General features: G+C 70.1%; 54 protein-coding genes (2 of these 54 only partly in view). 33 read left to right on the top strand and 21 right to left on the bottom strand.

All coding sequences use genetic code 11. The features are described 5' to 3' along the window. The 4 genes from AVME950_RS15605 to AVME950_RS15590 all read left to right on the top strand — a co-directional run. On the top strand, positions 1–446 hold the 3' portion of the coding sequence (locus AVME950_RS15605; protein ID WP_272566313.1) for an NUDIX hydrolase. It extends 37 nt beyond the left edge of the window; 446 of the gene's 483 nt are visible here — the last part of the coding sequence; the start codon falls outside the window, past its left edge; it ends in the stop codon at positions 444–446. 194 nt (positions 447–640) lie between these two features. Beyond that, positions 641–1,768, top strand: coding sequence for a tRNA 2-thiouridine(34) synthase MnmA (mnmA, locus tag AVME950_RS15600; RefSeq protein WP_284430513.1), 1,128 nt, complete (start codon positions 641–643; stop codon positions 1,766–1,768). Between the two features lie 16 nt (positions 1,769–1,784). Next, complete coding sequence (locus tag AVME950_RS15595) at positions 1,785–2,675, top strand: LysR substrate-binding domain-containing protein (RefSeq protein ID WP_284410027.1); 891 nt, start codon at positions 1,785–1,787, stop codon at positions 2,673–2,675. A 217-nt stretch (positions 2,676–2,892) separates the two neighbouring features. Continuing rightward, positions 2,893–4,554 (top strand): L-lactate permease, encoded by a 1,662-nt coding sequence (locus tag AVME950_RS15590; protein WP_284430512.1) that lies wholly within the window; start codon positions 2,893–2,895, stop codon positions 4,552–4,554. 158 nt (positions 4,555–4,712) lie between these two features. Here AVME950_RS15590 and AVME950_RS15585 read toward each other — a convergent pair whose 3' ends face one another. Then, the gene (locus AVME950_RS15585; protein WP_284397368.1) at positions 4,713–5,051 is read right to left on the bottom strand and encodes a serine/threonine protein kinase; all 339 of its coding nucleotides are present in this window, start codon (positions 5,049–5,051) and stop codon (positions 4,713–4,715) included. Positions 5,052–5,201: 150 nt separating this feature from the next. Further along, positions 5,202–6,083, bottom strand: a complete 882-nt coding sequence (locus AVME950_RS15580) for an MBL fold metallo-hydrolase (protein ID WP_284430511.1) — start codon at positions 6,081–6,083, stop codon at positions 5,202–5,204. 124 nt (positions 6,084–6,207) lie between these two features. Here AVME950_RS15580 and AVME950_RS15575 point away from each other — a divergent pair, with 124 nt between their 5' ends. The 5 genes from AVME950_RS15575 (at position 6,208) to AVME950_RS15555 (ending at position 8,324) form a co-directional block, all read left to right on the top strand. Next, positions 6,208–6,522 carry an ArsR/SmtB family transcription factor gene (locus tag AVME950_RS15575; protein WP_284430510.1) on the top strand — a complete coding sequence of 105 codons (315 nt, stop codon included), beginning with the start codon at positions 6,208–6,210 and terminating at the stop codon, positions 6,520–6,522. 5 nt (positions 6,523–6,527) lie between these two features. Continuing rightward, on the top strand, positions 6,528–6,956 hold the full coding sequence (locus AVME950_RS15570; RefSeq protein ID WP_284430509.1) for a YeeE/YedE family protein: 429 nt from the start codon (positions 6,528–6,530) through the stop codon (positions 6,954–6,956). A gap of 16 nt (positions 6,957–6,972) precedes the next feature. Then, positions 6,973–7,395 carry a DUF6691 family protein gene (locus tag AVME950_RS15565; RefSeq protein WP_284430508.1) on the top strand — a complete coding sequence of 141 codons (423 nt, stop codon included), beginning with the start codon at positions 6,973–6,975 and terminating at the stop codon, positions 7,393–7,395. A gap of 102 nt (positions 7,396–7,497) precedes the next feature. Continuing rightward, on the top strand, positions 7,498–8,046 hold the full coding sequence (locus AVME950_RS15560; protein ID WP_284427864.1) for a type 1 glutamine amidotransferase domain-containing protein: 549 nt from the start codon (positions 7,498–7,500) through the stop codon (positions 8,044–8,046). A 5-nt stretch (positions 8,047–8,051) separates the two neighbouring features. Beyond that, positions 8,052–8,324: a hypothetical protein gene (locus tag AVME950_RS15555; RefSeq protein ID WP_284430507.1), complete on the top strand. Its 273-nt coding sequence runs from the start codon at positions 8,052–8,054 to the stop codon at positions 8,322–8,324. A gap of 105 nt (positions 8,325–8,429) precedes the next feature. Here AVME950_RS15555 and ssb read toward each other — a convergent pair whose 3' ends face one another. Next, positions 8,430–8,999 (bottom strand): single-stranded DNA-binding protein, encoded by a 570-nt coding sequence (gene ssb, locus AVME950_RS15550; RefSeq protein WP_272566325.1) that lies wholly within the window; start codon positions 8,997–8,999, stop codon positions 8,430–8,432. A 175-nt stretch (positions 9,000–9,174) separates the two neighbouring features. Between ssb and AVME950_RS15545 the strand changes: the two genes are divergently transcribed. The 4 genes from AVME950_RS15545 (at position 9,175) to AVME950_RS15530 (ending at position 16,841) form a co-directional block, all read left to right on the top strand. Further along, positions 9,175–10,521, top strand: a complete 1,347-nt coding sequence (locus AVME950_RS15545) for a chloride channel protein (RefSeq protein ID WP_284430506.1) — start codon at positions 9,175–9,177, stop codon at positions 10,519–10,521. Positions 10,522–10,571: 50 nt separating this feature from the next. Further along, entirely contained in the window at positions 10,572–11,054 is a 483-nt protein-coding gene (locus AVME950_RS15540) for a C40 family peptidase (RefSeq protein ID WP_284397350.1), read from the top strand. 45 nt (positions 11,055–11,099) lie between these two features. Further along, on the top strand, positions 11,100–12,215 hold the full coding sequence (locus AVME950_RS15535; protein WP_284430505.1) for a 3-deoxy-7-phosphoheptulonate synthase: 1,116 nt from the start codon (positions 11,100–11,102) through the stop codon (positions 12,213–12,215). 123 nt (positions 12,216–12,338) lie between these two features. Then, positions 12,339–16,841 (top strand): EAL domain-containing protein, encoded by a 4,503-nt coding sequence (locus AVME950_RS15530; RefSeq protein WP_284397341.1) that lies wholly within the window; start codon positions 12,339–12,341, stop codon positions 16,839–16,841. 966 nt (positions 16,842–17,807) lie between these two features. Here the strand turns inward: AVME950_RS15530 and AVME950_RS15525 are convergent. Further along, positions 17,808–18,389, bottom strand: a complete 582-nt coding sequence (locus AVME950_RS15525; RefSeq protein ID WP_284397338.1) for an acyloxyacyl hydrolase — start codon at positions 18,387–18,389, stop codon at positions 17,808–17,810. A gap of 175 nt (positions 18,390–18,564) precedes the next feature. Then, on the bottom strand, positions 18,565–19,152 hold the full coding sequence (locus tag AVME950_RS15520; RefSeq protein ID WP_284397335.1) for a Spy/CpxP family protein refolding chaperone: 588 nt from the start codon (positions 19,150–19,152) through the stop codon (positions 18,565–18,567). 366 nt (positions 19,153–19,518) lie between these two features. On the opposite strand from AVME950_RS15520, the gene AVME950_RS15515 reads away from it, so the two are divergent. From AVME950_RS15515 to AVME950_RS15495, 5 genes are all read left to right on the top strand, one after another. Further along, positions 19,519–20,523: a recombination-associated protein RdgC gene (locus AVME950_RS15515; protein ID WP_284430504.1), complete on the top strand. Its 1,005-nt coding sequence runs from the start codon at positions 19,519–19,521 to the stop codon at positions 20,521–20,523. Between the two features lie 185 nt (positions 20,524–20,708). Then, the gene (locus AVME950_RS15510; RefSeq protein WP_284430503.1) at positions 20,709–21,101 is read left to right on the top strand and encodes a DUF6152 family protein; all 393 of its coding nucleotides are present in this window, start codon (positions 20,709–20,711) and stop codon (positions 21,099–21,101) included. Positions 21,102–21,109: 8 nt separating this feature from the next. Further along, positions 21,110–21,601 (top strand): DUF2214 domain-containing protein, encoded by a 492-nt coding sequence (locus AVME950_RS15505; protein ID WP_284427922.1) that lies wholly within the window; start codon positions 21,110–21,112, stop codon positions 21,599–21,601. An 84-nt stretch (positions 21,602–21,685) separates the two neighbouring features. Then, the gene (locus tag AVME950_RS15500; RefSeq protein WP_284430502.1) at positions 21,686–22,939 is read left to right on the top strand and encodes a spore maturation protein; all 1,254 of its coding nucleotides are present in this window, start codon (positions 21,686–21,688) and stop codon (positions 22,937–22,939) included. 79 nt (positions 22,940–23,018) lie between these two features. Beyond that, complete coding sequence (locus tag AVME950_RS15495) at positions 23,019–23,267, top strand: DUF3297 family protein (protein WP_284397321.1); 249 nt, start codon at positions 23,019–23,021, stop codon at positions 23,265–23,267. A gap of 125 nt (positions 23,268–23,392) precedes the next feature. Here AVME950_RS15495 and AVME950_RS15490 read toward each other — a convergent pair whose 3' ends face one another. The 6 genes from AVME950_RS15490 to AVME950_RS15465 form a co-directional block, all read right to left on the bottom strand. After that, positions 23,393–23,869 (bottom strand): STY0301 family protein, encoded by a 477-nt coding sequence (locus tag AVME950_RS15490; protein ID WP_284430501.1) that lies wholly within the window; start codon positions 23,867–23,869, stop codon positions 23,393–23,395. Positions 23,870–23,889: 20 nt separating this feature from the next. Beyond that, positions 23,890–24,282, bottom strand: a complete 393-nt coding sequence (locus AVME950_RS15485; RefSeq protein ID WP_284430500.1) for a BPSL0067 family protein — start codon at positions 24,280–24,282, stop codon at positions 23,890–23,892. Between the two features lie 72 nt (positions 24,283–24,354). Beyond that, positions 24,355–25,542 (bottom strand): acetyl-CoA C-acyltransferase family protein, encoded by a 1,188-nt coding sequence (locus AVME950_RS15480; RefSeq protein WP_284430499.1) that lies wholly within the window; start codon positions 25,540–25,542, stop codon positions 24,355–24,357. A gap of 172 nt (positions 25,543–25,714) precedes the next feature. Further along, positions 25,715–26,518, bottom strand: a complete 804-nt coding sequence (locus AVME950_RS15475) for an enoyl-CoA hydratase/isomerase family protein (RefSeq protein WP_284430498.1) — start codon at positions 26,516–26,518, stop codon at positions 25,715–25,717. 93 nt (positions 26,519–26,611) lie between these two features. Further along, on the bottom strand, positions 26,612–27,088 hold the full coding sequence (gene cueR / locus AVME950_RS15470; RefSeq protein WP_284430497.1) for a Cu(I)-responsive transcriptional regulator: 477 nt from the start codon (positions 27,086–27,088) through the stop codon (positions 26,612–26,614). Continuing rightward, complete coding sequence (locus tag AVME950_RS15465) at positions 27,085–27,282, bottom strand: heavy-metal-associated domain-containing protein (RefSeq protein WP_272566301.1); 198 nt, start codon at positions 27,280–27,282, stop codon at positions 27,085–27,087. The genes cueR and AVME950_RS15465 overlap by 4 nt, the downstream gene beginning before the upstream one ends. Positions 27,283–27,422: 140 nt before the next feature. On the opposite strand from AVME950_RS15465, the gene AVME950_RS15460 reads away from it, so the two are divergent. Next, the gene (locus AVME950_RS15460) at positions 27,423–29,768 is read left to right on the top strand and encodes a heavy metal translocating P-type ATPase (RefSeq protein WP_284430496.1); all 2,346 of its coding nucleotides are present in this window, start codon (positions 27,423–27,425) and stop codon (positions 29,766–29,768) included. 106 nt (positions 29,769–29,874) lie between these two features. Beyond that, a complete protein-coding gene (locus tag AVME950_RS15455) occupies positions 29,875–31,530 on the top strand; it encodes a methyl-accepting chemotaxis protein (protein WP_284430495.1) in 1,656 nt (551 codons plus the stop codon). A gap of 83 nt (positions 31,531–31,613) precedes the next feature. On the opposite strand, the gene AVME950_RS15450 is transcribed toward AVME950_RS15455, so the two are convergent. From AVME950_RS15450 to AVME950_RS15440, 3 genes are all read right to left on the bottom strand, one after another. Next, entirely contained in the window at positions 31,614–34,724 is a 3,111-nt protein-coding gene (locus tag AVME950_RS15450; RefSeq protein WP_284430494.1) for an efflux RND transporter permease subunit, read from the bottom strand. Continuing rightward, the gene (locus AVME950_RS15445) at positions 34,721–35,965 is read right to left on the bottom strand and encodes an efflux RND transporter periplasmic adaptor subunit (RefSeq protein WP_502869420.1); all 1,245 of its coding nucleotides are present in this window, start codon (positions 35,963–35,965) and stop codon (positions 34,721–34,723) included. The genes AVME950_RS15450 and AVME950_RS15445 overlap by 4 nt, the downstream gene beginning before the upstream one ends. 79 nt (positions 35,966–36,044) lie before the next feature. After that, complete coding sequence (locus AVME950_RS15440) at positions 36,045–37,403, bottom strand: TolC family protein (protein WP_284430492.1); 1,359 nt, start codon at positions 37,401–37,403, stop codon at positions 36,045–36,047. A gap of 112 nt (positions 37,404–37,515) precedes the next feature. Between AVME950_RS15440 and AVME950_RS15435 the strand changes: the two genes are divergently transcribed. Together AVME950_RS15435 and AVME950_RS15430 are read left to right on the top strand one after the other, a co-directional pair. Further along, on the top strand, positions 37,516–38,235 hold the full coding sequence (locus AVME950_RS15435) for a response regulator transcription factor (protein ID WP_284407812.1): 720 nt from the start codon (positions 37,516–37,518) through the stop codon (positions 38,233–38,235). Next, positions 38,232–39,668, top strand: coding sequence for a sensor histidine kinase (locus AVME950_RS15430; protein WP_284430491.1), 1,437 nt, complete (start codon positions 38,232–38,234; stop codon positions 39,666–39,668). The genes AVME950_RS15435 and AVME950_RS15430 overlap by 4 nt, the downstream gene beginning before the upstream one ends. A 230-nt stretch (positions 39,669–39,898) precedes the next feature. On the opposite strand, the gene AVME950_RS15425 is transcribed toward AVME950_RS15430, so the two are convergent. From AVME950_RS15425 to AVME950_RS15410, 4 genes are all read right to left on the bottom strand, one after another. Beyond that, positions 39,899–40,510, bottom strand: a complete 612-nt coding sequence (locus tag AVME950_RS15425) for a hypothetical protein (RefSeq protein ID WP_284397281.1) — start codon at positions 40,508–40,510, stop codon at positions 39,899–39,901. Further along, complete coding sequence (locus AVME950_RS15420) at positions 40,501–40,878, bottom strand: hypothetical protein (RefSeq protein ID WP_284430490.1); 378 nt, start codon at positions 40,876–40,878, stop codon at positions 40,501–40,503. Before AVME950_RS15420 ends, AVME950_RS15425 begins: the two co-directional genes overlap by 10 nt. Before the next feature lie 121 nt (positions 40,879–40,999). Next, on the bottom strand, positions 41,000–41,305 hold the full coding sequence (locus AVME950_RS15415) for an NIPSNAP family protein (protein WP_272566289.1): 306 nt from the start codon (positions 41,303–41,305) through the stop codon (positions 41,000–41,002). 99 nt (positions 41,306–41,404) lie between these two features. Further along, positions 41,405–42,529 (bottom strand): alkene reductase, encoded by a 1,125-nt coding sequence (locus AVME950_RS15410; RefSeq protein ID WP_284430489.1) that lies wholly within the window; start codon positions 42,527–42,529, stop codon positions 41,405–41,407. Between the two features lie 363 nt (positions 42,530–42,892). Between AVME950_RS15410 and tauA the strand changes: the two genes are divergently transcribed. From tauA to AVME950_RS15395, 3 genes are read left to right on the top strand one after another with little or no spacing between them, the layout of a single operon-like run. After that, on the top strand, positions 42,893–43,927 hold the full coding sequence (gene tauA / locus AVME950_RS15405) for a taurine ABC transporter substrate-binding protein (protein ID WP_284430488.1): 1,035 nt from the start codon (positions 42,893–42,895) through the stop codon (positions 43,925–43,927). A 40-nt stretch (positions 43,928–43,967) separates the two neighbouring features. Continuing rightward, positions 43,968–44,789 carry a taurine ABC transporter ATP-binding protein gene (locus AVME950_RS15400; RefSeq protein WP_502869419.1) on the top strand — a complete coding sequence of 274 codons (822 nt, stop codon included), beginning with the start codon at positions 43,968–43,970 and terminating at the stop codon, positions 44,787–44,789. Positions 44,790–44,809: 20 nt separating this feature from the next. Beyond that, complete coding sequence (locus AVME950_RS15395) at positions 44,810–45,679, top strand: ABC transporter permease subunit (RefSeq protein WP_284430487.1); 870 nt, start codon at positions 44,810–44,812, stop codon at positions 45,677–45,679. A gap of 44 nt (positions 45,680–45,723) precedes the next feature. On the opposite strand, the gene gstA is transcribed toward AVME950_RS15395, so the two are convergent. From gstA to AVME950_RS15380, 3 genes are all read right to left on the bottom strand, one after another. Continuing rightward, the gene (gstA, locus tag AVME950_RS15390) at positions 45,724–46,332 is read right to left on the bottom strand and encodes a glutathione transferase GstA (RefSeq protein WP_272566286.1); all 609 of its coding nucleotides are present in this window, start codon (positions 46,330–46,332) and stop codon (positions 45,724–45,726) included. 39 nt (positions 46,333–46,371) lie between these two features. Next, entirely contained in the window at positions 46,372–46,680 is a 309-nt protein-coding gene (locus AVME950_RS15385) for a YkgJ family cysteine cluster protein (protein ID WP_284430486.1), read from the bottom strand. An 85-nt stretch (positions 46,681–46,765) separates the two neighbouring features. Further along, positions 46,766–47,362 (bottom strand): NADPH-dependent FMN reductase, encoded by a 597-nt coding sequence (locus AVME950_RS15380; protein WP_284430485.1) that lies wholly within the window; start codon positions 47,360–47,362, stop codon positions 46,766–46,768. A gap of 233 nt (positions 47,363–47,595) precedes the next feature. Between AVME950_RS15380 and mnmG the strand changes: the two genes are divergently transcribed. The 8 genes from mnmG to AVME950_RS15340 all read left to right on the top strand — a co-directional run. Next, positions 47,596–49,602: a tRNA uridine-5-carboxymethylaminomethyl(34) synthesis enzyme MnmG gene (gene mnmG, locus AVME950_RS15375; protein ID WP_284430484.1), complete on the top strand. Its 2,007-nt coding sequence runs from the start codon at positions 47,596–47,598 to the stop codon at positions 49,600–49,602. Then, positions 49,599–50,297, top strand: coding sequence for a 16S rRNA (guanine(527)-N(7))-methyltransferase RsmG (gene rsmG / locus AVME950_RS15370; protein ID WP_284430483.1), 699 nt, complete (start codon positions 49,599–49,601; stop codon positions 50,295–50,297). The genes mnmG and rsmG overlap by 4 nt, the downstream gene beginning before the upstream one ends. Positions 50,298–50,327: 30 nt before the next feature. Beyond that, positions 50,328–50,942 (top strand): LysE family transporter, encoded by a 615-nt coding sequence (locus AVME950_RS15365; RefSeq protein WP_284430482.1) that lies wholly within the window; start codon positions 50,328–50,330, stop codon positions 50,940–50,942. Between the two features lie 22 nt (positions 50,943–50,964). Next, positions 50,965–51,735: a ParA family protein gene (locus AVME950_RS15360; protein ID WP_284430481.1), complete on the top strand. Its 771-nt coding sequence runs from the start codon at positions 50,965–50,967 to the stop codon at positions 51,733–51,735. A gap of 75 nt (positions 51,736–51,810) precedes the next feature. Next, positions 51,811–52,347 (top strand): RBBP9/YdeN family alpha/beta hydrolase, encoded by a 537-nt coding sequence (locus tag AVME950_RS15355; RefSeq protein WP_284430480.1) that lies wholly within the window; start codon positions 51,811–51,813, stop codon positions 52,345–52,347. Positions 52,348–52,391: 44 nt separating this feature from the next. Beyond that, positions 52,392–52,862 (top strand): hypothetical protein, encoded by a 471-nt coding sequence (locus AVME950_RS15350; protein WP_284430479.1) that lies wholly within the window; start codon positions 52,392–52,394, stop codon positions 52,860–52,862. A gap of 20 nt (positions 52,863–52,882) precedes the next feature. Then, positions 52,883–53,803, top strand: a complete 921-nt coding sequence (locus AVME950_RS15345; RefSeq protein ID WP_284397235.1) for a ParB/RepB/Spo0J family partition protein — start codon at positions 52,883–52,885, stop codon at positions 53,801–53,803. A 163-nt stretch (positions 53,804–53,966) separates the two neighbouring features. After that, positions 53,967–55,118: the 5' portion of a gamma-glutamyl-gamma-aminobutyrate hydrolase family protein gene (locus AVME950_RS15340; RefSeq protein WP_284430478.1), read on the top strand. The gene runs 825 nt beyond the window's last position; 1,152 of the gene's 1,977 nt are visible here — the first part of the coding sequence; its start codon is at positions 53,967–53,969; the stop codon falls past the right edge of the window.

Raw genomic sequence — 55,118 nt, 5'->3', positions numbered from 1 at the left:
CCGTCATCGAACAGGACGGCCGCTTCCTGCTGGTGGAAGAAGACACGGCCGACGGGCTGCGGTTGAACAACCCGGCGGGCCACCTGGACCCGGGCGAGTCGCCCATCGACGGCTGCGTGCGCGAGGTGCTGGAGGAAACCGCCTGCGACTTCACCCCCACGGCACTGGTGGGCGTGTACCTCAACCGCTTCACGCGCACCCGCACGGGCGACGACATCACCTACCTGCGCTTTGCCTTCGCCGGCTCGGTGGGGCCGGTGCATGCCTGGCGCACGCTGGACGACGGCATCGTTCGCACCGTGTGGATGACGCTCGACGAGATCCGCTGCTGCGCCGACCGCCACCGCAGCCCGCTGGTGATGGAGTGCATCGAGGACTACCTGGCCGGCAAGCGCTACCCGCTGGAGCTCATCCACACCGACGCCAGCGTGCTGCAGCCGCGCTGACCCGGGCGGGCCGCACGGCGCCCACCACCGCCGCGTTTTGGCCCCTCATCGCCTCCATGCCGGCGGATTGATTGCCTTTTCTGCTATTAATTCAATAGCAAAACAGATCCGGCCGGATCGCATGCCCCGCGGCGCACCTGGCGTTCTGCCGGCAGGCCCCCGGCCGCGGCGGCATAAAAAATACAATCCCGGCCATGACAGCAACCCCCAAGCACCGCGTCGTCGTCGGCCTGTCCGGCGGCGTGGATTCCGCGGTCACCGCCCATCTGCTGAAAGCCATGGGCCATGAGGTCGTCGGCATCTTCATGAAGAACTGGGAAGACGACGACGACAGCGAATACTGCTCCTCCAACATCGACTTCGTGGATGCGGCCGCCGTGGCCGACGTGATCGGCATCGAGATCGAGCACGTGAACTTCGCCGCCGAGTACAAGGACCGCGTGTTCGCCGAGTTCCTGCGCGAGTACCAGGCCGGCCGCACGCCCAACCCCGACGTGCTGTGCAACGCCGAGATCAAGTTCAAGGCCTTCCTGGACCACGCCATGCGCCTGGGCGCCGAGAAGATCGCGACCGGCCATTACGCGCGGGTGCGGCAGAACGCGGCGAGCGGCCTGTTTGAACTGCTCAAGGGCCTGGACCCGTCCAAGGACCAGAGCTATTTCCTGCACCGCCTGAACCAGGCGCAGCTGTCGAAGACGCTGTTTCCCGTGGGCGAGCTGCACAAGACCGAGGTGCGCCGCATCGCCGAAGAGATCGGCCTGCCCAATGCCAAGAAGAAGGACTCCACCGGCATCTGCTTCATCGGGGAGCGGCCGTTCCGCGAGTTCCTGAACCGCTACATCGCCCATGCGGCGGGGCCGATCCAGGACGAGCGCGGGCGCACGCTGGGCCGCCACCAGGGCCTGAGCTTCTACACGCTGGGCCAGCGCCAGGGCCTGGGGATCGGCGGGGTGAAGGAAAAGGGCGCGCAGCGGGGCAGCGGGGACCACGCCCCCTGGTTCGTCGCGCGCAAGGACCTGGACAAGAACGTGCTGCGCGTGGTGCAGGGCCATGACCACCCCTGGCTGCAGTCGCACACGCTGCAGGCGGGCGATGCGAGCTGGGTGGCCGGCGCGCCGCCCGCCGCCGGCCTGCTGGTGGCCAAGACGCGCTACCGGCAGGCCGATGCGCCCTGCCGCATCGATCCGCTGCCGGACGGCGGCTTCGCGCTGGAATTTCCCGACGCGCAATGGGCTGTCACCCCGGGCCAGTCCGCCGTGCTGTACGACGGCGAGGTGTGCCTCGGGGGCGGCGTGATCGCGTCGGCCACCACCGTCGCCTGACGGGCCCGCCGCACGCATGGCCCCGCCGCGCATTCCGCCGATCCAGGGCCTGCTGGCGTTCGAGGCGCTGGCGCGGCTGCGCAGCGTGACGCACGCGGCCGAGGAGATGAGCGTGACGCCCAGCGCGGTGAGCCACCGCATCCGCCAGATGGAGACGTTGCTGGCCGTCAAGCTCTTCGCGCGCGGCGATTTCAGCCTGACGCCCGCCGGCGCCGCCTACCTGGAGCGGGTGCGCGAGGCCATCGCCGCGCTGCAGCACGTGCCCGGCACCCTGGGCGTGGGCCAGGCGACGCGCCTGCGCCTGGGCGTGACGCCGACCTTCGCGCGCCAGATGCTGCTGCCGCGCATCGCGCAGTTCCGCCATGCCTACCCGGACATCGAGCTGCAGCTGCAGGTGTCGCTGCCGGTGCACCACATGATGGCCGAGGAGGCCGACGTGGAGGTGCGCTTCGGCACCGGGCACTTTCCCGACCGCGAATCGGTGCAGCTCTTCGCCGACCGGATCACGCCGGTGTGCAGCCCCGAATACCTGGCCGAGACCGGTCCGCTGGACGGCCTGGCGACGGAAGAGGCGGCGGCGCGCGTGCGCTTCATCCGCTGCGCGCTGGAGCCCTGGCGCACCTGGTTCAAGGCCGTGGGCATCGCCCAGCCCGAGCCGGTGGTGGGCAGCCAGTTCAACGACCTGGGCATGGCCTGGGACGCGGCGGTGGCCGGCTTCGGCGTGGCGCTGCTGCGCCTGCGCGCGGGCCAGCCCTGGCTGGAGAGCGGCCAGCTCGTGCGCCTGTCGCGCGACAGCCTGCCGTCGCCGCACGACTATTTCCTGTGCTGGAAGGCCGGCGCGCTCGAGCGCTGGGAGTGCGCGGCCTTCGTGGACTGGCTGCGCCAGGCGCTGCACGACGGCCCCTGACGGGCGCCGGGCGCTCCGGGGTGGCGGGGCGCAGCCCCTGCGGGCGCAGCGGCTGACACGGAACTGACACGGTTTGAAAAGCCTTCACGCGGGCCGCGAAGGTTTTTCACGCCGCGCGCTCCGCAAATTTCTACAGTGGGCCGGCGCAGGTCCCGGCAGAGGGCCGCGGCACGGGGCCCCGCGGTCCGCACACCGATAGAACACCGGAGACAAACCCATGACCTGGCAGCAAATCTACGACCCGTTCGGCAACATGATCATTTCCACCGCGCTGGCCGCGATCCCGGTGGTCGTGATGCTCGCCGCGCTGGGCTTCTTTCACATCAAGGCGCACATCGCGGCCGGGCTGGGCCTGGTCGCGGCGCTGCTGGTGGCCATCTTCGCCTACGGCATGCCGGCCGACATGGCCGGGCGCGCAGCGCTGTACGGCGGCTTCACCGGCCTGCTGCCCATCGGCTGGATCGTGCTGAACATCATCTTCCTGCACCAGCTGACCGAGCAGAACGGCAGCTTCAAGGTGCTGCAGGATTCGCTCTCAGGCATCACCGGCGACCGGCGCATCCAGCTGCTGCTGATCGCCTTCAGCTTCGGCGCGTTCTTCGAGGGCGCGGCGGGCTTCGGCACCCCGGTGGCGGTGACGGCGGCCATCCTGATCGGGCTGGGCTTTTCGCCGCTGGCCGCCTCGGGCCTGTCGCTCATCGCCAACACGGCGCCGGTGGCGTTCGGGGCGCTGGGCACGCCGGTCATCACGCTGGCCAAGGTGCACGGCTACGACCTGATGGAGGTGACGGCGATGGTGGGGCGGCAGCTGCCGTTCTTCTCGCTGCTGGTGCCGTTCTGGCTGATCTGGGCCTTCGCGGGCCGCAAGGGCATGTGGGAGATCTGGCCCGCCATCCTGGTGACGGCGGTGTCCTTCGCCGTGCCCCAGTACCTGGTGTCCAACTTCATCGGCCCCGAACTGGTGGACATCATCGCCGCCATCGTCTCCATGGCCTCGCTGGTGGCCTTCCTGCGCGTGTGGAAGCCCAAGACGGTGTGGACCTCGGCCTCGCTGCGCGGGCGCGACGTGAGCGCCTCGGAAGCCAAGCCGCCCCAGCCCGTCACCGCGCACAGCCGCGCCGCGCTGGTGGCCGCCTGGACGCCCTGGGTCATCCTGTCGGTGTTCGTGTTCATCTGGGGCCTGCCGCCGGTCAAGGCCTGGCTCAACGGCCTGTTCGCACCCGCCTTCCCCATGGCCGGCCTGCACAACCTGATCGAGAAGGTGCCGCCCGTGGTGCCCACGCCCACCAAGGAGGGCGCGGTGTACACGCTGAACCTGCTGTCGGCCACAGGCACCGCCATCCTGCTGTCGGCGGTGGTGAGCGCGTTCTTCATGAAATACAACCCGGTCGCCATCGTGTGCACGTTCTTCAAGACAGTGTGGCTGGTGCGCTTTTCGCTGCTGACCATCGTGCTCATGCTGGCCCTGGGCACGCTCACGCGCTATTCGGGCACCGACACCACGCTGGGACTGGCGTTCGCCAACACGGGCGTGTTCTACCCGTTCTTCGGCACGCTGATGGGCTGGCTGGGCGTGGCGCTCACCGGCTCGGACACGGCCTCGAACGTGCTGTTCGGCGGCATGCAGAAGGTCGCCGCCGAGCAGTTGGGCCTGTCGCCCAACCTCATGGGCGCGGCCAACAGCTCGGGCGGGGTGATGGGCAAGATGATCGATGCGCAGTCGATCGTGGTGGCATCGACGGCCACCCGCTGGTTCAACCACGAGGGCGACATCCTGCGCTACGTGTTCTTCCACTCGATCGCGCTGGCCTGCCTGGTGGGGCTGTACGTGACACTGCAGGCGTACGTGTGGCCCTTCCACCTGATGGTGGTGCACTGAACGGGCCGTGGAACCGGCGGCGGCCTCCACGTCAGGCGCTTGAAGCCTTTTGGGCCGCGACCGCATGTTCCACTAGGGCATACCGCTATATTTTCAATAGCAAGCAAAAGGGGCGCACGGGCGCCCCTTTTTGTTTTTTGCTGCGTTGCCGCGCCACGTCAGCCGGTGCGCTTGGCGTCCGGGTCGCTCGGGCCGTTGCGGTCGGAGAGCATCTCGGCCGGTGGCTCCAGGTCGCCGCTGTCGCTGCCCTCGGCCTCCCAGGTGCCGCCGTCGCGGCCGGTCTTGCCGCGGGGGTGGGCCATGTCGGTGCCGTCGTCGAAGTTCAGCGGGCCGCCGCTGCGCGGGTCGTCGAAGGCCTGCACCGAGATGTCCTCGATGCCGTCCGAAACGTCCTGCTCGGCTTCCAGATGGTCGTTGATGTCGTCGCCTTCCGGCATTTCGGCCGTGGGATCGTCGGTGGGGTCGATGGCGGTGTCGGGAACGATGGGGGTGCGCATGGCGGGCTCCTTGGGTCGGTCGGTGGGGACGCGGTCCGTGAAACGGTGCGCCGGATGCCTACAGCTTCGCCCCGTGCCAGCGCCGGGGCAGTGGGCCCGGCACCTGTTACCGGGTAGGAGCGATCCCGCACGGCCCGACAACGCCCGGGCTCAGGCGGCCGGCGGCGTCCCGAACGCGTTCAGCGGAATGCGCAGGTAGGCGATGCCGTTCGCCTCGGGGGGCGGCAGTTGCCCTGCGCGCACGTTGACCTGCAGGGAGGGCAGCAGCAGCGCCGGCGCGCCCAGCGTGGCGTCGCGCGCGCGGCGCAGGGCGACGAAATCCGCCTCGGCCACGCCGCCGCCCACGTGGATGTTGTGTTCGCGCTGCGCCTGCACCGTGGTCTCCCATTGCGGCGCGCGCCCGGCCGGTGGGTAGTCGTGGCACACGAACAGGCGCGTGTCGCCCGGCAGCGCCAGCAGCCGCTGGATGGAGCGGTAGAGCGTGGCCGCATCGCCCCCGGGAAAGTCCGCCCGCGCCGTGCCCACGTCGGGCATGAAGAGCGTGTCGCCCACGAAGGCCGCGCCGTCCACAAGGTAGGCCATGTCGGCCGGCGTGTGCCCCGGCACCCACAGGGCCGTGACGGGCGTGTCGCCCAGCCGCAGCGTTTCGCCATCGCGCACCAGATGGTCGAACGGGCTGCCGTCCGCGGCGCCGGTTTCGGCGGGAAAGAGCCGGCCGAAAGCGGCCTGCACCGCGCGGATGTGCTCGCCCACCGCGATGCGGCCCCCCGCCTGCGCCTTCAGGTACGGCGCGGCCGACAGGTGGTCGGCATGCACATGGGTCTCCAGGATCCACTGCACCGTGAGCCCCCGCTCGCGCACACAGGCCAGCACCGCATCGGCCGAGCGGGTGGCGATGCGGCCCGCGGCGGCATCGAAGTCGAGCACCGGATCGATGATGGCCGCGCACCGCGTCGCCAGATCCCACACGAGGTGGGTCACCGTGCCCGTGGCGGGATCGAAGAACGACTGCAGGGAAGTGGTGCGGGGCATGGCGGGCGGCCTTTCAGGCGGTTCAGCGGACAACAATCTTTCCACAGATATTATGTGATTTGATATATTGAATCCAACGCCGACCTTTCGGTGGCCTTGTGACGGCTTTTGCACCGATCTTCCCATGGACCCCATCCCCATCGACCCCGAGCGCCTGCGCCAGGCGGCCAGCCAGGCCGTCTCGGCCCTGAAGGCCCTGGCCAACGAAGACCGGCTGCTGCTGCTGTGCCAGCTGTCGCAGGGCGAGCAGTGCGTGAGCGACCTGCAGGCACGCCTGGGCATCCAGCAGCCCACGCTGTCGCAGCAGCTCGGCGTGCTGCGCACCCAGGGCGTGGTGGAGACCCGGCGCGAGGGCAAGAACATCCACTACCGCGTGGCCGACGCCGCGCTGCTCGAGATCCTGGCGGTGCTGTACCGCCTGTATTGCCCCAAGGAGTGAACCCCATGGCCATCGACTGGAACGCCTTCACCCCCGGCACCGCGTTGGCGGGCGGCGCGCTCATCGGCCTGGCGGCCGGGGGCTTTTTCCTGCTGGCGGGGCGAATCGCCGGCATCAGCGGCGTGGTGGGCGGCCTGCTGCGGCCCCGGCGCGGCGACCGGGCCTGGCGCGTGGCCTTCGTGGCGGGCCTGGTCGCGGCGCCGCTGGCCTATGCACTGGCCGCACCCCTGCCGGCAGTGCGCATCGACGCCGGCCCGGGCCTGCTCATCGCCGCGGGCCTGCTGGTGGGCGTGGGCACGCGCTACGGGGCGGGCTGCACCAGCGGCCACGGCGTGTGCGGACTGTCGCGCTGGTCGGTGCGCTCCCTGGTGGCCACGCTGGTTTTCATGGCGGCCGGCATGGGCACCGTCTTCGCGCTGCGGCACCTGGCCTGAACGGAGGGAACGCGCCATGACCGTTCTGATCGCCTTTGCCGCGGGCCTGGTCTTCGGGCTGGGGCTGCTGGTGTCCGGCATGGCCGACCCGGCCAAGGTGCTGGGGTTCCTGGACATCGCGGGGTCCTGGGACCCGTCGCTCGCCCTGGTGATGGCTGGCGCCGTGGGCGTGGCCCTGGTGGCGTTCACGATGGCGCGCCGCCGGGGCACCACGCTGCGCGGCACACCGCTGCAGTGGCCCGCCGCGCACGGCATCGACGCGCGGCTGGTGGGCGGCAGCGCGTTGTTCGGCATCGGCTGGGGGCTGGCCGGCATCTGCCCCGGCCCGGCCCTGGTGCTGCTGGGCATGGGGGTGCCGGACGGCGTGTGGTTCGTGGCCGCCCTGCTGGCCGGCATGGCGGTGTTCGAGGGTATCGAGCGCTGGCGCGGTCGCGGCTGACGACCGCCATGCAGGCCGATGTCCTGCGCCGCGATGGCAGTTGGCCGACACGCCACGGGCACCACGGCCCCTAGATTGGTGGCCTTTGAAAGGACCCCACCCATGACCGCATCCTCTCCCGCCGCCAGCGCCCGCACCGTCGCCATCCTCGTGACCGACGGCTTCGAACAGGTCGAGCTGACCGGCCCGCGCGACGCGCTGCAAAAGGCCGGCATCGCCACCCGGATCATCGCCCCGAAGGCCGGCCAGGTGCAGGGCTTCCACCACGACGAAAAGGCCGATACCTTCGCGGTGGACGGCACCCTCGACCAGGCCGATCCCGCCCGGTTTGATGCCGTGCTGCTGCCCGGCGGCGTGCTCAACGCCGACACCCTGCGCACGGACGCGAAGGCCCAGGCCTTCGTGCAGGCCATCGACCAGGCCGGCAAGCCCATCGCCGTGATCTGCCATGGGGCCTGGCTGCTGGTGGACGCCGGCCTGGTGCGCGGCAAGACCCTGACCAGCTGGCCCAGCTTGGCCACCGACCTGCGCAACGCCGGCGCCACCTGGGTGGACGAAACCGTGCACGTCGAGGGGCAATGGGTCAGCAGCCGCAAGCCCGACGACATTCCGGCGTTCAACCAGAAGCTGCTGCAGGCCGTGGGCGCCTGACCGCGATGGACGACTGGCTCGGCCTCTTGCAGTGGCCGGCATTCGCGGCGTCGGTGCTGGCGGCCTGGCTGGTCGCCTCCACGCACTCAGCGCGGCGCAATGCCGGGTTCTGGATCTTTCTCGGCAGCAACGTGCTGTGGCTGGCCTGGGGATGGCACACCCGCGCCTGGGCGCTCATGGCGCTGCAGTGCTGCCTGGCGGCGATGAACGTGCGGGGCCTGTGGAAAACGGAGCCGGCCGGCGAGGAAAAGGAAGGCGCGGGCAAGGAAACCGCCTGAAAAAGCAGCCCATCGGTGGCCCGGCACCCCGCGCGAAAAAGGTGCGAAAAAGGCCTGTCTCCTTGCGAAGACAGGCCTTTCATGGGCCACGACGGCGCGACGGCTTCAGAACGGAATGTCGTCGTCCATGTCGTCGAAGCCCGAGGCCGCGCGCGGGGCCTGGGCGGCGGGCGCCGGTGCCGGACGCGGTGCGGGCGCGGCAGGGCGCTGGACCGGTGCCGGTGCCGGGCGGCGCGCCGGAGCGGGCGGGGCGCTGTTGTCGTAGCCGCCGTCGTTGCCACCGCCGCCATAGCCGCTGTCTTCGTAGCCGCCACCGCCGCCCTGGCCGCCGCCCATGCCCTGGCGGCTGCCCAGCATCTGCATGGTGTCGGCGCGGATTTCGGTGGTGAATTTTTCCTGGCCGGCCTGGTCGGTCCACTTGCGGGTGCGCAGGCTGCCTTCCACATAGACCTGCGAGCCCTTGCGCAGGTACTGGCCGACGATTTCGGCCAGGCGGCCGTTGAACACCACGCGGTGCCACTCGGTGGCTTCCTTGTTCTCGCCGGTGTTCTTGTCGCGCCAGCGGTCGGTGGTGGCGATGGTGACGTTGGCGACCTGGTCGCCGCTGGGGAAGGTGCGCATTTCGGGATCGCGCCCGAGATTGCCCACGATGATGACTTTGTTGACGGATGCCATGGTGTAAGGGCCTGTAGAGAATGGTGGAGAGAAGGCACTACGGCCTGCGCGGCCTGCCAGGGGCCGCGGGGAGCCGTCGATTGTGCCCGATTCGCCCCGTTCGCGGACTGGCCGTGCGACAAGCCCGTGCCACAATCAAAACGCCTTGTTCCACCGCCTGCCCTGGCCATTTCCCATGCATCGCGAACCCGACTTTCTTCACAACCTGCGGCAGGAGTTCGCGGACGGCTGGCGGTGGGTGGAGCGCGCGATCGTGCTGGCCTACGCCGCGGCGGCCGGGCTCTTCGTGGTGGCGTTCACGGTCCTGGGGGAATGGGCGTTCGCACGCTTCGAGCAGGTGCTGCACTGGCAGGGCGGCTGGGGCGTGCTGCTGTGGACCCCGGCGCTCACGGCGGCCATCGTGTGGGCCACGCGCCGCTTCGTTCCCGGGGCGGCAGGCTCGGGCATTCCGCAGGTGATGGCGGCGCTGGAGCCGGGCCTGCCGCCCGGCCAGCGCGGCTACTTCGTCTCGCTGCGCATGTCGCTGGGCAAGGTGCTGCTGGGCAGCGCGGGCTTTCTGGCCGGGCTTTCCATGGGCCGCGAGGGCCCGTCGGTGCAGGTCGCGGCGGGCGTGATGCAGCACGCGCAGCGCTGGCTCGGGCCGCGTTCGGGCATCACCAGCCATGCGCTGCTGGTGGCGGGCGGGGCCGCCGGCATCGCCGCGGCGTTCAATGCGCCGCTGGCGGGCGTGGTGTTCGCGATCGAGGAGCTGTCGCGCAAGCTCGAATCGCGCAGCAGCGGGCTGATCATCGCGGCCATCGTGCTGGCCGGGCTGATGGGGGTGTCGTTCTTCGGCAACCTGACGTATTTCGGGGTGATTCGCGTGCCCCGCCTGGGCTGGGACGCGCTGCTGCCTGGCCTGGGCGTGGCCCTGGTGTGCGGCGTGCTGGGCGGCCTGTTCGCCAAGCTCATCACCGCTTCGCTCACCGGTGCGCCGGGCCGGCTCAACCAGTGGCGCGCCCGGTTCCCGGTGCGCTTCGCGGCAGCGGGCGGGCTGGCGGTGGCGGTGATCGGCCTGGCCACCGGCGGCGCCACCTTCGGCGCCGGCTCCGAGGCGGTCAAGCACATGCTGGCGGGGCAGGCCGATGTCCCGGCGTTCTATGTCACGCTGAAATTCATCGCCACCTGGCTCACGGCCTGGTGCGGCGTGCCCGGCGGCTTCTTCGCGCCAGCGCTGTCGATCGGCGCGGGGGTGGGGCACAACATCTCGCTGCTGACCGGCGCGGACATCGCCCCGGCCCTGATCGCCATGGGCATGGCGGCCTTCCTGGCGGCGGTCACGCAGGCGCCGCTCACGGCCTTCATCATCGTGATGGAGATGGTGGACGGCCATGCCATGGTGCTGAGCCTGATGGCCTCGGCCATGCTGGCCAGCCTGGTGTCGCGCATGCTGGTGCGCCCGCTGTACGAAACGCTGGCGGAACACCTGCTGCACAAGGTGGGCGCGGGGCCGGCGGCACCGGCGGACGCATCGCCCCGCTGACATCCACGCTCGCGCGCCTGGTGCCGCAGCACATCCGTTACCCTCGGCGCATGCGTGCCTCCCTCTGCCTTGCACTGTTGTCCGCCGCCTTGCTGCTGGCCGGCTGCGGTACCACGCCACAGCCGCGTTCGCCGCGCACCAGTGTGACGTATTCGCAGCTGTCGCCCGACCAGTCGAGCGACATCGCCATCCATGCGCTGGGGCTGGTGGGCACGCCGTACCGCTATGGCGGCAACACGCCCGAAGGCGGATTCGACTGCAGCGGCCTCATCGGCTATGTGTACAAGAGCCGCGCGGGCATCGCCCCGCCGCGCACCGTGGCGCAGCTGAGCGACTTCGGGCTGCCGGTGGACAGCGGCGACCTGCGCACGGGCGACCTGGTGGTGTTCGGCGCGGGGCGGCCGACGCATGCGGGCATCTACGTGGGCGAGGGCCGCTTCGTGCACGCGCCCTCCACCGGCGGCGAGGTGCGGATGGACCGGCTCGATTCGCGCTACTGGTCACGGCAGAAAACCGCCTTCCGCCGGCCCTGAGCGGGGCCAAGGGGCAGCGGCGGGCGGCGCGCGACAATCGCCGCCATGACGACCCCAGCCACCCCCCACGTGCACCGCACCGCCACCCCGCTCTCCACCCACGACACGACCCGCATCGACGACACGCGCATCAAGGCCGTGCGCCCGCTGATCACGCCTGCGCTGCTGCAGGAATGGCTGCCCACGCCGCCCGGCGCGCTGCAGCTGGTCGAGACCAGCCGCGCGGCGATCTCGCGCGTGCTGCACGGCCAGGACGACCGTCTCGTCGTGGTGGTGGGACCCTGCTCGATCCACGACCACGGGCAGGCCATGGAATACGCCCGCCAGCTCAAAACGCAGGCCGATGCGCTGTCGCAGGACCTGCTGGTCGTGATGCGCGTGTACTTCGAGAAGCCCCGCACCACCGTCGGCTGGAAGGGCTACATCAACGACCCGCACCTGGACGGCAGCTTCGCCATCAACGAGGGGCTGGAGATGGCCCGCGCGCTGCTCCTGGACATCCTGGCGCTGGGCCTGCCGGTGGGCACCGAATTCCTCGACCTGCTCAGCCCGCAGTTCATCAGCGACCTGGTGAGCTGGGGCGCGATCGGGGCGCGCACCACCGAAAGCCAGAGCCACCGCCAGCTGGCCAGCGGCCTGTCGTGCCCGGTGGGCTTCAAGAACGGCACCGACGGCGGCGTGAAGGTGGCCAGCGACGCCATCCTGGCGGCCCAGGCGCCGCATGCCTTCATGGGCATGACCAAGATGGGCCAGTCCGCCATCTTCGAGACGCGCGGCAACAACGACTGCCACGTGATCCTGCGCGGCGGCAAGCAGCCCAACTACGCGGCGCCATCCGTGGACGCCGCCTGCCAGCTGCTGCAGGCGGCGGGGCTGCGCGCGCAGGTAATGGTCGACGTCTCGCACGCCAACAGCAGCAAGCAGCACAGCCGCCAGATCGACGTGGCGGCCGATGTTGCCGGGCAGGTGGCCGGCGGTGACCGCCGCATCGTGGGCCTGATGATCGAGAGCCACCTGCAGGAAGGCCGGCAGGACATCGTCGCTGGCCAGCCCCTGGCGCAGGGCGTATCGGTGACCGACGCCTGCATCAGCATGGCGCAGACAGTGCCGGTGCTACAGGCCCTGGCCCAGGCGGTGCGCGAACGGCGGCAGGCCCGATAGGCCAGGAAGCAACACCGGCCGGCACGGCGCCGGTGTAGCATTCACCGTTACTTTTTGTAGTCATTTGCCGCCGCAGATCCCGATCCGCCCGAATCCCATGCAGGTGCTGTCGCCTACCGACCCATGCCCACGGTCACTTTCCCGTCCGCTGGCCTTTTGAGCGTGCCGCCCAAGGTTGCGCCCGTGGGCAAACGCCTGGAGGCGCTGCGTGCCTGCGCGGTGCTGGACACCCCGGCGGAGGAGGCGTTCGATCAGCTGACCCGGCTGGCCGCCCGCCTGTGCGGCATGCCCATGGCGGCGATCGGTTTCATCGACCAGGGGCGCGAGTGGTTCAAGGCCAGCACCGGCATCGAACTGCAGTCGCTGGATGCGGCCCACCCGCTGTGCGCCCTGGCGGTGGACGGCCGGGTGGTGCAGGTGCAGGACACCCACGCCCATTCCACGCTGCGCCGCCATCCGCTGGTGATCGCCGGGCCGCGCGTGCGCGCCGTGGCCTGCATGCCGCTGATCACCGCGGAGAAATGGGTGCTGGGCGCCGTGGTGGTGATGTCCACCGAGCCGTGCGTGCTGCAACCACCCCAGCTCGAATCGTTGCGCGCGGTGGCCGGGCAGGCCATCGCCCTGCTGGAGTTGCGCCGCAGCCAGCGCAACCAGGCGCGCATGGCCACCGAGCGGGCCGCCAGCGACGAGCGCTTTCACCTGGTGGCGCGCGCCACGGCCGACGCCATCTGGGACTGGAACCTGCACGACGACTCCATGTGGTGGAACGAGGGCATGCAGACGCTGTTCGGTGTGCCCATGCAGACCCTGCCGCACGACAGCACGTCGTGGACGCTGCGCCTGCACCCGGAAGACAGCGACGCGGTGCTGGAGAGCATCCACGCGGCGATCGAGGGCACGGCCAAGCACTGGGCCGAGGAATACCGCTTTCGCCGCTACGACGGCAGCTACGCCTGGGTGCAGGACCGCGGCTTCGTGATCCGCGACGCCGAAGGCCATGCGATCCGCATGGTGGGCGGCATGACCGACATCAGCGCGCAAAAGGACAGCGCGCTGCAGGCCAAGGACGAGGCCCGCACCCACGCCGAGCTGGTGCGCGTGCAGCAGAAGATTTCGTCGCTCGAACTGTCCATGGACGAGGTGCTGCAGCTGGTGGCCCGCACCGCGATGGAACTGTCCGATGCCGGCGGTGCGATGGTGGTGATGCGCGAAGGCGACAAAGCCCGGGTGCAGGCCAGCACCGGCATGCGCGCCGTGCCGCTGAACGACGTGCGCCCGCTGGAAGGCTACGAGCTGTGGCACCGCATCGACGCGGGCGAGACCGTCTGCAGCCAGCCGGCCGTCGCGCAGGCCATGCCCTCGGCCGCCCTGTGCGAGCCGGGGCCGGTGGCCTTCATCGCGGCGCCGGTGCGCGCGGGCGACGCGGTGGTGGGCATGCTCAAGGTCAACGGCGACCCGCTGGCGTCGTTCTCGCAGCGCCACCTGGCGCACGTGCAGATCCTGGCCGAGTCGCTGGGCGCCGTGGTGCAGCTGCGGCGCTATGCCGCGCAGCTGCACGCGTCAGAGCAGCAATACCGCCTGCTGTTCGATGCGCACCCGCAGCCCATGTGGGTGTACGAGCTGGGCACCCTGCGCATCCTGGCCGTCAACCGGGCCATGGTGCGCCAGTACGGGTACAGCGAGGCGGAACTGCTGTGCATGACCACGCCTGACCTGTGGCCCCAGGACAACCGCGAAGCCCGCATACGGGAAGCGCACACCATTCCCCACAATGCCCGGCGTGACGCCGTGCACCGGCGCCACCGCAAGAAGGACGGCACGGTGATCGACACCGAGGTGTATGCCGGGGGCATCGAATTCAACGGTGTGCCTGCACGCCAGGTGCTGGCCACCGACGTCACGCAGCGCATGCGCCTCGAACGGGAGCTGGCGCGGGTGGGCAGCATCCAGCGGCTGCTGGCCGCCTGCAACGAATCCCTTGTGCGCGCGACCTCCGAGGCCGACCTGCTGCGCGAGGTCTGCCGCATCGCCACGGACGTGGGCGGCTACCGGATGGCCTGGGTCGGCATGGTGCGCGACGATGCGCGCCAGAGCATCGAGCCCGTGGCCTGGAGCGGCCACCACAGCGACCACTATGCGGAGACACTGCAGCTGAGCTGGTCGGCCGACCAGCCGGGCGGCCAGGGCCCGGCCGGGCTGGCGGTGCGCAGCGGCCGCCCGGTGATCGTGCGCGACATCCGGCTCGACCCGACGTTCGCCAGCTGGACCGAGCGCATGCTGCGGCAAGGCCTGCATTCGGTGATCAGCCTGCCGCTGCGCAACGCCGAGCGCTCGTTCGGCCTGCTGTACCTCTACCCGCCCGAAGTGCTGGAGATCGGCTCCGAGGAGACCGAGCTGCTGCAGCAGCTGGCCAACGACCTGGCCTTCGGCATCGAGAGCCTGCGCACCCGCCAGGACCAGCAGCGCCTGCAGAGCGTGGTGCTCAAGGCCGCCGCTGCCATCTCGGCCAGCACCGGGACCGAATTCTTCAAGCAGCTGGCCAGCAACATGGCGGACGCCCTGGGCGCACAGGCCGGCTGCGTGACGCGGCTGCTGCCGCCGGTGGAGGGACAGCCGCCGCGCGCCATCACGCTCTCGCGCGTGCAGGATGGCGTGGTGCAGCCCAATGCCGAGTATTCGCTGGAGGGCACGCCCAGCCTGCGGCTGGCGACCGAGGCGGAATACGTGGTCACATCCGGCGTCTGCGAGCTGTACCCGCGCTCACCCGTCGCGGCGCTGGGCGCCCAAAGCTACGTGGGCCAGCAGCTGCGCGACGCCGAGGGGCGGCCCATCGGGCTGATCTTCGTGATCTTCCGCGAGCCGCTGGAGCGGCCGGCGCTGGTCTCCTCGACCTTGCGCATCTTCGCGGCGCGCGCCACCGCCGAAATGGCCCGCCAGGCATCGGACGCCCACATCCGGCGCCAGGCCTCGCTGCTGGACAAGGCCCGCGACGCCATCATCGTGCGCGACCTGGAGCACCGCATCACGTTCTGGAACCAGGGCGCGGAACGCATGTACGGCTGGTCGCAGGCGCAGGTGCTGGGCCGCACCATCGACACGCTGCTCTACCAGAACGCCACCGAATTCCTGCGCGCCACCGAGGCCACCCTGGCCCAGGGCGAGTGGACGGGCGAGATCGTGCAGTTCCACCAGGACGGGCATGCGATCGACGTGGAAGGCCGCTGGACCCTGGTGCGCGACGAGGGCGGCCAGCCCGAATCCATCCTGGCCATCCACACCGACATCGGCCACCGCAAGGCCACCGAGCGCGAGATCCAGCGCCTGGCGTTCTTCGACTCGCTCACCGGCCTGCCCAACCGCATGCTGCTCATGGACCGCATGCACCAGGCCCTGGCCACGGCGCAGCGCCAGCGCCAGGGCGGGGCGCTGCTGTTCATCGACCTGGACAACTTCAAGACGCTGAACGACACGCTCGGCCACGACAAGGGCGACCTGCTGCTGCAGCAGGTGGCGCAGCGCCTGAACACCTGCGTGCGCACCGTCGATACCGTGGCGCGGCTGGGCGGCGACGAGTTCGTGGTGATGATCGAGGCGCTCAGCCCCCGGCCCGACGAACTGGCCGTGAGCGCCCGCGTGGTGGGCGAGAAGATCCTGTCGGTGCTGAGCGCCCCCTATGCCCTGGACGGCTACCAGTACCGCAGCACGCCCAGCATCGGCGTCGCCCCGTTCACCGACGGCCAGTCCACCGTGGGCGAGCTGCTCAAGCAGGCGGACCTGGCCATGTACCAGGCCAAGACCGCCGGCCGCAACACCCTGCGCTTTTTCGACCCCGGCATGCAGGCCGTGGTGACGGCCCGGGCCGCGCTGGAAGACGACCTGCGCACGGCGATCGCCCGCGAGGAATTCCTGCTGCACTACCAGCCCCAGGTGGACACGATGAACCGCGTGGTCGGGGTGGAGGCGCTGGTGCGCTGGCCGCACGCCAAGCGGGGCATGGTGCCGCCAGGCGATTTCATCCCCCTGGCCGAAGAAACCGGGCTCGTGCTGCCCCTGGGCCGTTGGGTGCTGCACACCGCTTGCACCTTGCTGGCCAGCTGGCAGGACGAGCCCTCCCTGTCGCACCTCACCATGGCGGTGAACGTGAGCTCGCGCCAGTTCCACCACGCGGGCTTCGTGGACGACGTGGTGCGTGCGCTGGTGTTCACCGGGGCGCCGGCCGACCAGCTCAAGCTGGAGCTGACCGAAAGCCTCTTCGTGGACGACATGGAAACCACCATCGCCACCATGTCGGCGCTGCGCGCCCATGGGGTGGGTTTCTCGCTGGACGACTTCGGCACCGGCTACTCCTCCCTGAGCTACCTCAAGCGCATGCCACTGGACCAGCTCAAGATCGACCAGAGCTTCGTGCGCGACCTGCTCAGCGATCCCAACGATGCGGCCATCGTGGACACCATCATCGCGCTCTCGCGCAGCCTGGGCCTGAACGTCATCGCCGAAGGCGTCGAGACCGGCGCCCAGCGCAACCGCCTGGCCCAGGCGGGCTGCCAGCTCTACCAGGGCTATTTCTTCAGCCGGCCGCTGCCGGCCGACGTGCTCGAGCGCTTCCTGCGGAACGCGCCCGTCTGATCTTTTTCCTCTGACAGCCCCCGGCAGGCCCCTGCCGGGCGGCTGGGCGGCCTTCCACGCGCCGGGTGTCCCCTCCCCCTGCCTCCGCTGTGCCGAAGGCCCCTGGCGCCTTCCTGCGCCACGCGCGTCTCGTTCTGCCACACCTCCTCGCCATCCGGGGCGGGCCGCGGGCGACGGTTTTTTCTGTCTTCTCCTTAATGTCTTTATCAATCCATAGTAGTCGTAGTAAGCACGGCCTCCAACTGTGGACAACTGCATTTTTCCGTTGCGGATCAACGGACTTGCGATGCCGTGAACCTTGTGGGCGGCACCCGGCTCCTGCTGTCGCGGCGGCGGGGACAAAACCGGCGCATCGCATTTCGCTGTGGACAAGTGGCCGGTTGTGCGGGAAATATCCACAGACTTGTTCCCGTGGCCGCCCTTTTTCGCTCATTGGCGCGAAAGCGGCCCCCTTCCGTGCGATGTCGCCAGGTCCGATATCTGCCGACCATGGATCGGGCGCAGCCCGTCGATCGGACGGCGAGGCGTTCGCCCCTTTCTTCTTTTTCTTTCCCTTCCCTTTTTCTTTTCCCACGGCGGGCGGGATGCCTTCGTTTTGCGCCGGGCCCGGGTGACGTCGGGCAAGGAGCGCGGCGGTCGGTTTTCGGCGGCCCGGAGGTTCCTTGTTATTCCATTAAAGGTTCTATCAATACATAGCAGTAGTAGTAGAGGAGCCCCGTTTCTGTGGACAAGGCCGATTTCCTCAACGCTGCCAAGCACTTGGATGGTCGCAAACCCTGTGGCGCTGGCCGGGTGAACCGGCATGCCGGGCGACAACAACTTCGGCGCCTCGGCGTCTTCTGTGGATAACCCATGGGTTGCTCCGGAAATGTCCCCAGGCTTGTCCACAATGCGCCCCGGATCGGCATCTGCCAAAGAAAAAGGGCCCCGAAGGGCCCTTGTTGGCATGGATGAAACAGGCAGGGATCAGAAGTGGTACGCGTAGCGCAGCTGCACGAAGTTCTCGCCCGGGTTGGGCTTCTTGATGCCCGCGTTGGACAGGTGCTGCACCCGCAGCACGATCTCGTGCTGGCGCTGCGCGCCCAGGCTGTAGCCCACGCCCAGGTGGGAACCGAAGTTGTAGCGGGTGCTGAACTCCTTGTCGGGGGTGTGGTACTTGCGGTCGGCATACGTGATGCCGACGCCCCCTTCCCAGAACCAGTTGGCGCGGCCGTTGTCGGGGCGCAGGCGGAAGGTGGGGGTGAAGCCGACCACGGTCAGGTCGCCCGAGCCATTGACCCCGTTGTACGACCAGCGGCTGGCGGAAATGTCCCAGTAGCCGCGCACTTCATGGCCCCACAGCTCGCTCTGCCAGTTCCAGGGCAGCGTCACACCCACGGCGGCGGAATCGGTCTGGTGTTCTGCCCAGCCGCCTTGCACGTAGACGGACGGGCTGGTGCCCGAAGGCTGGGCGTGAACGGCGCCTGCGCCGGCGACGCAGGCCAGCGCCAGGAAAAAAGCGTTCCCGCGCAGCAGGGCGCGGGAACGCAGGAGGTGGGTGATCGGCATGGAAATTCCCTCGATGGAATGACTGTGGGTTTGCACAACGTGTGTAACCCACTGTATTCCGCCCATCGGGGGGTGCGTTGTAGGCAGTCGCCTCAACCGTACTGATCGGTCGGGATCTGACCGGGGGGTATGCAGAGATATCCAGACTGTGCGCAAACCCTCCCGGACCGGTCGCTTACTGCGGCGCGGGTGCGGGCACCGGCGGCACGGCCGGGCGTTCGCCGCGCGGGCCGCCGTGGCGTCCGTCCTTGCCGCGTTCACCATCGCGTGGGCCGCCCATGCCAGGGTGGCGGTGCATGCGGCGGCTTTCCTGGTCGAAGGTCTTTTGCTGCGCCGGGGTCAGCGTGGCGTAGAAGGCCTTGGTGGCTTCATCGCGGCGGTCGGCCTCCGCGCTGTGCTGGGCGCGCATGGCCCGCATGCGGTCGATGCGCTCGGGCGTGGTCAGCTGGTCGAGGCCCTTGGGATCGAGCCGCGCGCCGCGCTCCTGCGGCTGCATCGCGGCCTTGAAGGTGTCCCAGGCGGGCTGCTGGGCCGGGGTGAGCTGCAGCTTTTGCTGCAGGGCGTTGGCGCGCTGCTCCATGTGCGCCTTGCGCTGCTCGGGGCTGGGCATGCGGTGGCGCGGGCCGTCCTGCGACGGGCCGGCGGCGGGCGGCGCGGACGGGGCGGGGGGAGGGGTCTGCGCGAAGGCGGGTGCGGCCAGGGCGGCCAGCAGGGCGGTGGCGGCGGCAGCGCCGGCGATGCGTCGTTGGAAGAAGATGGACATGGTGGTTCCTTTCTTGCCCCAGGGGGCGAGTGGGTCCGCCGCAACGACCGTTGCAGCGGTTGAGGGCCAGTGTCTTCCCCCTGTGTAACGCCGGCGTGAGGCGTTCGTGTGGCTGTGTAAAGTTGTGACAAGGGTTGGTTGCCCTGTCCGTGCAACGGGGGATGGGAATGGCCCCATGCCGGCGTATTGATTGCCTGTGCAGCTATTGAATCAATAGCAAACGGGGTGCCATGCCAGCGAAGGCCACGCCAGGCCGCGGGCCCGGCGCCGACCGCACCCCCGACAATGGCACCCCGCTGCACCGCGCCGCGCCCCCGGGCGTGCGCCCCAGGGTGTGCCAATGAACGTCAGAGCTGAAGGATTTCCGTGTTCAAGAACATGATCGTGTACCGCATCGCGCCGCAGTGGCAGGTGGACCTGCCGCAGGTGGAGGAGGCGCTGGCCAAGACGCCGTTCGTGGAGTGCGGCGCCACGCAGGAAAAATCGCTGGGCTGGGTGCCGCCGCGGGGCGACGCGCACGGCCCCATGGCCGAATCCGTGGGCGGGCAGTGGGTGCTGCGCTTCATGGTCGAGTCCAAGATGCTGCCCGGCTCGGTGCTCAACCGCAAGGTCAAGGAAAAGGCCGCGCGCATCGAGCAGGAAACTGGCCGCAAGCCCGGCAAGAAGGAAGCCAAGGAGCTCAAGGACGAGGCCAAGCTCGACCTGCTGCCCATGGCCTTCACCAAGCAGGGATCGATGTGGGTGTGGATCGACCCGCAGGCCCACTGGCTGGTGCTGGACACCAGCAGCCAGTCGCGGGCCGACGAGGTCGTCACGCTGCTGGTCGAGGCGCTGCCCGGCCTGTCGGTGGCGCTGCTCGATACGCAGACCTCGCCCCAGGCCGCCATGTCGCACTGGCTCAGCACGCAGGAGCCGCCCGTGGGCTTCAGCGTGGACCGCGAGTGCGAGCTCAAGAGCGCCGACGAGGCCAAGGCCGTGGTGCGCTATGCCCGCCATCCGCTCGACATCGACGAGGTGCGCGAGCACATCGCCGCCGGCAAGCTGCCCACCAAGCTCGCGATGACCTGGGACGACCGCGTGTCCTTTTTGCTGAGCGAAGGCCTGCAGGTGCGCAAGATATCGTTCCTGGACACGGTGTTCGAAGGCACCAAGGCCGATGACGGCGGCTTCGACACCGACGTGGCCATCGCCACGGGCGAACTCAGCAAGTTGATTCCCGACCTGATCGAGGCGCTGGGTGGCGAAGGCCGCACCGAACTGGGCGGCACGCCCCCGGCAGCGCCGGCGGCCGACCCTGCCGCCCCTGCGCCTTCGAGCGGCCCTGCTGCCGTGGCGGCCAACGGTGCCGAAGACGACGACGCACCGTTCTGACCCGCGGGCCCGCGGCCCGGGACAGCGCGCCGCCGCGCGGGCGCGAACCCCCATCGCCGTGGGGCCATCGTTTGGCGATGCGCCGCGCTGCGTGCACGATGGCTGTCGCGGCAGGGCCGGCCTGGACCGATGGCCGACCGGCGCATTCCCCACGTCCCGTGAAAACCGTTGCCTGGAGGTATCCGATGACCGTCATCACCCGTTCCGTTGTCAGCACCGCCGTCGCCCTGGCGGCCCTGTGCGCCGGCCCCGCGCAGGCGCACCACGGCTGGTCCTGGGCGGAAGAAGCCCAGTCCGAGCTGGCCGGCACCGTGCAGCGCGTACAGATCGCGCCGCCCCACCCGACGCTGGAGGTCAAGACCGCCGAGGGCGCCCTCTGGCGCGTGGAACTGGGCAATCCGTCGCAGACCGAGCGCTCCGGTTTCACCGCGGCCTCCGCCAAGCCGGGCGATGCCATCACCGCCATCGGCAACCGTGACCGGGACACTTCCCAGCGGCGCATGAAGGCCGTGCAGATCCAGGTCGGCGGCAAGACCTACGCCCTCTACCCCGAACGCATCCAGAACCCCAAACGCTAGAAGGCCCCATGGATTTCGCCGGGCTCACGCCCCTGCTGGACACCCTGGCCGCGTCCGCCCCGGCCGCGTGGCTGCGCCAGTCCGGCACGGCCTACCTGGTGGTCAACGCCCTGCACATCGCCGTGCTGGGCCTGGGCGTGGGCGCTGCCGTGCTGCTGGACCTGCGCCTGTGGGGCGCCATCGGCCGGCGCATTCCCCTGGCGCTGCTGGGTCCGTTCCTGTCGCGCGCGGCGGGGGCGGGGATCGCGCTGGCTCTGGTCACCGGGCTGTGGCTGTTCGCCACCCGGCCGGCCGACTACCTGGCCAATCCGGCGTTCCTGGTGAAGGTGGCGGTCATCGGGCTGGCGCTGCTGAATGCGCTGGCGCTGCATGCCGGCGGGCACTGGGCGCGCGCCCTGCGCGAAGGGCGCGCTGGCGGCTGGGTGCGCATGCAGGCTGCGGTGTCGCTCGCGCTGTGGCTGGGGGCCGTGCTGGCGGGGCGCTGGATCGGATTTCTCTGAGAACGCCGGGCGATTGAGCGCCAACGCGATCTCCAGAAAGACATTGGACAGGTTCTCAGGGTCCGTGCGGCTACCATCCCGGCCATGGCGCTCAACTGGGTCTGGATCGGGTTCTTCACCGTGGCGTTCGCCACCGCTGTCGTGCGCTGGCTGCTGGGCGCGGACGGCATCTTCCAGGCCTTGCTGGCCGCGCTGTTCGATGCGGCCCGCTCGGGCTTCGAGATCTCGCTGGGCCTGGCCGGCGTGATGGCGCTGTGGCTGGGCCTGCTGCGCGTGGGCGAGCGCGCCGGCATGATCGAGCTGCTCGCCCGCGCCGCCGCCCCGCTGCTGCGCCGGCTGTTCCCCGGCGTGCCCGACGGCCACCCGGCGCAGGGCGCGATGACCATGAACCTCTCGGCCAACCTGCTGGGCCTGGACAACGCCGCCACGCCGCTCGGCCTCACGGCCATGCGCGAACTGCAGACCCTCAACCCCGGCCCGCCCGACACCGCCAGCAACGCGCAGATCATGTTCGTGGTGATGAACACCGCGGGGCTCACGCTCATTCCCACCTCGGTCATCGCCATCCGCCAGAGCCTGGCCCTGAAGCAGGGGTTGGGCGCGGGCTTCAACGCGGCGGACATCTTTTTGCCGACGCTGCTGGTCACCTTCGCGTCGCTGCTGGCGGGCGTGCTGGCCGTGGCCGTGTGCCAGCGCCTGCCCCTGTGGCGCGCGCGCCTGCTGCTGCCGGTGCTGGCCGTGGCCGGGCTGCTGGCGGCGGCGGTCACCGCGCTGGCCCGGTTGCCGGCCGAGCAGGCCGCGCGCATCGCCGGCACCACCGGGGCGGCGGTCATCCTGGGCGTGGTCATGCTATTCGTGCTGGCGGGCGCCGTGCGGCGCGTGAACGTCTACGACGCCTTCATCGAAGGCGCCAAGGAAGGCTTTGGCGTGGCGGTGCAGATCGTGCCCTACCTCATCGCCATCCTCGCGGCCATCGGCATCTTCCGCGCGGCCGGCTGCATGGATGCGCTGCTGGGCGCCATCGGCGCGGGCGTGGCGGCGATGGGCTGGGACACCGCGTTCCTGCCGGCCCTGCCCGTGGGGCTGATGAAGGTGCTCTCCGGCGCCGGCGCGCGGGGCCTGATGATCGACGTCATGCAGACGCACGGCGTCGATTCCTTCGCCGGCCGCCTGGCCGCCATCGTGCAGGGATCGACGGAAACCACCTTCTACGTGCTGGCGGTGTACTTCGGCAGCGTGGGCATCCGGCACGCGCGCCATGCGCTGGCGTGCGCGCTGGTGGCGGATGCGGTGGGGCTGGCGGCGGCGATCGGGGTGGGGTACGCGATGCTGCGGTGACTGCGCTGCCTCTCAAACCTTGGACAATTCACCCCTTCGACTGCCATCCCATTCACGCCTTCCCTCAGAAAGCCTTTCCGTGACCGACGCTCCGCAACGCCCCGACCTGCCCGACCACCTCTCCATCGACCCGCGCAGCCCGCACCATGTCGCCGCCGTGTTCGAGCACGACATCGGGATCCGCTTCAATGGAAAGGAGCGCTTCGACGTGGAGGAGTACTGCGTGAGCGGGGGCTGGGTGAAGGTGCCCGCGGGCAAGACGGTTGACCGCAAGGGCCGGCCGCTGATGATCACGCTCAAGGGCGCGGTGGAAGCGTTCTACAAGTGAAAACCCCGCCATGCCGGCGGATTGTTTGCCTGGATTGCTATTAAAAAGATAGCTAATTGACGGCGGTGCCTGTCGCGGCGGATTCCCGCCTGCCCGGACATCCGCCGCGCGCCCTCAGGCGCGGCTCACTCGCACTGGAAGCGCGTCTGCAGCGTGGCCGGGTTCTTCGTGGTGCTTGATCGGGCGGTGCAGCGCTTCACCGCGTCGTCCACGCGCTGCACCACGCGCACGGCGCCGCCGGCGTAGTCGCACGCGAGGAACTTGCCCTGCGGGTAGTCGCCTTCGAAATTCCACACGGCTGTGGCCCCCCCCTTGCCGGGCTTGTCCGACTGGGGCATGAGGACGGCGCCCTGGGCGGGCGGGCCGTCGAAGACGTTGTGGCCGGTCAGGCGCAGGGGGCGCTGGTCGAGCACGATCTCGGTGCCGGCCGGAAGGCCTGCGGCCTCCGCGCGGGGCGAGGTGAGGCGCACGGTGGCCGGGCAGTCCAGCGATGCCGTGGCGGCAATCGCTGGAGCGGACACGCCAGAGAAGAGCGCTGCGGTGAGGGCAACCAGCGCCCCCGCTCGGGCTGCGGGGCGGCGCAAAAGGGGGGTGGAGCGCATGTGGGCCTTTTCTTGGTCGATCACTCGATGACGGAATACGCGGCGGCGTTGTTGCTGGGATCGGCGAAATCCCCGTTCTTGCGCTGGACCTTCGGGCGGATGTAGCGCATGGAGACCTTGGGTTTTTGCGTATCGCTCAGCCACTGGTCCATGATCCAGATGCCGCCAGGGTCCTGTGAGATGAAGAACGCCGCGTGGTTGCCTGTGGGCAGGCTGCCGTAGCGTCCTTTGTCGTTGAAGGTGGCGATGGCCGTGCCCTTCTTGATGTTGGCGTTGCCGAAGACGGTCTCGCCCGGTTTCCAGGAACTGGTGTGGGGCAGTTGCGCATAGTGCTGCAGCAGGGCCACGCAGTGCTTGCTGCCGACCTTGCTGGTTCCCTCCAGGGCTTCGGCGTTTTGGTAGATGTAAGGCATCGTCGAGTGGGCGGACAAAAGCAGCGATCCTAGTCGGCCGCGTGCCTTTTGCCCTGGCTGTTTCCAACCGTTTCAAACCCGCTCGAAGATGGCCGCGATGCCCTGCCCGCCGCCGATGCACATCGTGACCAGCGCGTATCGCCCGCCGGTACGGTGCAGCTCGGCGACGGCCTTGGTCGTGATGATCGCGCCGGTGGCGCCCACGGGGTGGCCCAGGGAGATGCCCGAGCCGTTGGGGTTGACCTTGGCGGGGTCCAGGCCGAGTTCCTGGATGACGGCGCAGGCCTGGGCGGCGAAGGCCTCGTTGGCCTCGATGACGTCCATGTCCTCGATCTTCAGGCCCGTGCGCTGCAGCACCTGGCGCGTGGCGGGCACGGGGCCGATGCCCATGTAGGCCGGGTCCACGCCCGCGTGCGCGTAGCCGACCAGGCGGGCGAGCGGCTTGGCGTTCAGCGCGGCCACGCGGTCGCCGGCCACCAGCACCACGGCGGCGGCGCCGTCGTTGATGCCCGAGGCATTGCCGGCGGTGACACTGCCGCCGTCCTTCTTGAACGCGGGCTTCATGCCGGCCAGCACGTCCAGCGTGGTGTTGCCGCGTACGTGCTCGTCGGTGTCGAACAGCACGGTGCCCTTGCGCGTGGCGATCTCGACCGGAACGATCTGCGCCTTGAAGTGCCCGGCGGCAATGGCCGCGGCGGCGCGGTGCTGGCTGGCGGCGGCCAGTTCGTCCTGCATGGTGCGGCTGATGCGGTAGCGCTCGGCCACGTTCTCGGCGGTGATGCCCATGTGCATCTTCTGCCAGGGGTCGTGCAGGATGCCCAGCATGTAGTCGATGCTCTTGGCGTCGCCCATGCGCTGGCCGTAGCGCGCGGCGGTGTCGAAGTAGGGGCCGCGGCTCATGGATTCGCTGCCGCCGCCGACGGCCACGTCGCAGTCGCCCAGCACGATGGCCTGCGCGGCCGACACGATCGCCTGCAGGCCGGAGCCGCACAGGCGGTTGACGTTGAAGGCCGGCGTCTCGATGGGGCAGCCCGCATCGATGGCGGCCACGCGGGCCAGGTAGGCGTCCTTGGTGTCGGTCGGGATGACGTTGCCCATGACCACGTGGCCCACCGTGTCGGGTGCGAGGCCGCTGCGTTCGATGGCGGCGCGCGTGACCGTGGTGGCCAGCTGGCTGTTGGGCACGTCCTTGAGCGTGCCGCCGAAGGTGCCGATGGCGGTGCGGGCGGTGCCGACGATGAAGACGTCGCGGTGGTTCATGGCAGGGGTCTCCTCAAGGAATGAATGAATGGACGGACAGGTGCTGAAAATCGGGGGCCGGTCGTTGCGCTGCGCTGCGGATCGGACGGAATGGTAGGGCCGGGCGGCCGGCAGGGCAGGCGCGTGGGCGTCAGCGGCCGCTGCCGTGTGGTGCCCTGCCGCGCAGGGGTGCCTACCGCCCTTCGAAGCGCGGTTTTTCCTTGGCGTAGAAGGCGGCGATGCCCGCGGCCAGGTCGGCCGTGCGCGCGCAGTCGCCGAAGGCGCGGGTTTCCGCCTCCAGTTGCGCGGGCAGGTCGCGGTCGAACGAGGCGCGCATCAGCCGGCGCATGTGGCCCAGCGCCACCGTGGGGCCGGCGGCCAGGCGCTCGGCGAGTGCGTCCACCGCCGCATCGAGCTGGTCGGCGGGCACCACCTGGTTGACCAGGCCCAGGCGCTCGGCATCGGCGCTGGTGAGCGTGTCGCCGAGCAGGGCGATCTCCAGCGCGCGGCGCAGGCCCACCTGGCGCGGCAGGGCCCATGAGGCGCCCACGTCGCAGCTGGTGCCCAGGTTGATGTAGGCCAGGTTGAAGCGCGTGCCCTCGGCGGCGAGGATGAAGTCGGCCAGCAGCATCAGGCTCATGCCGGCCCCGGCGGCCACGCCGTGCACCTTGGCGATGACGGGCGCGTCGATGTTCGCGAGCAGGGTGGCGGCCTCGTTGAGCGGGCCCAGCAGGTCGGCGGCGCCCTGGACAGGGTCTTCGCGCAAGGTGGCCAGATCGCCCCCGGCCATGAAGCCCTTGCCCGCTCCACACAGCACCACGGCCCGCACGCCGGGATCGGCCGCGATGCTGCGCGTGGCGGCGCACAGGGCCTGGGCCATGGGCACGTCGATGGCGTTGAGCGCGGCCGGGCGGTGGAACTGCAGCGTGGCAACGGCCCCCTCCCGGCGAAAGACCAGGGGCGGGCTGGCGGCGTCGGGTGCGGGTGGTTGCGGCATCGTTGTCTCCTGTGTTTTGCTATTGAAAAATGAGCTGCCATCGCTTTTACTGCAGCCATTTGCGAGGATTTTTTGCCTAAATGGCAATGAATGCTAGGGCATGCTGCTATCTTTTTTGATGCGGATGGGCGGATGCGCAGCGCTTTCGGGCGCTGCGGCCAGATCGTCCAGGATCGGGCAGTCCGGCCGCTCGTTCCCCTGGCAGCAGCCCACCAGCGACTGCAGCGTGCGCTGCATGGCCTGCATGGCGGCGATGCGCTGGGCCAGGTCGTCGATGTGGGCTTGGGCGATCTGCTTGACGTGGGCGCTGGCGCGGCGCTTGTCCTGCCACAGGCCGAGCAGGGTGGCGATCTCCTGCATCGAGAACCCCAGGTCGCGGCTGCGGCGGATGAAGCGCAGGGTGTGCACGTCGGCCTCGGTGTACTGGCGGTAGCCGCTGCCGGTGCGCGCCACGCCGGCCAGCAGGCCCAGGGCCTCGTAGTGGCGCACCATGCGCGGCGAGACCCCGGCCCGCTCGGCCGCGGTGCCAATGGGCACTGGCCCGCCCTGCGGTGCGGCCGTGGCGCTCATGCGGCGACCGTGTAGCCCTCTTCGGTGATCGCGGCGGCCAGCGCGTCGCGCGCCCGGTCGCTCTCGACCACCACCTTGCCCTGGGCCAGATCCACCTGCACGGTGGCGTCGGGATCGACCTGGCGGACGGCGTGGACGACGGCGCGTTCGCAGTGGCCGCAGGTCATGCCGGTGACTTGGAGATGGTGTTGCATGGGGTGCTCCGTTCGGGAAAGGGTGGAAGAACAATGGGTGCCTGCATCATGAACCCTGACATGGTGGCAGAGTCAAGCGGCCCCGTGCTTTCCGCGGGGCGCTTGACCTTGCCATCGCGTCAAGGTTTAAGGTGCCCACCATGAACCCGACACCCACCGCCCCGCCATCCCCCTCCGATTCCGCCCCGGGCACGCTCGACCTGGGCATCGGCGGCATGACCTGCGCGAGCTGCTCGGGCCGCGTGGAGCGCGCACTGCGCAAGGTGCCGGGCGTGCAGGAGGCCACGGTCAACCTGGCGACCGAGCGGGCCCATGTGGTCTATGCGGCCAGTGCTGCCGGTGTGGCCGGTGCGGGCGCGGCGATGGAGGCGCAACTGCGCCGGGCGGTGCGCAACGCGGGCTACGAGCCCCGCGCCCCGCAGGCGCAGGACGCCGAGGCGCGCGGCCAGTCGCCCTGGGCGGGCTTCGGGCCGGTGGCCCTGGGGCTGGCGCTGTCGGCGCCGCTGGTGCTGCCGATGCTGCTGGGCCTGTTACCGGAGCGCTTCGGCGCGCTGCTCGGCCCGCACGGCATGCTGCCGGCATGGCTGCAGTGGCTGCTGGCGACGCCCGTGCAGTTCTTGCTGGGCGCGCGCTTTTACAAGGCGGGGTGGCACGCCCTCAAGGCGCGCTCCGGCAACATGGACCTGCTGGTGGCGATCGGCACCAGCGCGGGCTACGGGCTGTCGCTCTGGCTGTGGCTGACCGCGCCCGCCGGCCATGCCCCGCACCTGTACTTCGAGGCCTCGGCCGTGGTGATCACGCTGGTGCTGCTGGGCAAGTGGCTGGAGGCGCGGGCCAAGCGCCAGACCACGGCGGCCATCCGGGCGCTGCACGCCCTGCGGCCCGACGTGGCGCATCTGGTGGGTGCCGATGGCGAGGTGGACGTGCCCGTGGCCGAGGTGATGGCCGGCGACCGGATCGTAGTGCGCCCGGGCGAGCGCATTCCCGTGGACGGCACGGTGCTGGAGGGGCACACGCAGGTGGATGAATCCATGCTGACCGGCGAGCCGCTGCCGGTGCCGCGCACCGCGGGCGAGGCGCTCACGGGCGGCTCGATCAACGGCGACGGGCGGGTGGTGGTGCAGGTGTCGGCCGTGGGGGCCGAGACGGTGCTGGCCCGCATCATCCGGCTGGTGGAAGACGCGCAGGCCGGCAAGGCGCCGATCCAGCGGCTGGTGGACCGGGTGTCGGCGGTGTTCGTGCCGGTGGTGCTGGGCATCGCGCTGGCCACGCTGCTGGGCTGGCTCTGGGTGGGCGCCGGCGGCGAGGCGGCGGTGATCCACGCCGTGGCGGTGCTGGTGATCGCCTGCCCCTGCGCTTTGGGCCTGGCGACGCCGGCGGCCATCATGGCGGGCACGGGCGTGGCGGCCCGGCACGGCATCCTGATCCGGGACGCCGAGGCGCTGGAGCGCGCGCACCGCGTGGGCACGGTCGCCTTCGACAAGACAGGCACGCTGACGGTGGGCCAGCCCCGGCTGACCGCCTTCGAGGTGGTGCCCGGGCAGGACGGTGACGCGCTGCTCGCGGCGGTGGCCGGCGTGCAGGGCGGCAGCGAACACCCGCTGGCCCGCGCCGTGGTGCAGGAGGCCCGCCGCCGCGGCTTGGGTGTGCCCGCGCCGCAGGCCGTGAGCGCCGTGCCGGGCCGGGGCACCCAGGGCACGGCGGCCGGGCGCCATTTCCGCGTGGGCAGCCTGCGCTGGATGGAGGAACTGGGCGTGCCGCTGGGCGCCCTGGCCGCACCCGCCGTCGCGCTGCAATCGGCCGGTGCCACCGTGTCGGCGGTGGCCGAGGCACCGCCGGGCGAAGTGCCAACGGGGCAGGAGGCGGCCGGCCCGGCGTGGGTGCTGCGGGCGCTGCTGGCCTTCGGCGACGAGCCCAAGCCCGGCGCGCGCGAGGCCCTGGCGGCGCTGCGGGCGCGTGGCCTGCGCGTGGTCATGGTGTCGGGCGACCACCGGGGCGCGGCCGAGGCCATGGCGCGCCGCCTGGGGCTGGACCCGGATGCCGGCGAGGTGATGGCCGAGGTGCTGCCCGGCGACAAGGCGGCGTGCGTGGCGCGCCTGCGGTCCGAGGCCGCGGCGGGGCCGGGCGCTCACCGCCCGGCACGCCACGCGGTGGCCATGGTGGGCGACGGCGTGAACGATGCGCCGGCCCTGGCCGCCGCCGACGTGGGCATGGCCATGGGCAACGGCACCGATGTGGCCATGCAGGCCGCGGGCATCACCCTGATGCGCGGCGACCCCCGGCTGGTGGCCGCGGCGCTGGACATTTCGCACCGCACGGTCGCCAAGATCCGGCAGAACCTGTTCTGGGCGTTTGCCTACAACGTGGCCGGCATTCCCCTGGCCGCACTGGGCTACCTGAGCCCCGTGGTGGCGGGCGCGGCCATGGCCCTCAGCTCGGTGAGTGTGATGGCGAACGCTTTGCTATTGAAGCGCTGGCGCGTTTGATAGTTACATTCGGTTAAAAGTCGGCAGGTCTGGCACACTGCAACGTTTGGTTGCATATGGTGGGCATCCTTTTGCTGGTCACCGAAGAGATTAGAGGACGACAACTATGAATTTCTTTTCGCTCATGCGGGGTTTTTCCATCCGGGTACGCATGCTGGGTGCGATCGGCGTGGTGCTGGGTTTGCTGGGATTGCTGGGGGGCGCAGGCATGCTGGGCATGTTCCGCATCCACGCGATGAGCGAGGAATTCATGGCGAATTCCTTCTCCGAGGTGGGCTACATGGCCGAGCTGCGCGGCGAGATGGGAGCCATCCGCCAGTTCGAGAAGGACATGATCATCCAGTACGAAAAGCCCGAGGGCGTCAAGCAGGCGCACACGGCCTGGCTGGCCAGCCTGGACCGCGCCAAGAAGGTCGCGGCCCGCTTCCTCGAAGGCCCCGAAGACCCGGACAACGCCCTGGTGCGCGACATCGTCAAGCGGCTGGACAGCTACCGCGAACAGTTCGCGCACGTGGCGCGGCAGCTGGAGGCCGGCGGCTACGACACGGCCACCATCGCCAACCGCATGAGCGGCAAGGCCGTGGCCGAGTTCGCCGAGGCCGACAAGCTCATGGTCCAGCTCGATACCAGCCTGCGCAACGAGGTGGCCGAGGTGGCCGCCCGGCAAAAGCAGGTGTCCGGCGAAACCCAGTGGCTGTTCGTGCTGGCGGTGCTCATCACCATCGTGGTGGTGGTGCCGCTGACCTTGCTCAACATGGTGTCCATCTGCCGTCCGCTGGCCGAGGCCCAGCGCATGGCGCAGGCCATTGCCGGCGGCGACCTCTCGCAGCGGGTGCAGGTGGAGGGCCGCGACGAAGTGGCCGACCTGCAGCGCGCGCTGGACGACATGCAGCAGGGCCTGGGGGCGCTGGTCTCGCAGGTGCGCGATGCGAGCGGCAGCATCGCCACCGCCAGTGCCGAAATCGCCACCGGCAACCAGGACCTGTCCGGCCGCACCGAGCAGACGGCCAGCAACGCCCAGGAGGCCGTGGCCTCGCTGGCGGAGCTCACCACCACGGTGCAGCAGACGGCATCGTCCTCGCAGGTGGCCAACCAATTGGCGTCGTCCGCCTCGGGCATCGCCACGCGCGGCGGCAGCGTGGTGCAGCAGGCCGTGGCCAGCATGCACGAGATCTCCAGCTCCAGCCGCAAGATCAGCGACATCATCGGCGTGATCGACGGCATCGCCTTCCAGACCAACATCCTGGCGCTGAACGCGGCCGTGGAAGCCGCCCGCGCGGGCGAGCAGGGCCGGGGCTTCGCGGTAGTGGCCGGCGAGGTGCGCAGCCTGGCCCAGCGCTCGGCCGAAGCGGCCAAGGAAATCAAGGCGCTGATCAGCTCCAGCGTGACCGCGGTGGACGGCGGCGTGCGCCATGTCGAGGACGCCGGCGCGGCCATGAAGGAAATCGTGGACAGCGTGCAGCGCGTGTCCGACATCATCGGTGAGATCAATTCCGCCTCGGCCGAGCAGACCGCCGGCATCGGCCAGGTCAACGGCTCGGTGGGCGAGATCGACCGCATGACGCAGCAGAACGCCGCGCTGGTGGAGCAATCCGCCGCCGCCGCCGAATCGCTGCGCGAGCAGGCCGCGCGCCTGTCGCAGGTGGTGCAGCAGTTCCATCTGGCCGACGGGCAGGCCTACGCCTCGGTGCACGCTGATGCGGCGCTGCAGGGCCTGCCTGCCTCCAGCGGCCTGGTGCGGCCGCAGCTCACCGGGGGCTGACCCGGCGGGAGGGCTGGTCCTCCCGGCCTTTCCTGTTCCCTGTTTCCCCGACCGGCGCCGTGGCGGCGCGGGCCGGGGGGCTTTCAGGTCAACGCCCTGGGGGGCTCGCCGCCGGGCGAGGGTTCACCGGCACGGCCCTTGCGCGGCCCGAACCACGCCACATACAGCGCCGGCAGCACCACCAGCGTCAGCAGCGTCGCCGTCACCAGCCCGCCGATCACCACGATGGCCAGGGGCCGCTGCGTCTCCGAGCCGATCTCGTGCGACAGGGCCATGGGCAACAGGCCCAGCATGGCGAGCATGGCGGTCATCAGCACCGTGCGCAGGCGCTGCATGGAGCCCTGGCGCACGGCATCGACCACGGCCATGCCGCCCGACTGCAGCTGCTGGAACACCGAGAGCATCACCACCCCGTTGAGCACCGCCTGGCCCGACAGCGCGATGAAGCCGATGGCGGCCGACACCGACAGCGGGATGCCGAACACCCACAGCGCGATGAACCCACCGATGAGCGCCAGCGGCACGTTGATGAGGATCAGCGAAGCCATCTTGAACGACTTGAAGGCGTCGAACAGCAGCACGAAGATCAGCAGCAGCGAGATGGGCACCACCACCGACAGGCGCTTCATCGCGCGCTCCTGGTTCTCGAACTCGCCCGACCAGTTGACCTGGTAGTTGGACGGGATCTTGACGTTCTTTTCCACGCGGGCCTTCATGTCGGCCACCACCGAGCCCATGTCGCGGCCCGCGATGAAGATGCCGATGGCCGTGGTGCGGCGTCCGGCCTCGCGGGCGATGTTCATGGCGCCCGTGCCCTCGCGGATGTGCACCACGTCGCCCAGCTGCACGTAGCCGCCGTCGGGTGTGGCGATGGGGGTGCGCGGCAGGTTGGAGATCACGCGTTCGTCCTTGGGCAGGCGCACGGCCACGGCGAACTTGCGCTCGCCCTCCCACAGGCTGGTGGCGGCCTTGCCGGCAAGGGCGGCCTCGATCACGTCCTGGATGTCGCCCACGTTCAGGCCGTAGCGCGCGGCGCGGTCGCGGTCGATGTCCAGCAGCAGCTGCGGCACCTGGCCGTCGCGGTCGATCTCGGCGCGGGCCACGCCCTGCACCTGCTTGATCTCGCGTGCGATCTCGTCGGTGATGCGCTTCATCTCCACCAGGTCGTCGCCCGCGAGCTTGATGACGATCTGGCCCTTGATCTGCGAGATCGACTCCAGCACGTTGTCGCGGATGGGCTGCGAAAACGCGGGGTCGATGCCGGGGATGGCCGACAGCGCGCGGCCCATCTCCTCGGTGATCTTCTCGCGCGTCATGCCGGGGCGCCATTGGTCCTCGGGCTTCACGTCCACGAAGATCTCGGCCATGGAGATGGTCTTGGGGTCGGTGCCGTCCTCGGGCTGGCCGGCCTTGGAGACCGTGGTGCGCACCTCGGGCACGCTCAGCAGGGCCTTGCGGGCCATGCGCAGCACGCGCGCCGCCTCGTCGGTGGAGACGTTGGGCGAGAGGGTGAAGTTGACCCAGGTGGTGCCCTCGTCCAGCTCGGGCAGGAACTCCGAGCCCAGGCGCGAGGCGGCCACCAGCGCCAGGCCGAACACGGCCAGCGCGATCACCACCACCGTGCGGCGGCGGGCCAGGGCCCAGTCCAGCACCGGGGCGTAGGCGCGCTTGGCGAAGTTGACCACGCGGTTGTCGCCGTGCGGCAGCTTCCTGCGCAGCATCCAGTAGGCCAGCAGCGGCACCAGGGTGAGCGAGAAGATCAGCGAGCCGACGAGCGCGGCCGAGACCGACAGCGCCATGGGCTGGAAGATGCGGCCTTCGTGGCGCTGCAGCGCGAAGATGGGGATGTGCGCCGCGATGATGATGAGCATCGAAAACAGCGTGGGCCGGCCCACTTCGCCGGCGGCCTCGATGATGGTGTCGCGCCGGTCGCGGTCGTCCATGTCCTCGCCGCGCTCGGCCAGGCGGTGCATGATGTTCTCGATCACGATCACCGCGCCGTCCACGATGATGCCGAAGTCCATGGCGCCCAGGCTCAGCAGGTTGGCCGGCACGCCCATGATCTTGAGGCCCATGAAGGTCGAGAGCAGGGCCAGCGGAATGACCACCACCACGGCCAGGCTGGCGCGCAGGTTGGACAGGAAGATGTACAGCACCAGCGCCACCAGCAGCGCGCCTTCCACGAGGTTGTGGAACACGGTGGTGAGCGTCTTGTCCATGAGCCAGGTGCGGTCGTAGAACGGCACGATCTGCACGCCCGGCGGCAGGCCGCGCGCGTTCAGTTCGGCGATGCGGTCCTTCACGCCCTTGAGCACCACGCTCGGGTTCTCGCCCTTGCGCATCACGACGATGCCGGTGACCACGTCGTCGTCCAGGTCCTGGCCGACCACGCCCAGGCGCGGCACGGCGCCGATCTTGACCTGGCCGATGTCGCGGATCAGCACGGGCGTGCCGTTGCGCGAGGCCACCACGATGCGGCCGATGTCGTCGGCCGAGCGCAGCAGGCCCAGCCCGCGGATGGTGTACTGCTGCGCGCCCTGCGCCACGTAGCTGCCGCCGGCGTTGGCGTTGCCCCGGCCCAGCGCGTCCAGCAGGTTCTGGAACGTGACCTTGTACGCGCGCAGCCGGTCCATGTCGGGCTGCACCTCGTACTGCTTGATCGAGCCGCCCATGGCCACGACGTCGGCCACGCCGGGGACCTGGCGCAGCGCGCGCTCCACCGTCCAGTCCTCCACGGTACGGATGTCGGTGGTCGACAGGCCGTCGCCCTTGAGGCGGTAGCGCATGATCTCGCCCACCGGCGTGGCGTTGGGCGCGATCTCGGCCTGCACGCCGGGCGGCAGGTCGATGCTGGACAGCCGCTCGGCCACCTGCTGGCGCACGATGTTCGTGTTGGCCGCGTCGTCGTATGTGACCACGCTGAACGAGAGGCCGAACTGCGTGTGCGAGAACACGCGGATCGAATTGGGCAGGCCCGCCAGGGCCGTCTCGATGGGCAGGGTGACCTGCTTTTCGACTTCCTCGGGCGCGCGGCCCGGGTACAGGGCGATCACCGTCACCTGGGTGTCCGTCACGTCGGGAAAGGCCTCGACGGACAGGTTCTTGAACGAGATGAATCCCGCCAGGGCGAACAGCACCGTGCCCAGCACGATGAACAGCGGCTGGTGCAGCGCGTAGTGGATGAGGCGCCTCATGGCTTGGCCGTCCCTTCCGCCTTGCCGCCCGCCGGGCTGGCGGGCGCGCCGGGTACCGGTGCGGGCGCGTCTTCCTCGGCGGCCTGGAACTGGCGGGCCAGCAGCAGCACGTTCTCGGCCACCACCTTCTCGCCGGCTTCCAGCCCGCGGGAGACGACCACCTCGCGCGGGCCTTCGTAGCCCAGCACCACCTTGCGCGGCTCGAACACGCCGGGCTCGCGCTGCACGTACACGGTGTGCTGCGTGCCATTCAAGGTGACGGCGGCGGCCGGGATGACGACCCCACTCTCGCGGCTTTCCTGCAAGTGCACGGTGGCCAGCATCTCGGCCTTCAGGCGCCGGTCGGCATTGGGCACCACGCCGCGCACCTTGAGCGTGCGCGTGCCGGGATCGATCGCGTCGGCCGCGGCGGTCACGCGGCCGGTGAAGGTGGCCTCGGGGTAGGCCGGCACCTGCAGCGTGAAGCTGTCGCCGGGGCGCAGCGAGGCCAGGTCGCCCTCGCGCGCGTCGATCTGCACCCACAGCGAGGCGGGGTCGGTCACCACGAACAGCGCCGGGTTGCCGGGGCCGGACTGGTCGGGCCGCACCTCCTGGCCAGGATTGAGGTTGCGCTCCACCACCACCCCCGCCATGCCGGCCGTGAGCGCGAGCTGCTGGTTCACGGCGTTGCCGCCGCCGTAGAGACTGGTGCGCGCGGCGGCGCGGGCCACTTCGGCCTGGGCGCGCGCGGCGTCGGCCTCGGCCTGCTCCAGGTCCTTGCGGGCCACGATGCCGGCTTCGAACAGTTCCCGCTGGCGGCGCAGGCCCTGCTGGGCGAACGACTGGTCGGCGCGGGCCTTGGCCGTGTCCGCCTGGGCCTGGCCGAAGTCGGGCGAGGCCAGCAGCGCCAGCGGCGCGCCCGCCTTGACCGACTGGCCCAGGTCGGCGCGGATGGCCGTGACGCGGCCGGCGAACGCGGGGTACACGCGCTGGGTGCGTTCCTCGTTCCACACCAGGCGTGCGGGCAGGTCCACGGCGATGTCCTTGCTGGCGCGCGCGGGGGCCACGGTCAGCAGCGCCAGCTGCGGGTGGCCGGGCGGAAAGCGCAGCTGCCCCGACTGGGCGATGGGGGGTGCGGCTTCCGGCGCCGCGGCGGGTTCGGCGGCCTTGCTGCAGCCTTGCAGCAGCGCGCCGCCGCCCAGGGCGAGGACGAGCAGGCCGCAGGTGGTCAGGCGCGGAAGGGAGAGGGCAGGGTGCACCATGGTGGACTTCGCGATACGAGAGGTGGAAGGGGAACGGCGGGGCATGGATTGGCGTGGCTGGACTTGGGGCGGGGGGCGTTCAGGGCAGGCTGCCCAGCAGGGTTTGCGGCTGCGTGCGCAGCAGCCAGGCGCCCTGGGCCTTGGCATAGTCGGCACGGGCCGAGAGCGCCTCCAGCGCCGTGGCGCGCAGGGTGCGCTGGGCATCCAGCAGGTCGGTCAGCGGCATGGCGCCCTTGCGGTACGCCAGCTCGGCGCTCTGCGCCACCTGGCGGGCGCGCGGCAGCACGCCTTCGTCGTAGCTGGCGGCGCGGCGCGCGGCGCTCAGCGCGGCCTGCTGCAGGTGCTGCAGGTCCAGCAAGGCCAGGCGGCGCGTGTTGTCCAGTGCGTCCTGCGCGCGGGTCAGCTCGGCCTGGGCGCGGCCGATCTCGCCCTGGAACTGGTAGCCCCATTGCAGCGGGATCTGCACGCGCACTTCCAGCAGGCGGTTGGAGGTGCCGGGGTAGTGGTCCACCGAGGCCCCCACCGTCCAGTCGGACTTGCGCAGGGCGCTGGCGTTGTCCAGCGCCGCCTGGGCGGACTGCACGCGGGCGATGGCGGCGCGCACATCGGCGCGTGCCTCGGCCCAGGCGCCCAGATCGCCGCCGCCGTCCAGCGGGCCGCTGCCGGGGGCGGCGCCGGAGGCGGCGGCCGGGGGCAGGGCGGGCCAGTCGGTGCCGCCGGCCTGCACTGCCAGGCTGCTGGCCGTGACCTGCGCCAGCGCCAGCGCGGCCTGCTCCTGCAGCTGCGAGGCGGCCTGCGTGTCGGCGCGGGCGCGCTCAGCCTCGATGCGGGTGCGCGACGCGTCCTGCGCGGACAGGTCACCCGCCTTCACGCGGCGGTCGGCCAGGCGGGCCAGCTCGGCCACGCTGCGTTCGATCTCGGCGGTTTCGCGCACGCGCTCCTGCGCGGCCAGCAGGTCGTAGTAGGCGGCCAGCGCGGCCTGCAGCTGCTGGGTCTGCGTGTCTTCCACATCCGCCTGGGCCGCATCGGCGGCGCGCTGGGCGGCCTGCGTGCGCAGCTCGCGCTTGTTGCCGCGCTCCCAGGTCCAGTCGATGCCCACCGACTTGTCGATGCGCTTGCGCGTGAGCACGTTGCCGGGCCCCAGGCCGTGCTGCAGGTCCATGGAGGTGGCCTTGGAGCTGAACACCGGCAAGGGGGCATGGTCGGCGCTCAGCACGTCGGCGCGCGCCGCAGCCAGGGCCTGGCGGGACTGGATCACGTCGCTGTTGTCGCGGGCGGCGGCCAGGGCCTGCGCCAGCGTCCACTGCGGCGCCAGGGGGGCAGCGGCAGGGACCGTGGCGACGGGTGCCGCGGGGCTGTCGGAGGCGCGGGTCTGGCTCCAGCCCGGCAGTGCGCAGGCCAGGGCGCAAAGGAGGATGCAGGGGTGTCGTATGCTCATGCCGCGTTTATCGGCGGGGGTGCCTGACCGCTACCTGACCTCGGGACTGCGGAAACTGCGTACCCCTCGCCCCGGCGCACCGCACAGCCGCCCAACAACCCAGCCCCAACCCATGCGAATCCTGGTCGTGGAAGACGATGACGTGCTGCGCGGCGTGATGCTGCGCAGCCTGACCGATGCGGGCCACCGCGTGGATGCCGCCGCCAGCGTGGCCGAGGCGCACCACTTCTGGAGCGTGCAGCCCTTCGATGCCGTGCTGCTGGACCTGAACCTGCCGCAGGGCGGCCCGCCAGGCGGCGCCCTCGCCAGCGCAACGGCCAGCGGCCTCACGGTGCTGCGCGCGGCGCGGGCCCGGGGCGACCGCACGCCGGTGCTGGTGCTCACCGCGCGCGACCGCACCGAGGAGCGCATCGCCGGCCTGGACGCCGGCGCCGACGACTACCTGGGCAAGCCCTTCGATCTGGCCGAGGTGGAGGCCCGCCTGCGTGCCCTGGCCCGGCGCACGCTGGGCGCGGACGACCGTGCCGCCGTCGGCGCCCTGGTGCTGGACCGCCGGGCGCGCCGCTTCACCCTGCACGGCGCGCCGGCCGAACTGCCCGCGCGCGAATTCGAGGTGCTGTGGGAGCTGATGACGCCGCCCGGGCGCGTGGTGAGCAAGCGCACCCTGTCGGACAAGCTCTCCGACTTCGACGAGGCCCTGGGCGACAACGCGCTGGAGGCCTTCATCTCCCGCCTGCGCAAGAAGCTGCAGGGCAGCGGCGCGGGCATCCGCACGCTGCGCGGCCTGGGCTACATGGTGGAGCCCGAGGCGGGCGGGCCCGGCGCGCCATGACCGCCACCCATCCCCCCTCGCCCCCGCCGGCGCCTGCGCAGCGCGAGCCCCGCTCGCTGCAGGCGCGGCTGCTGCGCCACGTGCTGGTGCCGCTGGGCCTGACGTGGCTGGTGGGCACGGCCGGCTCGGTGCTGCTGGCCAATGCCTTCACCCAGCGCGCGTTTGACCGCTCACTGCTCGACGATGCCTACGCGGTGGCCGCCAACGTGCGCGCCAAGGGCGACGCGCTCGATTTCGCGCTCACCTCGCGCGAGGTCAAGGCCGTGCTGTTCGACCAGGTGGAGACGGTGTACTTCGCGGTGCTGCGGCCCGATGGCTCCATGCTGGCGGGCAATGCCGGCGGTATGCCGGTGCCGCCGCCGCGCGGCGACGAGGCCTACCGGTTCTCCGACATCCAGTTCCATGGCCGGGCGCTGCGCGCGGTGCGGCTCGATGTGCGCGAGCCCCTGCCGTTCGAGGTCGTCACCGCGCAGACCGTGCACAGCCGCAGCGCCATGCTGCGCAGCGTGCTGCTGTACTCGGGCGTGTCGCAACTGCTGCTGCTGGTGGCGCTGGCCGTGTGGCTGCGCCGCGCCATCCAGCGCGACCTGCAGCCCCTGGCCGCGTTCCAGCAGGCGCTGGACCGCCGCGACGCGCGCGACCTGGCCCCCGTGCCCGTGGAGGCCTCCACCCGCGACGTGCAGCACCTGGGCGCCGCGGTGAACGACCTGCTCGCGCGCGTGGCCCAGGGGGTGCGCGCGCAGCGCGAGTTCGCCGGCAACGTGGCGCATGAACTGCGCACCCCGCTGGCGGGCATCCGCGCGCTGGCGGGCTACGGCCTGGCCCACAGGGACCCCGCCGTGTGGCGCGAGCAGCTGGCCGGCATTGCCGACAGCGAGGCCCGCGCCAGCCACCTGGTGGACCAGCTGCTCGCGCTGGCCCTGGCCGACGAGGCCCGCGGCGCCATGCCCCGCCAGCCCGTGGCCCTGGACGAGCTGGCGCGCGACGCCGTGCTGCGCTTTCTGCCCCGCGCCGATGCGGCGGGCGTGGACCTGGGCGCCACCGGCCTGGACCAGCCCGTGGTCGTGCAGGGCCAGCCGCTGCTCATCGAAGGGGTGCTGGGCAACCTGATCGACAACGCCCTGCGCTACGGCCGCCCGGGCGCCGGCACGCGGCCCCGCGTGACCGTGGAAATCTCGCGCGAGGCCACGGTCGATGGCCGCGAAGCGACCGTGCTGGCCGTGGTGGACAACGGCCCGGGCTTGTCGGCCGCGCAGCGCACGGACCTGCTGCAGCGCTGGGCCCAGGGCCGCGAGGGCGAGCGCCTGGGGCAGGGCGCGGGCCTGGGCCTCGCCATCGTGGCGCGCTATGCCGAGCTGCTGGGCGTGCGCCTGGCGCTGGAGCCTGGGCCGCAGGGCGAAGGCCTTTGCGTGCGACTGGTGTTCGCTGGGTGAGTGCAGTGCCCGCGTCGGCGGGGAACGAAAGACATCGCGTTGGAACATTTGGCGGTTTCCAACAGCATCTGGTGGAACACGAGGGCCACGCCGTCTTTCATGGTGCCGCTCCAGTTCAATTGGACATTGGCAAACCGGAAGAACGAGTCGATCATGGCTTTGAGTTCCTCGCGCGATTTTGGTGAGTGCAGCGGCTGTGCCGGGATGCGCGCAGCCTCCACCCCTACGGATCAGGGAAACTTGACCACTTTCAGATGCGACATCAGTTGCCTGAACAGCGCGGGCGACAAGCGCCCGGACACCATGTAGTAGTGCTCGGGATCGGGGGTGAAGATGTACAGAAGATCCCGGCTGGGCTCTATGTCCTGGATGCGGATGGCGGTGATGGGGCCCTTGGAAAACTTCTCGTAGCGCACTGAATTCGCAACGCCCTCGACCTTGCGGGCCCGGTCGATCACGGGATCGCCCAAATTGGCCTGCCCCAGCAATTCGTAGAACGCCAGCGGTGTCTGGATGCCATGCTTTTCCAGCACGCCGAGCTTCTGGTAAAGCTCTTGCAGCTTGGTGAACTCCTTCAGTTGAATTAGGGGGCCGTCAAGCAAGCCATTTTCAGTGGGCGCGAAAGCGATGAAAGGGTCGCCCGCCGGCGGTACGAAGAACTTGCCCACCAGATGCTGGGGAACTTTCAGTTCCAGCCACCCGTACTGCAAGGCCACGCATCCGGAGCAACGCTGGTAGGGTGGCCAATCGCGGTCTTCCAGCATGCCCTTCTCGCTGGCGAAGGCGGGGCCGGCCAGCGATGCATGCAGCAGTGCGCAGAAAAGAAGCGGCTTCAGGCGCATGGCATGAACATCAGGGCCGCGATGCCCATGGATGCCATTTCAAAAGGGGAGCGGAAATTGCCAATGGCTTTTCTGGCACAAGCCAAGTTGAATTTGTTCTCGATGTTCCGGTAGCCCATGGCTGCCAATTGGGTGGCAAGCCATAGCACGGAAGGGGGCCCTCCTGCGGGGCGGGGAACGAAAGACATCGCGTTGGAACATTTGGCGGTTGCCAACAGCATCTGGTGGAACACGAGGGCCACGCCGTCGTTGACGGTGCCGTCCCAGTTCAATTGGACATTAGCGAACCGGAAGAACGATTCGATCATCGCCCTGAGTTCATCCTGCGATTTTTCAGCAGCGTCGCCCTTGGGAACGGCGTTGGACATGGAAAACCTTCCTTTGAATGCGTTTGAATTCTGTCAAGCGGAACGAAATATAAATAGGTTCGGATGCACGCAGTCTTCAAAATTGCAAAATGACGTAACTAAATATCAAGCTCCGTACCCATCATTCGAAAACGGGCCGGAAGAAGCTGCGCTCGTAGCTCAGGATGCAGCGCGTTTCCTGCGCGTAGCGGAAGGCGGCGAGGCATTCCGGGTCCTGCATCGACTGCGCGCGGTAGGTCTCGTACGCCGCCAGCGAGGGAAAGGTGAACAGCGCCAGCGCGATGTTGTTCGCGCCTTCGGACGGCAGGAAATAGCCGTGGTGCTGGCCGCCGAATTTTTCCACCAGCGGGATCCAGAGCTTGCCGTAGTGCTCGAATTCGGCGAGCTGGTGGGGGTCGATGACGTAGCGCAGGTAGCAGGTGACCATGGGGAAGGTGCCGTGAAAAAAAGGGGACGAAAAAAAGCCCGCCGGGCCTTCGGAGCCGTGGCGGGCCGTGCCAGCGGGCACTTTACGCTGCGGCGCGCGTCAGGCGGCCTTTTCCGCCAGCGTGGGGTAGTCGGTGTAGCCCTTCTCGCCGCCGCCGTAGAACGTGCTTTGGTCCCATGCGTTGAGCGGTGCGTTCTGGCGCAGGCGCTCGACCAGGTCCGGGTTGGAGATGAAGGGCTTGCCGAAGGCGACGATGTCGGCATCGCCGCTGGCCACCGCCTGGGTGGCGAGGGCGCCGTCGTAGGCGTTGTTCACCATCCACGCGCCCTTGCCGCCGGCCGCGCGGTAGGCGGCCTTGAGCGCGGCGTAGTCGAAGGGGCGGCCTTCCACTTCGCGCGGACCGCCGGTGGCGCCTTCGATCACATGGATGTAGGCCAGGCCCAGTGGTGCCAGCTGGCGGATCACGTAGTCGAACAGGGGCTGCGGGTCGGCATCGGCGATGTCGTTGGCCGGCGTCACGGGCGACAGGCGGATGCCCACCTTGCCGCCGCCGATGGCATCGACCGCGGCGCGCGTGGCCTCCAGCAGCAGGCGGGCACGGTTTTCGATGCTGCCGCCGTAGTCGTCCGTGCGCTGGTTGGCGCCGGTCTTGAGGAACTGGTCCAGCAGGTAGCCGTTGGCCCCGTGGATCTCCACACCGTCGAAGCCCGCCGTCTCGACCGCGTTGCGCGCGGCGGCGGCGTAGTCGTGCAGGATGCCGGGCAGCTCGCCCGCATCGAGCGCGCGGGGCTCGGACGTGGGCACGAACTGGCCCTTGCCGGTCGCGCGGTCCACCAGGTAGGTCTTGGACTTGGCGGTGATGGCCGATGGGGCCACGGGCTTGCCGCCGTCCGGCTGCAGGTCGTTGTGCGAGATGCGGCCCACGTGCCACAGCTGGGTCACGATCTTGCCGCCGCGTGCGTGCACGGCCTCGGTCACGCGCTTCCAGCCATCGAGCTGCTCGGTGCCGTACAGGCCCGGCACGTCGGCATAGCCCTGGCCCTGGTGGCTGATGGCGGTGGCTTCGGTGATGAGCAGGCCGGCGGTGGCGCGCTGGGCGTAGTAGGTGGCCGTGATGTCCTTCGGGATGGCCTCGGGCGAGCGGTTGCGCGTGAGCGGCGCCATGGCAATGCGGTTGGCCAGGTGCAGATCGCCGGCCTGGACCGGGTCGAAGAGAGTCGTCATGACAGGGTGCTTTCTTTGGAGGGACAGGAAAAAACGGGGCCTGGGCTCCGGGGTGGCGCGGGGCCGGGCCCGTTCCAAGCCAGGGACACGAACTTACCGCCATTTCCCGAAGGCTGCAGTGCACTGGCGACCCCAAGGATTTGCCGACTGTGCTAGCGGCGGCGGCGCCCCCCGCGCGCCGCAGGCGTGCGGCGGCGCGCTGATGCGTTTTCCGGATATCGATGCGCGAAACGGGCGCATGCGGCGCGGGGGCCGGTTCCTAGAATTTTGCGCAAGGGCCCATCGACGGCCCGGCCCGCGCACCCTGCGCCCCAGGGGCTGCCCGTTGGGGGTGCCCCTCTCTTTTGCTCCAAGGAACCTCCCATGCAATCCCCGTTCTCCGCCACCCGCAGGGCCGCCGTGCGCGGCCTTTCCGCCCTGCTGGGCGCCACCTTGTTCTGCGCGGCGGCCGGGGCGCAGGGCAAGAAGGAGGTGGTGATCGGCTACCAGGACATGGTCGTGCCGTGGCGCTATGCGCAGGAGACCCGGGAGGTCGAAAAGCGCACGGGCTACCAGGTCACCTACCGCAAGCTGGGCAGCGGGGCCGAGGTGGTGCGCGCACTGGCCTCCGGTGCGATCCACATCGGCGAGGCGGGGTCTTCACCGTTCGCCTCGGCGTTGTCGCAGGGCGTGCCCATCGAGGTGTTCTGGATCCTGGACGACATCCATGAGGCCGAGGCCCTGGTGGCCCGCAACGGCTCGGGCGTGAAGCAGCTGGCGGACTTGAAGGGCAAGAAGATCGGCCTGCCGTTCGTCTCGACCACGCACTTCCACACGCTGGTGGCGCTGCAGTCGGCGGGCGTGGACCCCAAGGGCGTGAAGATCGTGAACCTGCGCCCGCCCGAGATCCTGGCGGCGTGGGAGCGCGGCGACATCGACGCCACGTTCGTGTGGGACCCGGTGCTGGCCAAGGCCAAGCAAAGCGGCACGGTGATCGCCACCTCGGGCCAGATCGCCGCGCAGACCGGCAAGGCCACGTTCGACGCGCTGGCCGTGTCCAGGCCGTTCGCGCGCGAGCACGATGCCTTCCTGACCCAGTTCGTACAGGTGCTGGCCGATGCCGACCGCGCGTACACGGCCCAGAAGGCCGCCTGGACGGCCGATTCGCCCCAGGTCCAGGCGGTGGCCAAGTGGACCGGCGCCGAGGCGCCCACGGTGCCTGCCAGCCTGACGCTGTATGCCTTCGTGCCGCCGGCCGAGCAGGCCTCACCGAAATGGCTGGGCGGCGGCGCGCAGTCGGTGGCGGCGCAGTCGCTGGCCGCCACGGCCGCCTTCCTGAAAGAGCAGGGCACCATCCAGGCCGTGCTGCCGGACTATTCGGTGGGCGTGAACCCCACCTGGGTGCAGCGTGCGAAGTAGCCTGCCGGCCGCGGGCGAAGACCCTGCGGCCTTGCCGCCCGTGGCCCATGGCGCGGGCGATCTGGTCATCCGCGGCCTGAGCGTGCGCTACGCCGGGGCGCGCGGGGCCGCGCCGGTGCTGGCGCTCGCCGGCGTGGACCTGGACATCGCCGCGGGCGAATTCGTCGTCGCCCTGGGCGCATCGGGCTGCGGCAAGACCACGCTGCTCAACTGCATTGCCGGATTCACGCCGGCCTCGGCGGGACACATCGCGCTGGGCGGGCGCGTGGTGCGCGGGCCGGGGGCCGAGCGCGGCGTGGTCTTCCAAAAGCATGCGCTGATGCCCTGGCTCAACGTGATCGACAACGTGGCGCTGGGCCTGCGGCTGCGCGGTGTTCCACGTGGAACGCGCCGGGCGGTGGCGGCCGAGACGCTGGCCCTGGTGAGGCTGGAGGCGTTCGCCCAGGCGCCCGTGTGGCAGCTGTCGGGCGGCATGCAGCAGCGCGTGGGCATTGCCCGCGTGCTGGCCAGCGACCCGGACGTGATGCTGATGGACGAGCCGATGGGCGCGCTCGACGCCTTCACGCGCGAATCGCTGCAGGAACTGGTGCTGCGGCTGTGGCAGCGCACGGGCAAGACCATTTTCTTCATCACCCACGACGTGGAGGAGGCGCTGTTCCTCGCCTCGCGCCTGGTGGTGATGTCTCCCCGCCCGGGCCGCATCGTGCGCGAGCAGGCCCTGGCGTTCAACCGCGCCCACCTGGGCGGCCAGGCGGCGCGCGCGGTGAAATCCAGCCCGGACTTCATCGCCTGGCGCGAGCGGGTGCTGGATTGGGTGGGACCGCAGGCCGGGGTGCCCGGGCCGGTGGGGGCGGGGGCATGAGTGGGGGAATGGGTGGGGGAATGGGTCAGCCGGCGGCTCCGCAGGACGCGGCGCTGCGGCCCCCCGTCCCGGAGCCTGATCCGGCCACGGTGCGCCCCGTGTCGCCCTTCCTGCGCCCCGGTGCGGGCAGCAGCCGGGCCTTGAGCGCCCTGTGCGTCGTGGCGCTGCTGGCCCTGTGGTGGGCCGCCACGCACTGGCGCTGGGTGCCGCCGCTGTTCCTGCCGGCGCCGAGCGCCGTGGCGCGGGCGTTCTTCGATGCCTGGCACGGGCGGATCCAGGGTGGCGAGCCGCTGTGGGTGCACCTGCAGTGGAGCGCCCTGCGCGTATTCGGCGCGTTCGCGCTGGCCGCGGTGACGGCCGTGCCGGTCGGCATCGCCATGGGGGTGAGCCGCATCGCGCGCGGGGTGTTCGACCCGCCGATCGAGTTCTACCGGCCCCTGCCGCCCCTGGCCTACCTGCCGCTCATCGTGATCTGGCTGGGCATCGACGAAGCCTCGAAGGTGCTGCTGATCTACCTGGCGTGCTTCGCGCCCATCGCCCTGGCGGCCAAGGCCGGCGTGCGCAGCGCCAGCACCGAGCAGCTCAATGCCGCGGCCTCGCTGGGGGCGAGCCGCCTGCAGGTGGTGTGGCATGTGGTGGTGCCGGCGGCGCTGCCGGAGATCCTGGTGGGCCTGCGCATCGCCCTGGGCTTTGGCTGGACGACGCTGGTGGCGGCGGAGATGGTGGCCGCCACCGTGGGCGTGGGGCAGATGGTGCTCAACGCCTCGAACTTCCTGCGCACCGACCTGGTGGTGATGGGCATTCTGGTGATCGGCCTGGTGGCCTGGTCCTTCGACCTGGCCGTACGCTGGACCGAGGCGCGGCTGGTGCCGTGGAAGGGGCGTGCCTGAATCCAGGCACCGAAGGCACGCCCGACCCCCGCCGTTGGTCTGGCTTACTTGAGCAGGCCTTCGGCCTTGAGGGCCGCCTGCACCGCAGGGCGGGCGCCCACGCGGGCGTGGTGGGCCGACAGGTGGGTCAGGTGGGACGTGTCCAGGCCCACCACCTTGCCCCAGCCGACGACGGTGAACAGGTAGCCGTCGGCCACCGAGAAATGCTCGCCCATGAGCCATTCCTTGCCGTCGAGCTGGCTGTCCACCCACTGCAGGCGCGACAGGAGTTTTTCGCGCACGGTGGTCTTGTATTCCTCGGGCGTGGACGTGCCGAACAGGGGGCTGAAGCCCTTGTGAAGTTCGGTGCCGATGAAGGTCAGCCATTCCTGCAGGCGGTAGCGGGCCAGGGTGCCGTTGGCGGGGGCCAGGTTCTTGAGGGGGGCCTGGTCGGCGATGTATTGCACGATGGCCGGGCCTTCGCGCAGGCGGGTGCCGTCGTCCAGCTCCAGCAGGGGCACGTAGCCCAGCGGGTTGATCGTGTAGTAGTCCGTGCCGTCCTGCAGCTTGTGGCTCTTGGTGCTGGCCAGCACGGGGGTGAAGGCCAGGCCCGCTTCGTGCAGGGCGATGTGGGGGGAGAGCGAGCAGGCGCCGGGGCTGTAGTAGAGCTTCATGGATGACCCGAAGGTGTGGTGTTGGACAAGCTCTGCATGCTAGCTGGAAGCGGCCGGGGCCGCTGAAGGCCGGGGCGCCGGGCGCGTGACCGCCTCCAGCTGGCCCAGGTAGTGCAGGGCATGGGCCCGGTCCGGCCCGCACATGGCCGGCTCGGGCTGCAGCGAGCCGCACACGGCCGGGCGCTCCGGGTGGCCGAAGATGCGGCAGCGCTGCACATCGTCCAGCTGGATGCAGCGCACGCCTGCCGGCTTGCCCTGGGGCATGCCGGGGATCGGGCTGGTGATCGAGGGGGCCGTGCAGCAGGCGCCGCAGCCGGGCCGGCAGGCCGTCACGACTGCATCTGCCATTGATTTGCTATCGAAATAATAGCTAAATGCCCTAGTGGATATTGCGGTGCGGCACCGTTCGGGCCATATCCCTGGGTGGCCTGCCTCAAGCAGGCAGGCCCGGCATGGCCAGCCGGTCGGCCGCCCACAGCACCTGGTCCACCACGGCGCGCACGCGCTGGCGGTGCGGCTCGTGTGCCAGGGCGCCCTGGTCGTCCAGGGCGCTGGCCGCCAGGCCCAGGGCGAAGGCCTGCGGGGCCACCCAGCACTCCAGGTTGATGAGCAGGGGCGCCAGGTGGCTCTGCGAGCGCAGGCCGCCCAGGCCGCCGTTGGAGGCGCTCAGCATGCCCACCACCTTGCCGCGGAAGGGGCGGGTGCCGTCGCTCCACACCGGGTGGCCGGCCACGGGGCTGGAGGCCCAGTCGATGGTGTTCTTGAGCAGGGCGGTGTAGCTGCCGTTGTACTCGGGCGAGCAGATGATCCAGCCCGGGTGGGCATCCAGCGCGGCCTTCAGGCGCAGCACGTCGGGCGGGGTGCCGGCGGCTTCCAGGTCGGCGTTGTACATGGGGATGTCGAAGTCCGACAGTTCGAGCAGCGTCACATCGGCCCCGGCATCGCGCGCGATGTCGGCGGTGGCGCGGGCGAGACGGCGGTTGAACGATTGCTGGCGGGTACTGCCCGCGAAGACGAGGAGTTTTTGCATGGCCGCGATTGAAGCACATCGGCGGGGCAGGAAACCTGCAAGAAACCCGTTGTTGCAAGGCACCTGTTCCACGTGAAACAGCACCGGTGGCAGGGGCGGGCCCGAAGTGGGAAAATCACGGGTTTTCCAGCCTGCCAGGGCCGGCCTTCGGCGCCGTTCCTGCCGGGCACGCCCCGCGCCCTGCGGCGGCGATCGAATCGATGAACGGCCCCGCGGGGCCCCGGAGCAGTCCCATGTTGTACCCTCAGGAATTTGATGTCATCGTCGTCGGTGGCGGCCATGCCGGCACCGAGGCCGCGCTGGCCGCCGCGCGCATGGGCCAGCGCACGCTGCTGCTCACGCACAACATCGAGACGCTGGGGCAGATGAGCTGCAACCCCTCCATCGGCGGCATCGGCAAGGGCCATCTGGTCAAGGAAGTGGATGCGCTGGGCGGTGCCATGGCGCTGGCCACGGACGAGGGTGGCATCCAGTTCCGCATCCTCAACAGTTCCAAGGGCCCGGCCGTGCGGGCCACTCGCGCGCAGGCCGACCGCATCCTGTACAAGGCCGCCATCCGCCGCATGCTGGAGAACCAGCCCAACCTGTGGCTGTTCCAGCAGGCGGTGGACGATCTGATGGTGGAGGGCGACCGCGTGGTGGGTGCCGTCACGCAGGTGGGCCTGCGGTTTCGCAGCCGCACCGTGGTGCTCACGGCCGGCACCTTCCTGGACGGCAAGATCCATGTGGGCCTGAACAACTACGCCGCCGGCCGGGCGGGCGACCCGCCGGCCGCCAGCCTGTCGGCCCGCTTGAAGGAACTGAAGCTGCCGCAGGGGCGCCTGAAGACCGGCACGCCGCCGCGCATCGACGGCCGCAGCATCGACTTTTCCCAATGCGAGGAGCAGCCCGGCGACGGCATGCCCGGCGGCGTGAACGAGGGCACGGTGCCGGTGTTCAGCTTCATGGCGCATGCGCACGGCGGGGCGGCGATGCACCCGCGCCAGATGCCGTGCTGGATGACCCACACCAACGAGCGCACGCACGACATCATCCGCAGCGGCTTCGACCGCAGCCCGATGTTCACCGGCAAGATCGAGGGCGTCGGCCCGCGCTACTGCCCGAGCGTGGAAGACAAGATCAACCGGTTCGCCGACAAGGACAGCCACCAGATCTTCCTGGAGCCCGAAGGCCTGACCACGCACGAGTTCTACCCCAACGGCATCAGCACCAGCCTGCCATTCGACATCCAGTACGACCTGGTGCGCAGCATGGCGGGGCTGCAGAATGCGCACATCCTGCGCCCCGGCTACGCCATCGAGTACGACTACTTCGACCCGCGCTCGCTCAAGAGCACGTTCGAGACGCGCCAGGTACAGGGCCTGTTCTTCGCCGGTCAGATCAACGGCACCACAGGCTATGAAGAGGCCGCGGCGCAGGGGTTGTTCGCCGGCATCAATGCCGCGCTGCAGTGCCGCCAGATCAAGGGCGAGGCCAACGATTTCGGCGGCGCCTGGCTGCCGCGGCGGGACGAGGCCTACCTGGGTGTGATGGTGGACGACCTCATCACCAAGGGGGTGACCGAGCCCTACCGGATGTTCACCAGCCGGGCCGAGTTCCGCCTGCAGCTGCGCGAGGACAACGCGGACATGCGCTTGACCGAGGCCGGTCGTCAGCTGGGCCTGGTGGACGATGCGCGGTGGGATGCCTTCAGCCGCAAGCGCGATGCGGTTTCACGTGAAACAGAGCGTCTCAAGGCCACCTGGGTGAACCCCCGCAGCCTGTCGGCCGAGGAGTCGGCGCGGGTGCTGGGCAAAGCCATCGAGCACGAATACAACCTGTTCGACCTGTTGCGACGTCCGGAAGTGGACTACGCCACGCTCATGGGCATGGACGGTGGCCGGCTGGCGTCGCCGGACGTTTCACGTGAAACACTCGGTGAGCTGGCCGACCCGGTGGTGGAGCAGGTGGAGATCGCCGCCAAATACTCCGGCTACATCGACCGACAAAAGGACGAAGTGCAGCGCGCCGCCCATTTCGAAACCCTGCGCCTGCCCGCCGAGTTGGACTACCTCCAGGTGCCGGCCCTGTCCATCGAGGTGCGCCAAAAGCTGCAGAAGCACCGTCCGGAAACCCTGGGCCAGGCCTCGCGCATCTCGGGCGTGACGCCCGCCGCGATCTCGCTGCTGCTGGTGCATTTGAAGAAGGGCGGTTTCAAGGGCTTCAGCGCCACGCCTGCCACAGCCGAGGTGCCCGCATGACCGCGCAGGCTTTGCAGGACACGCTGGCCGAAGGCGCGCAGGCCCTGGGGCTGGGGCTCGGCAGCGCACAGATCGGCCAGTTGATGGATTTCCTGGCGCTGCTGCAGAAGTGGAACAAGGTCTACAACCTGACGGCCGTGCGCGACCCGCAGGAGATGCTCACCCACCACCTGCTGGACAGCCTGGCGGCGGTGCCGCCGCTGCGCCGCCAGCTGGCGCAGGTGCCGGCGGACCTGGATGCCAACCCCGCGCTGCCGCCCCGGCTGCTGGACGTGGGCTCGGGCGGCGGGTTGCCTGGCGTGGTGTTCGCCATCTGCTGCCCGGGCCTGGACGTGAGTTGCGTGGACACCGTGGCCAAGAAGGCGGCGTTCATCCAGCAGGCCGCCGTGACGCTGCGCCTGCCCAACCTGCACGGCATCCACGCCCGGGTCGAGACCCTGGCCGGGCCGTACGATCTGGTGAGCTGCCGCGCCTTCGCCTCGCTGCCGGACTTCACCACCTGGTCGAGCGGCGCCATGGCAGGGCACGCCGTATGGCTGGCCATGAAGGGCAAGCGGCCCGATGACGAGATCGCCGCGCTGCCGGCGGGCGTGCAGGTGTTTCACGTGGAACCTCTCGCCGTGCCCGGCCTGGATGCCGAGCGCTGCATCGTCTGGATGCGGCGCCCGGCGGGTGCGCCGCCGGCCGTCGCTTAAACTCGCTCCTCCAGTTTTCGGGGGGCTTTCATGTTTGGCGTAGCAGATTACGGCGCGTTCGTCGCAGCCATCGTGTTGTTCCTCGCCATTCCCGGCCCCGGCAACCTGGCGCTCATCACCTCCACCAGCAAGGGCGGCGTGCGCGCCGGCCTGGCCGCCACGCTGGGCGTGATGGCCGGCGACCAGGTGCTGATGTGGATGGCGGTGGCGGGCGTCGCCGCGCTGCTGGCCTCGTACCCGGCGGCCTTCCATGCCGTGCAGTGGCTGGGCGCGGCCTACCTGGCGTGGCTGGGCTTCAAGATGCTGACCGCACGGCCCGGCGGTCAGCCGGTGCTCCACATCGAGCCCCGGCACTACTTCCAGCAGGCGGCGTGGATCACGCTGCTCAATCCCAAGGCCATCGTGTTCTACATGGCGTTCTTCCCGTTGTTCGTGGACCCGGCGCGCCACCAGGGCCTGCTGACCTTCGGCGCCATGGCGGCCACCATCGCGGTGCTCACCTTCCTGTACGGCCTCGTCGTCGTGCTGCTGACCCACCGCCTGGCCGAGCGCATGCGCGCCAACCCGAAGGTCGCGCGCGGGCTGGAGAAGATCGCCGGCGTCTTCCTCATCGGCTTCGGCATCAAGCTGGCCCTCTCCAAATAATTTCCGCGAAACGAAAGCAGTCATGGCCAAGATTTTTTGCATTGCCAATCAGAAGGGTGGGGTGGGCAAGACCACGACCTCCGTCAACCTGGCCGCGGGGCTGGCCAAGATCGACCAGCGGGTGCTGATGGTCGACCTGGACCCGCAGGGCAATGCCACCATGGGCTCGGGCGTGGACAAGCGCGCGCTGGAGCTGACGGTGTACGACGTGCTGCTGGAGTCGTCTTCCGTCAAGGAGGCGGCGGTGCTGTCGGAAAAGTGCGGCTACCACGTGCTGGGCGCCAACCGCGAACTGGCCGGTGCCGAGGTCGAACTGGTGGCCCTGGAGCACCGCGAGCGGCGCCTGAAGGCAGCCCTCGCCGAGGTGGACAAGGACTACGACTTCATCCTCATCGACTGCCCGCCGTCCTTGAGCATGCTGACCCTGAACGGCCTGTGCTGCGCCCACGGCGTCATCGTGCCCATGCAGTGCGAGTATTTCGCGCTGGAGGGGCTGACCGATCTGGTCAACACCATCAAGCAGGTGCACGCCAACCTGAACAAGGACCTGCAGATCATCGGCCTGCTGCGCGTGATGTTCGACCCGCGCATCACGCTGCAAAGCCAGGTGAGCGAGCAGCTCAAGGACCACTTCGGCGACAAGGTGTTCAACACGGTGATCCCGCGCAACGTGCGCCTGGCCGAGGCACCGAGCTACGGTCTGCCCGGCGTGGTGTTCGACCCGTCCGCCAAGGGCAGCCAGGCGTTCGTGGACTTCGCCCGCGAGATGGTCAAGCGCGTCAAGCGCATGTAGGCCGCAGCGGGTTTGAGTGCCAGATCGCCCTCATGCCGTCGGATTCATTGCCCTCTTTGCTATCAAAAACATAGTATGAAACCAGACAACGTGCTGCTGCTGCCCGGTTGGCAGAACTCCGGGGAAGACCACTGGCAAAGCCGCTGGGAGCGCCTGCACGGCTACCGGCGCGTGGAGCAGCACGACTGGATGCACCCGCTGCGCGGCGACTGGTCCGCCCGCCTGGAAGAGGTGGTGGTGGACGCCGGCGGCCCCGTGGTGCTGGTGGCGCACAGCCTGGGCTGCATCCTCACCGCCTGGTGGGCGGCGCATTCGAAGAATGCCCACCGGGTGCGCGGCGCGCTGCTGGTGGCCCCCGGCGACGTGGAGCATCCCGATATCGCGCCCCTGCTGCCCGGCTGGGCCCCCATCGCGCGCCAGCCGTTGCCGTTCCCCGCCGTGCTGGTGGGCAGCCGCAACGACCCCTATTGCAGCTTCGAGCGCGTGCAGGGGCTGGGCCACGACTGGGGCGCGCGCTTCGTCGATGCCGGCGCGCTCGGCCACATCAATGCCGAGTCGGGCCTAGGGGACTGGGCGCAAGGCCACGGCTGGCTGGAGGCCCTGTCGCGGTGATGCGGCGACAGCCCCCGGGCGCCTCGGCCGAAGGGCCGAGGCCCGTGCCTCAGGCCCGTGCCACGCCGCTTTCCTGGATCGCACGGCTCAAGGCGGGCGTGGCGTCCAGCCTCCAGGTGGCCGCGGAGTGCGGCGTGGGCCTGCTGAGCCTGGCCGGGGTTCCGGTCATGGTGTTCACCGGCAAGCTGTTCGCCGCCGCCGTGCTGGCCGTGATCGCGCTCGGGGTGTTCCTGCGGTTCGCGGCGCGGCGGGGAACGCCCGGGTCGGCCGCCACACCGCCTGCACCGCTGTGGCTGTCTGCGGCGGTGGCCCTGCTCACGGCGCTTGAAGTGGCCATGGCGGTAGAGGCCACGGGCCTGCCGGTTCGTCACGGCCAGCCAGGGTTTTCGCAGGGGAACTGGCTGTGGGTGCTGCTGGCGTTCGCAGGGCTTTTCTGGGGCCAGCGGCGCTGGCTGAACCGGCGCCTTGCCCGCCGCCGCGGGTCCGATCCGCACGGCATCCGCCCCCCTTTTTGATTTGTACGAGGAACGACAACATGGTCACCAAGAAACCCAAGGGCCTCGGCCGCGGCCTGGAAGCATTGCTGGGCCCCAAGGTCGCGGAAAAGGGCGATGCCGCTCCGCCGCCGCCCGAAGGCACTCCCACCACGCTGGCCCTGGCCGACATGGTGCCCGGCATGTACCAGCCCCGCACGCGCATGGACGAGGGCGCGCTGTACGAGCTGGCCGAGTCGATCAAGGCGCAGGGCATCATGCAGCCGATCCTGGTGCGCCGGCTGGCGCAGGGCGATCATGCGGGCCGCTACGAGATCATCGCCGGCGAGCGGCGCTTTCGGGCCGCGCGGCTGGCGGGCCTGGCCGAGGTGCCGGTGCTGGTGCGCGACGTGCCCGACGAGTCGGCCGCCGCCATGGCCCTCATCGAGAACATCCAGCGCGAGGACCTGAACCCGCTCGAAGAGGCGCAGGGCCTGTCGCGCCTGGTCAAGGAATTCGGTCTCACGCACGAGCAGGCCGCGCAGGCCGTGGGCCGCTCGCGCAGCGCCGCCAGCAACCTGCTGCGCCTGCTGAACCTGGCCGATCCGGTGCAGACGATGCTGATGGCCGGCGACATCGACATGGGCCATGCGCGCGCGCTGCTGTCGCTGGACCGGGCGGCGCAGATCACGGCGGGCAACCAGATCGCGGCCAAGAAGCTGTCGGTGCGCGAGGCCGAGGCCCTGGTCAAGAAGATCGGCGCCGAGTTCAGCCTGGTGCCCCAAAAGCCCAAGAAGGACGCCAAGTCGCGCGACCTCAAGCGGGTGGAGGAGGAACTGTCCGACCTGCTCATGGCCGAGGTCGAGGTGCGGGTCAAAAAGCGCGTCAAGCGTGGCAGCCGCACCGAGGAGATGGGCGAGCTGGCGATCCAGTTCGGCTCGATCGAGGCGCTCAACGGCCTGATCGAGCGCCTGCGGGGCTGACGCTCTCCCTGCCGCACGGCACCAGCGCATTGCGTTGGTCGATATGCGAAATCCGCGCTTTGCGCGGGCGCGATCCCTGTTCAGAATCGGCGCCCCGTCGGCATGGCTCCACTGGTGGCGTTGGGCCGCGCAGGGAGGCCGGCGGACAGGGAGGTGCATACCAATGAAAGTGACAGTGAACGCTGCCGAGGTGAAACACCGGCAGCCCGAATCCACCGGGGCCGATGGCGCACCGGCCATCGGCAAAAGCGGGCCCGCTGCGGCGGGGCCCTCGGGCCATCCGGACCTGGCGGCCAGGCAACCCCGTTCCCCGGGCGCCGAGACCGTGCGATCGCGCGTGCCGCTGTCGGCGCTGCCGACCGGCGCGGGCCCGTCCGTACCGCCAAAGGCCCCGCTCGCCGTGGGCGCGGCGGACACCGCCTTGCTGCACCGGCTCCTGCAGGCCGTGGCCGATGCGCCGGCGGGCGCCTCGGATGCGGCAGGCCGCAGCAAGCCGTCGCTCGCGGCCGCATTGGCCGCCGCGGGCCATTCCCACGTGTTGGAAGGCGTGCAGTGGGCCGAAGGTGATCCGGCCCTGCGGGGGTGGGATCTCTCGGGCGTGGATTTCAAGCGCTGCCAGTTCGATGCCAGCTCCCTGGCCGACACGCACATCGAAGGCAGCCGGTTCGAAAGCTGCCGGTTCGAAAGCGTGTCATTGGCGGACGCCTCGCTGCGCAACACCGCTTTCAAGCGCTGCGAATTCGAGGAGACGATGTTCCTGCACGCGGAACTGAGCGGCGTTCGCTTCGAAGACAGCGAGCTGCACCTCTGCAGTTTCGAGGATGCGCAACTGACGGGCGATTGCGTGTTCGCGGGCGTGAAGATGCCCGGCACGCACTTCCTCAGCACCTCGGTGGCCGAGGGTACGCGGATCGAAGCGTCCGCCACCCAAGGACCGTCCGTCCTGACCGACACCTTGTTCCTGGGCACGAAGGGGCGCTTCACCATCGACGCGGTGTCCAATGCGACCGTCGGCCTCACCCGGCCCACCACGGCCACGCTGGTCTCCCATGACTCGCGGGGCATCACCGTCCCGCGCGTGGTTGCCAAGCTCGAGGCGGTGGCGGGCACCTTGCCTCTGCGGGTCGAGATGCGGGCCGCCTCGCTGCAGGCGAAGGCGGTGGATGCGGAGGTCGAGGCGCACCTCGAACATCTGGCCTCGCAGCCGGGCAGCGACCAATCCTTGCCGCAGCGCCTCGTGATCGATGCCCTGGCGAACCCCGAAGCCCTGCCGAAGATCGCGCAGATCCTGGCCAAGGCCGAGATCCTGGCCCGG

Origin of the sequence: Acidovorax sp. SUPP950 (assembly GCF_030158935.1) — a bacterium.
In the GTDB taxonomy this organism is placed as follows: Bacteria; Pseudomonadota; Gammaproteobacteria; order Burkholderiales; family Burkholderiaceae_C; genus Paracidovorax.
This window is presented reverse-complemented; position numbering and strand designations above follow the sequence as displayed.

Excerpts from the sequence above, each read along its gene's own strand:
- AVME950_RS15510 (WP_284430503.1), top strand. The coding sequence starts at position 20,709 with ATGACCGTCATCACCCGTTCCGTTGTCAGCACCGCCGTCGCCCTGGCG.
- AVME950_RS15345 (WP_284397235.1), top strand. The coding sequence starts at position 52,883 with ATGGTCACCAAGAAACCCAAGGGCCTCGGCCGCGGCCTGGAAGCATTG.
- AVME950_RS15590 (WP_284430512.1), top strand. The coding sequence starts at position 2,893 with ATGACCTGGCAGCAAATCTACGACCCGTTCGGCAACATGATCATTTCC.
- rsmG (WP_284430483.1), top strand. The coding sequence starts at position 49,599 with ATGACCGCGCAGGCTTTGCAGGACACGCTGGCCGAAGGCGCGCAGGCC.
- AVME950_RS15530 (WP_284397341.1), top strand. The coding sequence starts at position 12,339 with ATGCCCACGGTCACTTTCCCGTCCGCTGGCCTTTTGAGCGTGCCGCCC.
- AVME950_RS15360 (WP_284430481.1), top strand. The coding sequence starts at position 50,965 with ATGGCCAAGATTTTTTGCATTGCCAATCAGAAGGGTGGGGTGGGCAAG.
- AVME950_RS15535 (WP_284430505.1), top strand. The coding sequence starts at position 11,100 with ATGACGACCCCAGCCACCCCCCACGTGCACCGCACCGCCACCCCGCTC.
- AVME950_RS15575 (WP_284430510.1), top strand. The coding sequence starts at position 6,208 with ATGGACCCCATCCCCATCGACCCCGAGCGCCTGCGCCAGGCGGCCAGC.
- AVME950_RS15410 (WP_284430489.1), bottom strand. The coding sequence starts at position 42,529 with ATGACGACTCTCTTCGACCCGGTCCAGGCCGGCGATCTGCACCTGGCC.
- AVME950_RS15595 (WP_284410027.1), top strand. The coding sequence starts at position 1,785 with ATGGCCCCGCCGCGCATTCCGCCGATCCAGGGCCTGCTGGCGTTCGAG.
- AVME950_RS15450 (WP_284430494.1), bottom strand. The coding sequence starts at position 34,724 with ATGAGGCGCCTCATCCACTACGCGCTGCACCAGCCGCTGTTCATCGTG.
- AVME950_RS15555 (WP_284430507.1), top strand. The coding sequence starts at position 8,052 with ATGGACGACTGGCTCGGCCTCTTGCAGTGGCCGGCATTCGCGGCGTCG.
- AVME950_RS15500 (WP_284430502.1), top strand. The coding sequence starts at position 21,686 with ATGGCGCTCAACTGGGTCTGGATCGGGTTCTTCACCGTGGCGTTCGCC.
- AVME950_RS15585 (WP_284397368.1), bottom strand. The coding sequence starts at position 5,051 with ATGCGCACCCCCATCGTTCCCGACACCGCCATCGACCCCACCGACGAT.
- AVME950_RS15415 (WP_272566289.1), bottom strand. The coding sequence starts at position 41,305 with ATGGTCACCTGCTACCTGCGCTACGTCATCGACCCCCACCAGCTCGCC.
- AVME950_RS15580 (WP_284430511.1), bottom strand. The coding sequence starts at position 6,083 with ATGCCCCGCACCACTTCCCTGCAGTCGTTCTTCGATCCCGCCACGGGC.
- AVME950_RS15480 (WP_284430499.1), bottom strand. The coding sequence starts at position 25,542 with ATGAACCACCGCGACGTCTTCATCGTCGGCACCGCCCGCACCGCCATC.
- AVME950_RS15385 (WP_284430486.1), bottom strand. The coding sequence starts at position 46,680 with ATGGCAGATGCAGTCGTGACGGCCTGCCGGCCCGGCTGCGGCGCCTGC.
- AVME950_RS15485 (WP_284430500.1), bottom strand. The coding sequence starts at position 24,282 with ATGCCTTACATCTACCAAAACGCCGAAGCCCTGGAGGGAACCAGCAAG.
- AVME950_RS15430 (WP_284430491.1), top strand. The coding sequence starts at position 38,232 with ATGACCGCCACCCATCCCCCCTCGCCCCCGCCGGCGCCTGCGCAGCGC.
- gstA (WP_272566286.1), bottom strand. The coding sequence starts at position 46,332 with ATGAAGCTCTACTACAGCCCCGGCGCCTGCTCGCTCTCCCCCCACATC.
- AVME950_RS15475 (WP_284430498.1), bottom strand. The coding sequence starts at position 26,518 with ATGCCGCAACCACCCGCACCCGACGCCGCCAGCCCGCCCCTGGTCTTT.
- mnmA (WP_284430513.1), top strand. The coding sequence starts at position 641 with ATGACAGCAACCCCCAAGCACCGCGTCGTCGTCGGCCTGTCCGGCGGC.
- AVME950_RS15355 (WP_284430480.1), top strand. The coding sequence starts at position 51,811 with ATGAAACCAGACAACGTGCTGCTGCTGCCCGGTTGGCAGAACTCCGGG.
- AVME950_RS15525 (WP_284397338.1), bottom strand. The coding sequence starts at position 18,389 with ATGCCGATCACCCACCTCCTGCGTTCCCGCGCCCTGCTGCGCGGGAAC.
- AVME950_RS15545 (WP_284430506.1), top strand. The coding sequence starts at position 9,175 with ATGCATCGCGAACCCGACTTTCTTCACAACCTGCGGCAGGAGTTCGCG.
- AVME950_RS15560 (WP_284427864.1), top strand. The coding sequence starts at position 7,498 with ATGACCGCATCCTCTCCCGCCGCCAGCGCCCGCACCGTCGCCATCCTC.
- AVME950_RS15395 (WP_284430487.1), top strand. The coding sequence starts at position 44,810 with ATGGGTCAGCCGGCGGCTCCGCAGGACGCGGCGCTGCGGCCCCCCGTC.
- AVME950_RS15520 (WP_284397335.1), bottom strand. The coding sequence starts at position 19,152 with ATGTCCATCTTCTTCCAACGACGCATCGCCGGCGCTGCCGCCGCCACC.
- tauA (WP_284430488.1), top strand. The coding sequence starts at position 42,893 with ATGCAATCCCCGTTCTCCGCCACCCGCAGGGCCGCCGTGCGCGGCCTT.
- mnmG (WP_284430484.1), top strand. The coding sequence starts at position 47,596 with ATGTTGTACCCTCAGGAATTTGATGTCATCGTCGTCGGTGGCGGCCAT.
- AVME950_RS15440 (WP_284430492.1), bottom strand. The coding sequence starts at position 37,403 with ATGAGCATACGACACCCCTGCATCCTCCTTTGCGCCCTGGCCTGCGCA.
- AVME950_RS15570 (WP_284430509.1), top strand. The coding sequence starts at position 6,528 with ATGGCCATCGACTGGAACGCCTTCACCCCCGGCACCGCGTTGGCGGGC.
- AVME950_RS15420 (WP_284430490.1), bottom strand. The coding sequence starts at position 40,878 with ATGTCCAACGCCGTTCCCAAGGGCGACGCTGCTGAAAAATCGCAGGAT.
- AVME950_RS15435 (WP_284407812.1), top strand. The coding sequence starts at position 37,516 with ATGCGAATCCTGGTCGTGGAAGACGATGACGTGCTGCGCGGCGTGATG.
- AVME950_RS15540 (WP_284397350.1), top strand. The coding sequence starts at position 10,572 with ATGCGTGCCTCCCTCTGCCTTGCACTGTTGTCCGCCGCCTTGCTGCTG.
- ssb (WP_272566325.1), bottom strand. The coding sequence starts at position 8,999 with ATGGCATCCGTCAACAAAGTCATCATCGTGGGCAATCTCGGGCGCGAT.
- AVME950_RS15460 (WP_284430496.1), top strand. The coding sequence starts at position 27,423 with ATGAACCCGACACCCACCGCCCCGCCATCCCCCTCCGATTCCGCCCCG.
- AVME950_RS15465 (WP_272566301.1), bottom strand. The coding sequence starts at position 27,282 with ATGCAACACCATCTCCAAGTCACCGGCATGACCTGCGGCCACTGCGAA.
- AVME950_RS15490 (WP_284430501.1), bottom strand. The coding sequence starts at position 23,869 with ATGCGCTCCACCCCCCTTTTGCGCCGCCCCGCAGCCCGAGCGGGGGCG.
- cueR (WP_284430497.1), bottom strand. The coding sequence starts at position 27,088 with ATGAGCGCCACGGCCGCACCGCAGGGCGGGCCAGTGCCCATTGGCACC.
- AVME950_RS15425 (WP_284397281.1), bottom strand. The coding sequence starts at position 40,510 with ATGCGCCTGAAGCCGCTTCTTTTCTGCGCACTGCTGCATGCATCGCTG.
- AVME950_RS15455 (WP_284430495.1), top strand. The coding sequence starts at position 29,875 with ATGAATTTCTTTTCGCTCATGCGGGGTTTTTCCATCCGGGTACGCATG.
- AVME950_RS15565 (WP_284430508.1), top strand. The coding sequence starts at position 6,973 with ATGACCGTTCTGATCGCCTTTGCCGCGGGCCTGGTCTTCGGGCTGGGG.
- AVME950_RS15380 (WP_284430485.1), bottom strand. The coding sequence starts at position 47,362 with ATGCAAAAACTCCTCGTCTTCGCGGGCAGTACCCGCCAGCAATCGTTC.
- AVME950_RS15365 (WP_284430482.1), top strand. The coding sequence starts at position 50,328 with ATGTTTGGCGTAGCAGATTACGGCGCGTTCGTCGCAGCCATCGTGTTG.
- AVME950_RS15505 (WP_284427922.1), top strand. The coding sequence starts at position 21,110 with ATGGATTTCGCCGGGCTCACGCCCCTGCTGGACACCCTGGCCGCGTCC.
- AVME950_RS15445 (WP_502869420.1), bottom strand. The coding sequence starts at position 35,965 with ATGGTGCACCCTGCCCTCTCCCTTCCGCGCCTGACCACCTGCGGCCTG.